The organism is Nocardia vaccinii NBRC 15922, from assembly GCF_001613305.1.
Classification (GTDB): domain Bacteria; phylum Actinomycetota; class Actinomycetes; order Mycobacteriales; family Mycobacteriaceae; genus Nocardia; species Nocardia vaccinii.
In genome coordinates this window covers 1-40,533 of sequence record NZ_BDCC01000086.1, presented here as the reverse complement: position 1 = coordinate 40,533, position 40,533 = coordinate 1, and the positions used below count along the sequence as shown (strand labels likewise).

Here is a 40,533-nt window from a genome sequence, read left to right as displayed (position 1 = left end):
AGGGTGGGGAGGCGGCGTCGGTGTGCCACGCGGCAGCCAGAGCGGCGAGCAGTGCTCCCTTCACGTGTCGCACTTCCTGGTTGTCGGTGCGGCGGGGGCGCAGCGCGTCGTCGAGCATCTGCACGAAGCGATGGCGGCCGACGCCGAAGGTGACCAGCAGGTCACCGGAGCTGGCTCCGCCGAACGGGGCCCAGCGGATGGCGAGCTCTATCACCGAGCCCGCGGCGGTATCGATCGACCGGGTGGAGCGAAGGAAGTCCAATCCACGCAGCGACGACCGAACCCAGTGACAGTCGTAACGCCTCGCTGTCCGCGGGCCCGTCTCTTTCGCCCGCGGATATGCCGGACTCCGAGAGGAAGACTGCCCACGCTGCATCGTGCTGGAAGCATCGCGCTGTCGATGCTGTCGATCCATGGCTGTTTCCGATGGTCGTGCTGAACGGTCATCGCCAGCGTTACCGGGGCAACCGCTTCGGGCCACGGCAGAACTACCTATTCATATGCCTGTTTCTCCGCTCCCGGCGCATTCGAGCCCACACACCACGGGCGGACATTCGACACCGTCGAAACCCCGAAATGCCGGTCGGCGGCGTCCGACACCGGCACGATCGATGGATCCCGATGTTTCCGGGGGCCGAAGGCCGGTCATCGGCCGATCGCAGGTACGAGGATGGACGAGTATGACCGAAACCCCCTCCGCCGAGCAGACCGCTGCCGAGGAGCGCATCGTCGAGACGGTTCTGGCCTCGTTCGACGACACTCCGGACCCGCGGCTGCGGGAGGTGCTGCGGTCGCTGACCCGGCACGTGCACGCCTTCATCCGCGATGTGCGCCTGACCGAGCGGGAATGGAACGCCGCGATCGAATTCCTGACCGCCGCCGGGCGCATCACCGACGACAGGCGGCAGGAATTCATTCTGCTGTCGGATGTCTTCGGCGCGTCCATGCAGACCATCGCGGTGAACAACGGCGCTTACAAGAACGCCACCGAGGCGACCGTGTTCGGACCGTTCTTCGTCGAGGCGGCGCCGGAGATCCCGCTCGGCGGCGATATCGCCGGGGGCGCCGGGGGACAGCCGTGCTGGGTCGAGGGCACCGTCGCCGACACCGACGGAAATCCCGTGCCGCACGCCCGGATCGACGTGTGGGAATGTGACGAGGAAGGCTTCTACGACGTCCAGTACCCCGAGCACAGGGTCGGTGGCCGGGCCCGGCTGTATTCGGACGAACGGGGTGAATTCCGGTTCTGGGGCCTCACTCCGGTGCCGTACCCCATTCCGCACGACGGCCCGGTCGGCAAGATGTTGCAGGCGGTGAACCGATCGCCGTACCGCGCCGCGCACCTGCACTTCATGGTCGCCGCAGCGGGGCTGCGCACCCTGGTCACGCACATTTTCGTCGAAGGCGATCCGCAGATCGCGATCGGCGACAGCGTATTCGGCGTCAAGGACTCGCTGATCAAGAAGTTCGAACTGTGTGAGCCCGGCACCCCGACGCCGGACGGCCGCGATCTCGGTGACCGGACCTGGGCGCGGACCCGGTTCGACATCGTCCTGGCCCCTGCCGGCATGTGACGCCGGAAGTTCGTCAGGCCGCCGGAGCCGCGAAACGTTCGCGCGCTGTCCGGTCCAGGGACTGCTCGAGCGCGGCGGCGCGGGCCGCTTCCTGGCCGTACAGCAGGCCGTAGGTGAAGCCGTTGCCGCCGGCCAGGTGGGCCTGGATGCCGAGCGCACGCAATTCACCGCGCGCGACCACGGAATCGTGGTGGTCGCCGAGCAATTTCTGGAGCTTCTTCATCCGGCGGGCGTGCTTGCGGTGTCCGGTCGCCTCCGCCGCGTACCGGCTGCGTTTGGCCGCCTTGCGCACCTCGTGCAGCCCACGATCGGTGCCCAGGCCCTCGATCCTGCCGAATGCGCGCTCGACGCGGCGGCGCGTCTGCCGTAGCGCCTCGGTTTCTCGTTTGCGATCCACGGGCAGCGAATCGACTTGCTCCAGCTGCCCGAGCAGCGTGAAGTACCGTTCGCTGTTCAAGGCGTCGAGTACGTGAGCGTAGGCGGTGGCCCGGCGCCCGGCGAATGTCCGGGTGACCCGCCGGCGCACATCGCCGAGCACCAATTCCTCCGGCAGCGCGTCGATCTGCTCGACCAGATGGCCGTGCAGGACGTCGATATCGCGTACCTCGCCCAAAACCCCTGCCACCCACTTCAATTCGTCGCGCAGCGATCGAGATCCCTTGAACGCCTGCAGAATACTGCGCAGACGGCGGCCGGCCACGCGCATGCGGTGCACCGAATCGGGTCCCTCCTGACGGACTCTGGTGTCCTGCCTGATCATCTCGTCCACCTGCGTCCGGAAATACCGCGCGACCGCGCGCTTCGGCAACGGCCGAGGTGTGACCCGGTCGCCGAGCAGCCGCAACAGCTTCGGCCGACTGTCCAGCGGCTTGCCGAGCCTGGTCTCGACGGCGTCGAAGACGGTCCGGTCGCCACCGGCCAATTCGACCTCCGCCTCCTGCCATGACTCCACGGTCGAGGACTCGCCCAGCGTCTGCGCCGACACCTCGTCGGCGACGAGCTCCGCGGTCACATCACCCTGCGCGTCCAGCAGCCGCCACTGCCGTCGTTCGGTGCGGATGTGCGCCACCGGCGTCAGCGGTTCCCCCTTGGCGATTCCCCGCACGATATCGGCGAGTTCGCCGGGCACGTCCGCGGTCGCGTCGCCGAGCGGCACGCGGATCTCCTCGCGGCTGTCACCGCCCGGCTCCAGCGGCAGCTTCACATGCCATCCCGCATCGTCGCCGCCCGTCCTGCGGCGCAGCGTGACGCCCCGCCCGGCCAACGCGAAATCGGCCGTGTCGTAATAGACGGCGTCGAGTACCTGCCGCTCCGCGCTCGGGTCGAGCGTGATCCCCGGGATGTCATCGAGCGCCGCGCCGCCCTTGTCCGGCAACCGGTATTTGCGTTCTGTCTCATTCGCTCGAGTGACCATGCCGGGCGAATACCACCGAGTCCGGCGGTCAATCCCGGTCGGCAGCTCCCGCTCCGGAAATCGTGTGAGCTGCTCGTGTCGAGCGGGCCGGCACGGTCGTTTCGTCATGTCACGGCCGGGTATCGCTTTCTCGCTGGCCGACGCTGGCCGACGCGTGCGGGGACTCGCGTGATCGGCCGGCGCCGGGTGTGACCTGATGGGAGTAGATGGTGTTGCGGTTCTTCGTCGTGGGATTCCTCGGAATCGCTGTCGTCGCGGTCGGTGTGTGCGCGGCGATCGGCTCCTGGGCCTGGTGGATCCTGGTTGCCGTCCTCGCGGTGTTGTGCGTCGTCGCTGCGGCCGATCTGATCCAGCGGCGGCATGCGGTGCTACGGAACTACCCGTTGCTCGGACATCTGCGATATCTGCTGGAGAGCCTGCGCCCGGAATTGCAGCAGTACTTCATCGAGCGCAACTTCGACGGCCGGCCCTTCGATCGCGATGTGCGCACGATGATCTACGAGCGGGCGAAGGGGATTCACGGTGAGCGTCCTTCGGCACCGAACGCGACCTGGACAGTGCCGGATACGAATACCTCGCGCATTCGATCGCGCCGGTCCCGGAACCGCGGGACCCGCATCGCGTGTGGATCGGCGGACCGGATTGCCTGCGACCGTATTCCATGTCGTTGTTGAACATCTCGTCGATGAGTTTCGGCGCGCTGTCCGGAAATGCGTTGCGCGCGTTGAATATCGCCGCGGCGCGCGGCGGATTCGCGCACGACACCGGCGAGGGCGGGCTGACGCCGTATCACTTGCACGCCGACGCGGATCTGGTGTGGGAGATCGGTTCCGGGTACTTCGGCACCCGCACCGACGACGGGCGGTTCGACCCCGAGCAGTTCGCCGAGAAGGCCGGTTACGACCAGGTCAAGATGATCTCGGTGAAGTTGAGCCAGGGCGCCAAACCCGGTTTGGGCGGCGTCCTGCCGGCGGCGAAGGTCAGTGCCGAGATCGCCCGGTTCCGTGGCGTGCCGGTCCACGAGAAATGCGTGAGTCCTGCCGCGCATTCGGCATTCCACACCCCGCGCGAGCTGATCGCGTTCGTGCGGCGGCTGCGTGAGCTTTCCTGCGGTAAGCCGGTGGGCGTCAAGCTGTGCGTCAGCTCGCGCGGTGAGGTGCTCGCGCTGTGCAAGGCGATGCTGGCCGAGGGGACCGCACCGGACTTCGTCATCGTCGACGGCGCCGAGGGCGGCACCGCGGCCGCGCCGCTGGAATACGAGGACAACATCGGGCTGCCGCTGACCGACGGCCTGCGGATCGTGCACAACGCCCTGATCGGTACGGGGCTGCGCGACCGCGTCCGGATCGGCGCGAGCGGGAAGGTCGCCACCGGAACCGATATCGTCAAGCGCCTGATCCAGGGTGCGGACTACACCAACTCGGCGCGCGCGATGATGATGGCGATCGGTTGTATCCAAGCGCAGCGTTGCCATACCAACCACTGCCCGGTCGGCGTCGCGACCCAGGATCCCCGCCGCGCCCGCGCGCTGGACGTCGCGGACAAGGCCGAACGTGCGCAGCGCTACCACGCCGCCACCGTCGACCAGGCGGTCCAGATCATGGCATCGCTGGGCGCGCGCACACCGGCCGACCTGAGCCCGGATATGCTGCTGAAAAGGTTGTCCGTCACCGAGGTTCGTTCCTACGCGGAGATATACCCCCGCCTGGAAACCGGTGTCCTGCTGCACGAACCGCCCGCCGACTGGGCCGCGGACTGGGCGGCCGCCGACCCGGACTCCTTCCGCGCGAAGGTGTCCGGGTAGCGAACGTCGATACGATACTTACCCGCCGAAGCCGACCAGACCGTCGGCGAGCGTGCTGATCCGCAGGGCATCGAGCGCCTGCCGACGGGTATCAGGACAGTTCTGCGTCGTGATCCGGTCCACCACGGCGCGATCCGCGATCACCTGGGTGTTGAGCCCGCCGTTGCGGGCCGCCCAATCGTGCACGATGAGATTGAAGTCCGCCTTGCGGGCCGCGGAGCTCTGCTTGCGCCATTCGTCGATCTTCGGAGAGATCTTGTCGCACAGCTGTTTCGCCGCCTCGGGGGTCACGCTGTCGGGACGCGGGACATCCGACGTCGCGGACGGGGAGGTGAAGGTGATGGTGACGCCCGGGTGCGAGGTCGGTGTCGTGGTCAGCGGATCGGAACCGCCTGCGGTGCAGCCGGTCACCGCGGCCAGGGCCGCCATCGCTGCGGTGAGGGTGATGGTGGTCTGTCGAATCGAATACATGTGCATCCCCACGGGCCGTGATTCATTCAATTGACCAGCGATACCCCGCATTCGACGCCTCAATCGGACGTCCCCCGCGCACGGTGCGAGTCGAAGGTCCGCAGACCTGCCGAATGCCCGTGCGCTACTTGGTGTCCCGGAACACCGCCGGGCAGCCTTCCGCCCGCGCGGCGACGGCCTCCTCGAAATTGTCGGTGAGGAGGCGAATGAACAGCTGCCCCAGGCCTTCTGCTTGCATGTGCCCCTCGAGCGAGGAGGCGTCGAGGCCGCTCCACAACGTTCGCTTCGTCAGCTCGATCCCGGGCCGGGAGAAGGCCGCGATTCGGTCCGCCATGTCGTAGCAGTAGTCGAGGAGTTCGGTGCGGCTCACACAATGCGACACCAGGCCGATGCGCTCGGCCTGGTGTGCGTCGACATCGCAGCCGGTGAGCATCATCTCGAACGCTCTCGAGGTACCGACGCATCGTGGGAGCAGATACGACAGCCCCAGTTCGCTGGCGGTGAGTCCGTTGTTGACACCGGCCGCGCGGAAATAGGCTTCGTCGCTGGCCACGCGGATGTCCGCAGCCAGGGCCAGGCACAGACCTCCGCCGATGGCCGGGCCGTTGATCGCCGCGATGACCGGTTGATGCAGGCGGCGGAATGCCGAGATGACGTCGTCGAGCACTTCCATGGAACGCAGGGCGATGGTGGGCGCCGTCAATCCCGCGACATGCGGGATCGAACCCGCGGCTTTCTGGTCCGCACCGGAACAGAATCCTCGCCCGGCGCCGGTCAGCACCACCGCGCGCACCGAGTTGTCGTTTCCGATCTGCTCGAGGGCCGTTCTGAGCGGTAGGACGAGATCGAACGCCATCGAGTTCATTCTCTCCGGCCGATTCAATGTGATGAGAGCGATGTGCGGCCGCGGCTTGTCCACGAGTACGAGTTCGTTGGTCATCCATTGTCCGGGGGTCGGCGGTTGCGGGTGGCGCTATCGAACGGTCCGGCAGGGGTCGTCTCCCGCCCGAGCAGCCGATCGTCTTACGCGGTATAGACAGCTGTACGGACAGTACTATGACAGGCCGGTCGAAACAAGGAGCGCCGGCGCGCACCGCGCGGGTGCGGATTCGCGGATGAGATCGGTGCCGCAGTTGGACGCCGAACCTGGGGCCCGGCGTCGGAGGATTCGGCCGGGACAGGCGACGGTAGTCGGCGTGGTCGAGCAGATGGGCGAGCAGGGTGCCGGCGCTTGCTGTTCGGCATGTACGACGATATGGCCGCTCGTCCGATACCCGGTCTTCCGGGCTGTTCGGGCCGCAGCGGCTGGGATCGCGCGAACCGACGCGTTACCGAAGGTGAGCGGCGGCGACGCCCCAGAACTGCATGGTGTTCATCAAATCGATTCGCCAATCGCCCCGCAGGGCGTGATAGGCATCCACGATGGCGGTGATGTCGAAATCGTCCCGCGTCGCGGCACCCTTCGACTCGACCATATCGATGACGAACTCTCGTGCGCTTTCGGCAGTGTCCCGCATCGAGTTCCTTCCGTTCGGCTAGAAGGGGCGGGCGCCCCAGCACCCGCCCGACCGGACGATCAGCGGGATCGGCACATGTCCTGGGCAGGCTGTTTGCTCAACCAGCGGAAGACCCGATCCCTCGCAACCATCTCCGGCGTACCCGTAGCGGAGCCCGTGAAACGGACGACTCGAGCAGCCGCCGTCGGCTGGGCGGCGGTTCCGGCCGGCGAGACGTCGTCAGTGACCGCGCTGGTCCCGCAGGCGAAGACCTTCGCGGGCTTTCATCCGCATATGCTCGCGCAGCAACAGCGCGGTTCCGGCCACGATGAGCAGGATCGTGACGATAGCGGCGACGATCGACCATCCCGCGAAGCCGTATCCAGCCGCGGTCAGCGTGAGGGCCAGCCCGACGATGCCCAGGACGAACAGAATCATTCCGGGCAGGTTGCGTTCGTTCTCGAGACCTTCACCGGCATGGTTGCGTGTCGTGCGCGCGGTGTCGGGGAAGTTGTCCGCGCCGGAGCGCGGTCGTCGAAACGACCGGGTCCGAATTCGATTGGTGTGATCCACGATTCACCTCCCTGCTTATTCGTCGGGGTGTGCGGTGTCGGTCCGCGCCGGTCGGTCGTCGCGAGTCTCGGTGAGCATATGCCGATCCTCCGGTTCGGCCCGGCCCCAGCCGACGTGGGACTCGGCCCGCATGCGTTCGACCATGTGCGGGTAGTGCAGCTCGAACGCCGGCCGCTCGGACCGGATGCGCGGAAGCTCGTAGAAGTTGTGTCGCGGGGGAGGGCACGTGGTGGCCCATTCGAGGGAGTTACCCGACCCCCACGGGTCGTCGACGTGGACGACCTCACCGTATCGGTAACTCTTGAACACGTTCCAGACGAAGGTCACCATCGACAGGCCCAGGACGAACGAACCGATGGTGGAGATGGTGTTCAACGCGGTGAATCCGTCCGTCGGCAGATAGTCCGCGTATCGCCGGGGCATCCCTTCCGCGCCCAGCCAGTGCTGCACCAGGAATGTGGTGTGGAAGCCGACGAAAGTCGTCCAGAAGTGCAGTCGGCCCAGCTTTTCGTTGAGGAAGCGGCCGGTGAATTTCGGGAACCAGAAGTAGATTCCGCCGAAGGTGGCGAACACGATCGTGCCGAAGAGCACGTAATGGAAATGTGCGACAACGAAATAGGTATCGGTGATGTGCCAGTCCATTGCCGGGCTGGCCAGGATGACCCCGGACAGCCCGCCGAACAGGAAGGTGGTGAGGAATCCGATCGACCAGAGCATCGGCGTTTCGAAACTGAGCTGCCCACGCCACATGGTTCCGATCCAGTTGAAGAATTTCACTCCGGTCGGCACCGCGATCAGGAACGACATCAGCGAGAAGAACGGCAGCAGAACGGCTCCCGTGGCGAACATGTGGTGCGCCCACACGGCCATCGACAGTGCCCCGATACCGACTGTGGCGAAAACCAGTGCGGTATAACCAAATACCGGTTTGCGGCTGAACACCGGGATGATCTCGGTGATGATGCCGAAGAACGGCAATGCCACGATGTAGACCTCCGGATGCCCGAAGAACCAGAACAGGTGCTGGTACAGCACCGGCCCGCCGTTGGCCGGGTCGTAGATGTGACCGCCCAGGTGCCGGTCCACCTCCAACCCCATCAGCGCCGCGGTGAGCAGCGGAAACACCAGAATCGCGAGCACACTGGTGACGGTGATGTTCCAGGTGAAGATGGGCATCCGGAACATCGTCATACCGGGGGCGCGCAGGCAGACCACGGTGGTGAGCATGTTGACCGCACCCAGGATCGTGCCGAGGCCGGACAGGGCCACGCCCATGATCCACAAATCGGCGCCGACGCCGGGGGTGTGGGCCGCGGTACTCAGCGGGACGTAGGCGGTCCAGCCGAAATCGGCCGCACCGGCGGGTGCGATGAACCCCGCCACCGCGATACTGGCGCCGAACAGATACAGCCAATAGCTGAGCGCGTTCAGTCGCGGGAATGCCACATCGGGCGCTCCGATCTGCAGCGGCAGAACGCAATTGGCGAATCCGAACACGATCGGTGTCGCGTAGAACAGCAGCATGATCGTGCCGTGCATGGTGAACAGCTGGTTGTACTGCTCGTTCGACAGGAATTGCAGACCGGGCCGGGCGAGCTCGATCCGCATGAGCAATGCCATCAGTCCGCCCGCCAGGAAGAACGACATCGAGGTGAAGATGTACATGATGCCGAGCATCTTCGGATCGGTGGTGGTGGCGATCTTCCAGATCGCCGCCCCCTTCGGTCCCAGCCGCGCCGGAAACGGACGCTCGGCCTCCGTTCCCGGTTGTTCGGTTACAGGCGCGACAGCCACCGGCTCGACCCTCCTCGAATGTCCTGCGGTTACACAGTCGGCGGTCGGCTACCCGGCCCGGGCGGAATGAAACGCCGGACCCGGGAATTGCCGCCGGACCAGCTCGTACGGCCGCGGCAGACGGGTGCGGCCGGAGGGAATAGAGCCTGGGCGCGTGGGTAGCCGCGACTCGACGCACGATCCAACGATCATCGGAGTATGCATGGCAGTGGTGACGATCGTCGCCCTTCTCACCATCAGCTTGGTCGCCTCGGCCGGAGCGGGATGGGGCACGGTCGCCCTGATCTGGTGGTTGGAACGGAGATGAACGATGACACGGGACGAGGACCGCGCACCCGGCTCGCAGTGGGATCGGCGGGTCCGCGGTGAGACCAGGCCCGAGCAGCTGGACCGGAATCTGAGCGGTCTGCTCCAGGAGCTGCGCGTCGTCCAGACGGGCGTCCAGTTACTCACCGGCTTCTTGCTCACCCTGCCGTTCCAGACGCGATTCGCATCCCTGTCCGCCCCGATCCGGGCGGTGTACCTCGTCGTGGTGGTGGCCTCGATCGCGGCCACGGTATTCCTGACCGCCCCGGTGGCCGCGCATCGGCTGCTGTTCCGCAGGCATCAGCTCGAGAGCGTGGTGAACGCCGCCCATCACTTCGCGTTGACGGGCCTGTTTCTGCTCGGCGTCGCGCTCACCGGGGTGGCGGTGCTGATCTTCGACACGGTTGTCGGGCCGATCGCCGCGGTGATCGCCGGTGTGGCCTTCGCGGTGCTGTTCACGAGTTTGTGGGTGGTGCATCCGTGGTGGCAGCGTCGGCATCCGGACTGAGCTTGCGCGGTGGCCCGCCGAGCGCCGCGACGTGCGGGCCCGGGCATCTGCCCGGGCCCGCCCGTTCTCGGTTGGCCGGTCGGCACGGCCGCGCCGTCGTCTATGCGGCGGTGGCGACCTGTGCCTGCCACATCCAGTGCAGTTGTTCCAGGCGCGCGGCCATCTCGATGAACAGGTCCTGGGTCACCGGATCGGCCTTCTCGGTTTCATCGATCCGCTCCCGTAGCTTGGCGATGACCGCCGCCAGGTTCTGCACGATCGCCTCGATGATCGTGCGGTCCTGCTGCCATCCCGCGGAAAGCCCTGTCGCCGAGGACTTCTCGGCCACCGTGGCCGCACGGCCGTCCGGGCTGACCCCGATCGCCGTCGCGCGCTCGGCGGCGGCATCGGTGAAATCCCTTGCGGCGGTGACCAGTTCGTCCAGGGCCAGATGGACCGAGCGGAAGTTGGGGCCGATCACGTTCCAGTGCGCCTGCTTGGCGATCAGAGACAGGTCGATCAGGTCGACGACCGTCCCGCGCAGGGCGTCTCCGGTGACCCGCTGGGCGTTCTCGTCGAGTGTGCTCGTAATCGGTTTCGACATCGGGATGTCGCTCCTTTCATCGATGTCCGTGCCGTTCGGCCGGATCCGGTATGTGTCGTGTCGACAGGAGGTCAGGAGTAGGCCGGGTACGCAGCCGCGCGCAGCAGCCGGGCCAGGTGAGCGGCGTTGCGGGCGAGCGCCCGGGTGGTCGAGGCGACGGGATCGGGCACCTTTTCCAGGTCCTGGTAGTCGACCGATCCCATGGCTTCGCCGGTCCAGTAGGTGGATCCCTGGGCCGGAATGGAGAAACCGATATCGTCCAGGCCCTGGAACAGATCCGCGGTCACCTTGTGGGCGCCGTCCTCGTTGCCGACGATCGCGGTGACCGCCACCTTGCCCGCCATCGAGGGCCTGCCCTGCTCGTCGGTCTCGCTGCTCTCCGCGCTCAGGCGCTCGAGCGTGCGCTGCGCCACCGAGCACGGATGACCCAGCCAGATCGGCGTGGCCAGGACCAGCACGTCCGCGGCGGCGACCTTCTCGCGGATCTGTGGCCACTGGTCACCGTCGCCCTCGTCGGCGGTGACACCGGGGTGTACGGCGTGGTCGGCGACGCGGACCACCTCGCCGTCCACGCCGTTGTCCGAAAGCTCGGACAGTACCTGTTCGGCCAGTAACTGGCTGCTGGAGCGGGTCGGCGACGGTTTCAACGTGCACACCAGCGCGACGGCCCGGAGTCGGTCGGAATCGTCTGCGGTGCTGTGGTTCTGGGGCATCGGAACTCCTCTCGCCGACGACGGTCACGGACGCGCCGTCAGCGTTCGGTCTCTGCTGCGACGTACGGCGCAATACCCGGTCCGGCGTCGTCCAAACAACGGTCGCGGGTCGGGGCGTGTACCGATTGTGATGTCCCGGCGGGGGTAGTGCGTGGTCGGGTCCGGTCGGGGCCCTCGGCCGACAACGCGATCGTCCGGCCGAACCGGCGACGAAAGGACAGACCTGTGACCACAACCCAGGAGACCGATAGCCGCAAGGGCGCGGAACAGGGCGAGAAGCCGCTGGCGCGACGACTGGCCGGCGATGCGGCCGCCACCACTCCCGAGATCGCTGACCGGTAGTCATGAAAGCAGTGACGTGGCAGGGACGCCGCCGGGTGTCCGTCGACGAGGTCCGGGATCCGAGAATCGAGGCGTCCACCGACGCGATCGTGCGGGTGACTTCCACCGCGATCTGCGGTTCGGATCTGCATCTGTACGAGGTGCTCGCACCGTACATGAGCGCGGGGGACGTGCTGGGCCACGAGCCGATCGGCATCGTGGAGGACGTCGGTTCGGAGGTGACCGAACTCGCCCGCGGGGATCGAGTGGTGATCCCGTTCCAGATCAGCTGTGGCGGGTGCTATATGTGCACGGCCGGGCTGCCGACCCAGTGCGAGATCACGCAGGTGCGCCGATATGGAAGCGGTGCAGCGCTTTTCGGGTATTCGAAGCTGTACGGTCAGGTGCCCGGCGGGCAGGCCGAGTTGCTGCGGGTACCGCAGGCCGACGCCACGCACGTCAAGGTGCCGCACGGGCCCGGCGACGAGAGGTTCCTGTACCTGTCGGATGTGCTGCCCACCGCCTGGCAGGCGGTGGAGTACGCGGCCGTCCCCGAGGGAGGCTCGGTGACGGTGCTGGGGCTCGGGCCGATCGGTGATATGGCGTGCCGGATCGCATTGCATCGGGGTCTGCGGGTGATCGGGATCGACCTGGTTCCCAAACGCCTGTCCCGCGTTGCCGCCTGCGGTGCGGAGGTGATCGATCGATCGGCGGTGGACTCGAGCATCGGTGAGATGGTGCGCGGTATGACCGACGGCCGCGGCACCGACGCGGTCATCGATGCGGTCGGTATGGAGGCGCACGGTTCGCCGCTGGCCGAGTGGGCGCAACGGTCGGCCGTCCTGCTTCCGAATGCGTTGGGCCGCAAGGTATCCGATACCGTGGGCGTGGACCGCCTTTCGGTGTTGCACGACGCGATCGACATCGTGCGCCGCGGCGGCACCATATCCTTGTCCGGAGTGTACGGCGGCATGGTCGACCCGCTTCCGATGCGAGTCCTGTTCGATAAGCAGGTGCAGTTGCGAATGGGGCAGGCCAACGTCACCCGATGGGCCGGCGACATCCTGCCGCTGCTGACCGACGACGACCCGCTCGGCGTGGAAAGCTTTGCCACCCATCGGCTTCCGCTCGATTCGGCGCCGGACGCCTATCGGATGTTCCAGGAGAAAACCGATGGTGCGGTGAAAATCGTCCTCGATCCCGCCGCGCGGGCCGCCTGACGCGCTCAACCCGTTCTGCGCCGCCGCCGATGACTCGTATCGCACAGGGGATAGATCTTCGAGCGGCGGCACAGGCACACGGCGACCTGGAAACGGTCGCAGCGGAGCACGGTCCCGTCATCGGTGACCAACTCGACCGGCCCTTCGATCAGGGCCGGTCCTTCCGCGGTGAGGTGGACCCGGCGGGGTTCACCTGCTGATTCGGTCGGCACGTATGACCACCAGTTCCTCGTTCGTCGCTTCCGGGGCGATCAGCCCGGCCTCGCGCAGCCATGTGGCTCGCTTGCGAAGTACCGGGCCGAACGCGGTCGTTTCGCGGGCCACCACGGCGGCCTTCAGACCGCCCGCCCGCAGCCGCTGGATCGTCGGATCCGTGCCGCACAACGCCGATTGGACGATCAGCGCCGTACCGTCGGTATTCAGAGCGGCGGGCAGCAGATCGCACAGCGGGTCCAGGACGGCGCGCCCGGCCGGGCCCGCCTCCCAGGCCCGGGCACGGCCCCGGGCGGGCGCTGTCGAAGGTCCGGGGACGTAGGGCGGGTTGGCCAGGACCGCATCGAAGCGGCGGTGCTCCAGCACTTGGGCGAAGTCGAGGTTCAGCAGGTCCACCGGGATTCCGCGCAGCCGGGTGTTGAACCACGCGGACAACAGCGCTCTTCGGGAGATATCAACGGCCGTAACATTTTTCGCGCCCATGCGGTGCGCGTGCACGGCCAGTGCGCCGGTTCCGGTGCACAAGTCCAGCACCTCCCGGCCCGGCGGGATGGCAGCCGCCGTCATGGCCCGCATCAGGAGCCGGGTGTCTGCTTGCGGCCGGTAGACACCCGGCGTGCGGATCAATCTCATGGCGCGCGAATACCCTCGTGGCGGCATTCGATCGGGGACGAGGTCGCCGGTGCGTAGCGTAACGAGGTGCGGCCCGAACCCCAGCTGTCTTCGAGCAGATGCCGTTCGATCCGATCCTCCAGCAGGTTGGTGACCTGTATGCCGAGGACGATCGAGGCGGCCTGATCGGGCTCCTGCCGCAGCAGGTCGCCGATGACCTCGCGGCGCAGCACCTGTTCGTGCACCGCGTCGGCCTCCACATGTTCGGTGTAGAAGCGAATGCAGGCGGGGTCGGCGTTCATGCGGCGCAGCGCGTCGGTCAGCTGCCGGGCCGCGGGTGAGGAGGTGATCTCCACGGTGGCGAAGTGGCCGATCAGCGCGCCGCGCCAGCGACCGTGCAGGCCGAACAGCGACATCATGTTCACCAGGGCCAGCATCGGCGCCGGGACCATGTCCAGATAGTGCAGATAGTCCGGGCGCAATCCGGCTCCCGCGAGCAGGTCGGCGAACAGCCGCGCATGCACCCGGTCCCCGCGTCCACCGCCGAACTCGTCGAATTCCACCGCGACCAGACCGGCCTTGGCCTGCCCGCGCAGGCGTGGGATCGCCCACACGTACGGATCGGCCTCTTTGTGGTGGTAGATCGAGCGGTGCACGAAGTACTCGCACATCTGCCACCATTCACCCTGGGCCGACAGGTACGCGCCGACCCCGCCCGGTTCGGCCGGTGCGGCGGTCAGCGCGTCCAATTCGTGCTCGAGGTCGCGGCCTCCGGCGACATCGTGCAGTAGCGTGGTCAGAAAGCGGTTCTCGAGGCCCGCACGCAGGCGCAGCACCTCCGGATCCCATTCCCGGTCCGGATGCACCGCGTCGAATCCGTGGTAGTGCAGCTCATAACACATGTGCAGGGCCAGGTGCAGATCATCACCGTAAGGGTCCGCGGTGTCGTTCGGCGGCATCGACCGCGGGGGATCACCGCGCAGCAGGGCGTGCACTCCCGCCGAGATCGGGCCGCGCGGACGTGGTAAGGCCGTGGCGGCGGGGTCGACGGCGACGGACAGCGCGTTCGTGGCGCGGTCGGCCGGGGACTGATCGGCCTCGACGGCAGCGGAAGTCTTCACCGGGCTCCTCACGGTCGTAGAATCGTGCGCCGAGCAGCACCACAGCGTGGTCTCGACCGCAACGAGTGCGTACTACCCGCCATTCCCGCCGGCATGCACGCCGCCCATCCTCGGAGGCCGAGTCAGCTCGGGATCGCTTGTTCCCGCAGGGTGGTCAGGGTGTGGGTGAGGATGCGGCACACCTGCATCTGGGACAGGCCGATCTGTTCACCGATCTGGGTCTGGGTTCGATTCTCGAAGAACCGCAGTCGCAGCACCTCCCGCTCGCGGGAGGGCAGGTCGCGCAGGAGCGGGGCGACGGTGAGCGCCTCCTCGGTGATCTGGTAACCGGCGTCCTCGCTGCCGAGTTCGTCGGCGATGCGGGCGGCGGCGTGGTCGCGCTCGGCATCGCTGGGTGAGGTATCGATCGTGTCGGCGGTATAGGCGTTGGCCGCCAGCAGTGCCTGGGTCATGTCCAGGCGATCGACACCCAGTTCGGTCGACAATTCCGAATTGGAGGGCATGCGGTGCAGACGCTGGGCGAGTCGTTCCACGGCGGGGCCGATATCGGCCTGCAGTTCCTTGGCCGGGCGGGGCACGCGCACCGCCCAGGTGCGGTCGCGGAAGTGCCGGCGCACCTCACCCATGATCGTCGGCACCGCGAAGGATACGAACGTCGCGGCCTTGTCCGGGTCGTAACGGTCGACGGCGAGAATCAGTCCGAGTGACGCGACCTGATACAGATCTTCGAAGGACTCGCCGCGCCGGGTGTAGCGACGGGCGATGTGCTCGGCCAGGGGAAGACACCGGTCGATGATCCGCACACGCAGCCGGGTGCGTTCGGGATCGTCGTCGGGCAGGCCCGCCATCTGCTCCAGCCACGGCTCGATGCCGTCGTACGGGTCGTTTCCGCGGTGCGAGCGCGCGCTGGGCGCTGGGCGGGTGAGCGTTTGTGAGGCCATATGTACCTCCAGAGCGACGAGGTCGGTTGCGGTTCGGTGCGCTGTTGGTCTTGAACGTCACCACATCAGAATGTCGCGGCTTTCAGTATGGCCGAAACCGCTCGCCACGTCAGCCCCCGGGTGACGTGCGATACACCGGACAGCGCGCTGGGGCCGCCGCCCGGCTCAGGAATCCACCGGTTCGTCGGTGCCTCGCCGGGCGTCGTCGTCGCCGGCGTGGCGGTAGGTGGTCTCGATCAGGGGAATGACGGTGCGGTGATCGTGCTCGGGCGGTCATCGCCCAGGCGCTCGGAGAGGGCGTCAGGAGTCCGGCGCGGCGCCGAACATGACGCGCTGCCACCAATCGTCCAGCGGGCTGGGTTGCGGCCACCGGACATCTTCGGTGCTGCCGGAAGGTTCGGTTGCCGCCGTACGGATCTCGGGATCCGTGCGGTCGAAACGCATCGTCGACATCGCTCACTCCAACCTGCTCCGGGAATACGCATCGGCGTGCTTCCCGAATTCGCGCACTCCAAACCGCTTCGCCGAGGTGGCGGCCCCGGGCATCGCGGCGCGGCGGATGCGGCGGGCGTGTAGGAGTACGGATTCCGGGTACCGCGACGCCGGGCGCGGTGTCGCCCTTTTCCGCCGTCCGACGCCGCGCCCACGGCTTGCGGGCCGCAGGTGCCCGGACACGTCGGACGATGCAGGAGGTGCGTGGTGCAGATCGGATACAAACTGTCGGCCGAGGGTTTCGGGCCCACCGAGCTGATCAGGCAGGCGGTCCGCGCCGAACAGGCCGGATTCGATTTCGTCGAGATCAGCGATCATTTTCATCCCTGGCTGGACAATCAGGGGCATTCGCCGTTCGCGTGGACGGTGCTCGGTGCGATCGCCGCCCGCACCGAACGCATCGGCCTGGCGACGGGCGTCACCTGTCCGACTGTCCGCTACCACCCCGCGATCATCGCGCAGGCCGCCGCCACGGTGGCGGTGACGTCCGGGGGCCGGTTCACCCTCGGTGTCGGGTCGGGGGAGCGGCTGAACGAACACGTGGTGGGGAGCGGGTTCCCGGACACGGTGCGCGTGCGCCACGACATGCTCCGGGAAGCACTCGACATCATCCGGTTGCTGTGGCGCGGCGGATATCGCTCCTACCGAGGTGAGTATCTGCAGTTGTCCGACGCCCGGATATTCGATCTGCCCGATGAGCCGCCGCCGATCGCGGTGGCCGCGGGCGGGCCCGCGGCCGCGCGCCTGGCCGCCGAACTCGGCGACGGACTATTCGCGACCGAGCCGTCCGCGGACATCGTGGCGAACTACCACCGCTTCGGCGGTGACGGCCCCTGTTATGCGGAGGTTCCGGTCGCGTGGGCGCGGGACGAGGACGCCGCCGTGCGTGCGGCCCTGGACACCTCGCGGTGGGCGGTGACCGGCTGGAAGGTGATGAGTGAGCTGCCGAACCCCGCCAATTTCGCCGCGGCCGGCACTACCGTCCGCGAGGACGACATTCGCAGCCAGTTCACCTGCGGCGCGGACCCCGAGACCTATGTCCGGGCCGTCCGCCGGTATCTCGACGCCGGGTTCGATCGTCCCGTTCTGATGAACGCCGGACCGGACCCGGACGGATTCCTGGACTACTTTCGTGACGAACTCGGTGATCGGCTGCGGTTGCTGAGCGCCGATGCGGGCAGGCGATGGCCCACAATGGAATCCGTCGACGCCGCGCCCGGCTGACCGGCATCCCGCGCCACCGGCCCCGAATCGGCGGATACGGACCGGTTCGGGGCGATTGGTCGAGGATCTGCCGGGTACGCGCGGGACGAGGCCGCACACGCCGCCGCCGTCGTCAACGAAGACGAAGGTTCTCAACGACGAGGATCGCGAGCGGGTCGGCGGACGGCTTCGGTGGCATCGCGTAGCGACACGTGGAAATTTTCGAATCGATGGGAATCGACCGTGACGAACCGCCCATCTCTGCCGCGCAGACTCTGGCGTACCGCGCCCTGGAGTTCGAACCCGCTGATGCGGGCCTGCGACCGCTGGGAGGCGACGGCCCGCATCATCGCCGTCCTACTGCTGCTGGCCGCCATCCCACTTGCGGTGCACGCGGGAACGACTCGCTACGAACAGGCCCTCGTGCGGGAACGCGCGGATGCCGCCACGGCGACGACCGTCACCGCGACCGTGACCGAACATCCCACGGTGGTCGTCCAGGACAGCGCAGCCACCTCGAAGACGTGGCAGACGCGGGTCGCGTGGACTCGGGCCGGCCGTACGCACTCGGCCATCGTCGATGTACCCCCGACTGCCGTGCCGGGTGACCGGTTCCCGGTGCGGCTCGGCGGGGACGGCCGTCCGCTGCAGAACCTGTCACCCGTGGATCTGGCGATGGGTGACGGTGTGGACCGGGCCATGAAGGTGTTCGGCTGCACCGCCCTCGGGGTCGGCGCGCTGATGGCAATCGTGAGCTCGCTGTGTGCGTTGCGTCGCCGTGCCGACTGGAGTCGCGAGTGGCGCGGTCTGAGCCGGACCGTCAACCGCGGATGGGATGTGCGACCCGGCGAATAACCCGGTAACCGCAGGGTAGGTCGCGGATATGCACACAGGGATCGATCAGCTACTGCATACGGTCACCCGGGTTGCGAACACGCTGCTGAGCGAGGAAATCCCGTTCGCGGTCGCCGGGGGATGCGCAGTATATGCCCGGGGCGGGCCTGCGTCGGATCACGATGTCGACATCTTCGTCAAACCCGTCGATGCCCAGCGTGCCCGCGAGGTCCTGGTACGGGCCGGCCTGCAGGCGGTCGATCCGCCGGACGATTGGCTGATCAAGGTCTACGACGGAGAAACCTTGGTGGACTTGGTCTTCGAACCGAATCAGCGAGCCGTCACCGATGCGTTGCTGGCCCGCGCGAGCACCCTGCGGGTCGGCTCGACCGTGGCGCCGGTGATCAGCGCCACCGACCTCGTCATCGATGAACTCATGGTGCTCGACTCGCACCGGCTCGATTTCACCGCCCTGCTGCAGACGGCGCGGGAGCTGCGGGAGCAGGTGGATTGGACACGGGTCTCCGAGGAGACCGGAATGTCACCGTATGCGCGAGCGTTCCTGGGCCTGCTCGAGGATCTGCACATCAGCCGCGACGGCGATTCGGTGAGCGACGATCTGCTGCCTCAATATCTCGCGGCCAACCTGCGCCGAGCGCTCGCGGAGGACCCCCGGACGGCCGAACTCGGCGTCCAGGTGACCGTCCGGGACAACGCGGTCGTGCTCCGCGGTGAGGTGGGCAGTACGCGGCGGCGCACGCAACTCGAGGACGTGGTGCGCGAACACGCGCCGAAACTGCGGGTGCACAACGATATTCGCGTGAGTACACCGGACGTCCCGGCCGACCACCAACGGCTCGACTGATGGCGGGAACCATCCGGATCGGCGCGGTCGGCGACATCCATCCGGGCGAGGATTCGGCCGGATCGCTCCGGCCCGCACTGGGGTTATCGAGACTCCCGTCGCGGCTGCCGGTCCGAAATCGGATCGATGTCGAAACGCATAGCCCGGGTGCGACCGGGTAACGCGCTGTTATGGCGATGTAAGCCACTGCGCGGCAACGGTTGTCGCGTATTCCGACCTCGAGGAGGTGCCCGATGCCGGATCGGAACAACCCCGGCCAGTTCGGGAATCGCAAGGATACCCAGGAACAGGCCAGCCGCGGTGGGCGCGCGAGTACCGGAAGTTTCGGTGAACGCAATGCCGCCGACCCGCGTGAGGCGGGGCGCAAGGGCGCCCAGGCGCAGCCGGTCGAGGCCAAGGCCAGAGGTGGCCGGCGCAGCCACAGCGGGAAGGAGCCGCAGTCATGGGGGCCACACTCGCGCACAAGCTGATCGGACGTGCGCGACGTGTCGGCCGGTGGCCTGATTCCGCGGCCGGCTCACTCGCGCCGAACCGGACCGGCACAGGCTCGGCTCATTCCGGGGGCACCCGTTCCTGCAGAGTCAGCAGCAGGTGATCGAATTGCGTCACCACCTCGGGCGTCGGTGTGGCGACGGTGGGCAGTTCGGCGATGAGCTGCTCGGCAAGGGCGCGCAGTTTCACGTTGGTCTCCTGAGAACGCCAGGTCAGGACCTTGAAGGCCTGGGCGGCGTTGATCCCGTACATACACATGAGCACGCCCTTGGCCTGTTCGATCACCGCGCGCGATGCGACGATCTCCGGGAGGCGCTGCTCTACCGTTTCGCGTTCGGCATCGGCGATGGCGTCGGAAAGATCGATGTAGTAACCCGCGGTGCCGACGGGGTGTTCGGCGGCGTCGAGAATGCGATCGGCGACGACCATGACGGCGTGCTCGACGCCGTTCGTATCGATGAACCGGTGCCGGCTGGAGAAGGGTTCGCCCTGTTCCATGGATCGGGCGATGGCCTCGGCGACGTTGTCGCGGTCTTCGGGGTGTTTGTGCGCGAGGAGCACTTCGGTCGTCGGCTCGATCTCGCCGGGCTGGTAGCCGTGCATCCGGTAGATCTCCGGGGACCACTCCCAGCGTTGGCTTGCGAACCAGAACCGGAATTTCCCGGCCGACGTCCACTGCCCGTCCGAGGGGCCGGGCGTCGGGAACTGTTCTTCGGCGTCGGGCACCGGAGAAGAAGCTGAACTCACCATTAGATTATGTACTGCCCCAATTCCGGCTGCGAAGGTATCCCTGCTGCTCGAGCCTTCGCGAAGCCGCCGGAGCAGCAGGATGTCGACTGCCCCGGGGCCCGCCGGACTCGCGCGCTCAATCGCGCAGGGCTCGTTCTCGCAGGTTGGTGAGCGTTGCGCTGAGCAGTCGGGAGATCTGCATCTGGGACACCCCGATCCGTTCCGCGATCTCGGTCTGCGACCGGTTCTCGAAGAACCGCAGTCGCAGCACCTCGCGCTCGCGGGTCGGGAGTTCGTTCAGTAGCGGCGCGATCGCCAGTGCGTCATCGGCGATCTGGTAACCGTTGTCCTCGCCGCCCAGCTCCCGGACCACACGAGCGGCTCCGGGTTCGTGGCCGGGGTCTTCCGGGGAGGTGTCGATGGAATCGGCGCTGTGCGCGTTGGCGGCCAGTAGCGCCTGGGTGAGCTCGGTCCGGCTGACGTCGAGTTCGGTCGCCAGCTCCGAGGTCGCGGGCATGCGGTACAGCCGCTGGGTGAGCCGCTCCACGGCCGGGCCGATGGCGCTCTGCAACTCCTTCGCCGGGCGCGGTACCCGCACCATCCAGGTGCGGTCGCGGAAGTGCCGGCGAACCTCGCCCATGATCGTCGGGACGGCGAAGGAGATGAAGGATGAGCCTTTGCCCGGGTCGAAACGATCGACCGCGAGCACCAGGCCCAGCGAGGCGACCTGATAGAGGTCTTCGAAGGTTTCTCCGCGCCGGCTGTAGTGGCGGGCGATGTGCTCGGCCAGGGGCAGGCAGCGGTCCATGATCCGCTCGCGCAACGATGCGCGTTCGGGATCATCGGCGGCCAGAGCCGCCATCTTCTCCAACCACGGTTCGATATCGTCGTAGCTGTCGTTGCCTCGATTGGACCGTGAGGCGGCGGGAGCTGTGGTGTACGAGGTCATCAGATGCCTCCGGCGACCATGTCAACTGCGGGCCGCGCCCCAGATTTGAACGCCATCACGTCAGAAGGCCGCACGCTCCAGTATGCCGTGAATACCCCATTCAGTCACCAGCCGAATGTGAAAGTGACGGGCCGAACGGCCCGTCATCGCACGTCAGGGGCCTGTCACCGGATTTGGAAATCGCGTTCCAGCTCCGTGAGCAACACCGCCACGCGATCACCCCCCTCGACGGGCTCCACCTCCGCATAGGGGACCGGTGCGCGCCGGACGGCGCGCACCCGCATCGGCGAACGGCTGCCCACTCCGTCGGTCCTGGCGACAACCGTGCCTCGGCTGATGATCTGCATGATGTCCTCTTCGCTTTCGCTGACGATCGAGTAATTCCCAGCGCCTACCCGTCCGAGGCGCGGATCGATCGGCGCCCGGCCCGACTCGGCCGGGCGCCCGCCTAGGAGTCCGGCTCGGAGACGGCCGACACCAACAGACCGGCCTGTTCATTCCCCAGTGTGCGAGCGATATCGGCCTGCGCGATGATGCCGACCAACTCGTTGCCGTCGAGTACCGGGACGCGCCGGACCCGGTGCAGGGCCATGACTCGCAGCACCGTGGCCACCTCGTCGTCCGCGTGCACCGTCACCGGTGTGCCCTCGGCCAGTTCTCCCGCCCGCACTTCTCGTGGATCATGCTGTGTAGCAACGACTTTCACGACGATATCGCGGTCGGTCAGCATACCTTTCAGCTTGCCGTCCTCGCCGCGGACCGGAAGCGACCCGACGCCGAGCTCGGCCAGTGTCCGAGCCGCCTCGAGTACGGTGTCGCCGGCACGCACGCAGTGCACGCCGGGAGTCATGACCTCTCGCGCGGTAGCCATCGGATCTGTCCTCCTGTGGTCCCGCCGGCGCGGGTCAGTCGCGACCCAGGGCGTGTGCGAGCTGGGATTTGTTCATCTTGGAGCGGCCCTCGATATTGCGTTGGCGCGCTTCGTTGTACAGCTGGTCGCGGGTCGGTCCCTGGGCGCCGGAATGCGAGCGTTGTCCGCCGCGACGCTGTGGTGACATGTCCTGGACCGTGGAACGGCTGGCAGTGCGCGTCTGGCCGGATTGGGCACGGTTCTTGTTCACGGTCCGCGCGGCGATCTCCTTGGCGCGCCGGTCGCTCGCGCCGCGGGATTTCTCCGAATCGCGGATGTGGTCGTATTCGCGCTCTTGTTTGTCGGTCCAAGCCTTGGGCATGACATACCTCCTGAGATGGCAGGACCCGCGGATCGGGTCCGCTCGGCACTACTACCGCCCGCCTACCCGCTGATCGGCGATCGACACATGCCACACCGGTCGAATTGCCGCACCCGTTCCCGACCGCCGCGGCGTACTGTTCGACGCCGGAAAAGCGCTGCTACCAGGCGGGCGGGGCCGGATCGGGCACCGGCGGAAGTATCGGGCGAGGGTCGGGTTCGGGGCGCGACGGAAACGGATCCGGAGGTGGCGACGGATCCGGGATCGGCGGTTGTGGAGCGGGGTCCGGGACCGGCTGCGGCGGGGCAGGGTCCGGAATCGGTGGCAACGGGTGAGTCATACCAGGCGGCTACCCCCGGCCCGGTCACGTAATCGGGCCGGTTCGACATCTCTGGCGTCTCCCCGGCTCCTCAGCGCGGCGCCGAGAGGATCTCCTATCCGATGCTGACCATATCGCGCGGTTATCCCGGCGGCACGGTGGTATTCGCCGTCCATGATTCCCGATGCCGCCGCCGCTCCTCATGTCCTGCGTGAGTACTCGTTTCTTGCCGACGGGCAACGGGGGGCGCTGGTGGGCCCGCGCGGCGACATGTCCTGGCTGTGCGTTCCGGGATGGGACGACGACGCGGTGTTCGCGACGTTGCTGGGCGGGCGCGGCATGTACTCGATCACGCCCGCGACGCCGTTCGTCTGGGGCGGAAGCTACGAGCCGGGCACTCTGCTGTGGCGTTCGCGCTGGGTTTCGGGCTCGTCGGTGATCGGATGCCGTGAGGCACTGGCCTTCCCGGGCGATCCGCATCGCGCCGTGGTGCTGCGCCGGATCGTGGCCGAACGGCACGATGCCGAGGTCGATGTATTGCTGCGCCCCGCAGCCTGTTTCGGAGCCCGGCCGCTGACGGATCCCCGACTGGGCGCGGACGGAGTGTGGCGGGCCCGGTCCGGACCGCTGCGGTTGCGCTGGTCGGGTGCGCCGGAGGCGGCCGTCTCGGGTCCCGCGAACGATCTGTGCTGGCAGACACGGATCCGGGTGCCCGCGGGCGAATATCGCGACCTGGTGCTGGAACTCGCGGACACCGAACTGCAGGACATTGCGCCTGATCCGGAAAAGCTCTGGGCCGCAACGGAATCCGCGTGGAATGAGCAGATCCCTACGCTCGCGTCCAGCGTCGCGCCGCGCGATGCCGTGCAGGCCTACGCGGTACTGCGCGGGATGACCTGCGATACCGGCGGCATGGTCGCCGCGGCGACCACGAGCCTGCCCGAGCGCGCCGATCAGGGCGAGAACTACGACTATCGGTATACCTGGATCCGGGATCAGTGCCTGGCCGGTCAGGCGGTCGCCGCGGCCGGAGCGCATCCGCTCCTGGACGACGCGGTGTCGTTCACCGCCGAACGCCTGCTGGCGGACGGACCGGACCTGGCACCCGCCTACACCACATCGGGCAGGCCGGTTCCGAGTACGCGGGAGATCGATCTGCCCGGTTATCCGGGCGCCCAGCCGGTGATCGGCAACCGGGTGCGCAAGCAATTCCAGCTCGACGTCTTCGGCGAGGCGCTGTTGCTGTTCGCCGCCGCGGGCCGGTCGGGCAGATTGACCGACGATCACCGGCGGGCGGTCCGCGTCGCCGTCGACGCGATCGCCGACCGACGCGACCGGCCGGATGCGGGCATCTGGGAGATCGACGACCGCCGGTGGACCCATTCGCGGCTGACCTGCGCCGCGGGCCTTCGCGCCGTATCCGCTTGCGACGCAACCGGTGCCGACATCGGCCGGTGTACGACGATCGCCGACCAGCTGATGACCGAGACGTCGCGGACGAGCCTGCACGCCGACGGCGGATGGCAGCGGGCGCCGGACCTGCCCGATGTCGACGCGGCACTACTGCTGCCGATGATCCGCGGGGTGGTCCCGGCCGCGGACCCGCGCTACCGGGCGACCTTTCGCGCGGTGCTTCGCGACTTGTGTTCGGATCACTACATTTTCCGCTACCGCCACGAAGGGCATCGGCTGGGGGAGAGCGAGGGTGCGTTCCTGCTCTGCGGATTCACGACGTCGATCGCCGCGGCGCAGCTGGGCGAGCCGGTCACCGCGATGCGGTTCTTCGAGCGCAATCGTGCCGCGTGCGGTACCCCGGGTCTGTTCGCCGAGGAATTCGACGTCACCGAACGTCAACTGCGCGGCAATCTGCCCCAGGCGTTCGTCCACGCTCTGCTGCTCGAGTCGTCGATACGGCTCGCCGCACCGCAGGATCTGCCGGATCGGTGAGCAGCGTAGCGATCCGGCACACCGAAAGGAGAGAATGTGAAGGAATCCCGAGTCGTAGTGATCACCGGCGCCAGCGCCGGCATCGGCCGCGCCACGGCCCGCCGCTTCGCCGCGGAGGGCGCGCGCGTGGCCCTGATCGCAAGGGGCAGTGCGGGATTGGCGGCGGCCGCGGAGGACGTCGAGCGCGCGGGCGGTCGCGCGCTGCCGATTCGCGCCGACGTCGCCGATTACGACGCGGTGCACGATGCCGCGGACCGCGTCGAGGCCGAGCTGGGGCCGATCGACGTCTGGGTGAATTCGGCGTTCACGTCGGTGTTCGCGCCGTTCGCCGAGATCGAGCCGGCGGAATTCCGGCGCGTCACCGAGGTCACCTACCTGGGGTCGGTGTACGGCACGATGACCGCGCTGGCCCGGATGCGGGAGCGCGATCGCGGCGCGATCGTGCAGGTGGGTTCGGCCTTGGGGGAGCGGTCGATTCCGCTGCAGTCGGCCTACTGCGGTGCCAAACACGCCATCGACGGTTTCGTCGAGGCGGTGCGGGTGGAGCTGATGCACGACCGCAGCAATGTCCACATCACGCTGGTGCAGTCCCCGGCGGTGAACACTCCGCAATTCTCCTGGGTGCTGTCGCGGCTGCCGAAGCGGCCGCAGCCGGTGCCGCCGATCTATCAGCCCGAGGTCATGGCCGAGGCCATCACGTTCGCCGCCGCACATCCGCGTCGCAAACAGTACTGGGTGGGCGCGAGCACGGTCGGTACGGTGCTGGCGCAGCGGCTGGCCCCCACGGTCCTGGACCGGTACCTCGCACGCACCGGATATCGTTCGCAGCAAACGGATTCCGACGAACGGCCGCGCGAGAACAATCTGTGGGCGCCGGTGGATCGCGCGGGCGGTCCCGATTTCGGCGCACACGGCGATTTCGACGACCGGGCGCAGTGGCGGAGTCCGCAGGCATGGCTGGCGCGCCGCATCGAATCGGTGGCAGCGGCTGTGCGGGGTGGCTGACACCCCGCGGTCAGGAGGTCAGCCGGTATTCCTCGGCGGATCGCGCCAGCGCCATACCGTGCCCGATGCCGGATGCTTCCGCAGCGCGCGGCGGGAGCATTCCGGCCACGACCTCCGGGACGCCGTCGACCAGAAGCGGTTCCAGGCGCACGTGGTCGGCGAACCATTCCACATGGCGCAGATTGGGTATCGCGGCGACCAGCGGCGCGTGCAGGGCCGGGGCACAGTGCGCCGAGACCTCCAGCCCGTGTGCCTCGGCCAGGGCCGCGCATTCGCGAAAACCGCTGTAGCCGCCGCAGCGGGTGACGTCCAATTGCAGGCAGTCGACCACGTCGACCAGGTCCGCGGCGTCGTACCGGTCGTAGATGTACTCCCCGGCGGCGACCTCGCAGCGCACCGTGCCGCGGACCTGTTGTAGTCCGCGCGGGTTGTCGCTGGTGACCGGCTCCTCGAACCAGACGACGCCCAGCCGGTCCAGTTCGGACCCGATCTCGCGCGCCTGCTCGATCGTGTACGCGCCGTTGGCATCGACCATCAGGTGCGCGTCGTCGCCGATCAGTCTCGCGGCCAGTGCGGTTCGCCGCAGGTCGCGATCGACCGCCTGCCCCCGGTCCTGGCCGATCTTGATCTTCATCGCGCCGCATCCCGCCGCCCGCCATCCGGCGATCTGCGCGGCGAGCCGGTCGTCGTCGAGCGTGGTGAAACCGCCGGACCCGTAGACCGGAGTGGCCGGACGCACCGGACCGAACAGGATCGACAGCGGTGTGCGCAGCAGCCGGGCCTGCAGATCCCACAGCGCGATGTCGACCGCGCTGAGTGCGTGCGCGACCACCGAACCGGTGCCGATGTTGCGGCAGGCGCGCAGCAGCGCCGTGCGCGCGCCGTCGATATCGAAGGGGGAGCGGCCGTGCAGCACCGGAGCCAGATCGTTGGCCACGACGGCGGCCGTCGACGCGCTGGTGTAACTCCAGCCCAGGCCCTGCTCCCCGCCCGCCCGGATCGTGACGACAACGGCGGTGGTGGCATCCCAGCTCAGCGTGCCGTCGGCCTCCGGTTCGGGGGTGGGGAACGTGTACGCGGTCGCGGTGACCGGGCCTTCGATGCGAATGTCCGTGGCGGTCACGGTTTTTCCCTCCTGATCGCCTCGGCCAGGAGTTCGGCGCTGTGGCGCGGTTCGGAGCCGGGCAGCAGATGCCGGAGCTGGGTGCGACAGCTGAAGCCGTCGGCCAGGACGAGGGTGCCGGGGTCGCGGTCGCGCACGGCCGGGACGAGCGCGTCCTCGGCGCAGGCGACCGATACCTCGTAGTGTCCGCGTTCGAAGCCGAAATTGCCTGCCAGCCCGCAACATCCGGCATCCAGGACCTGCACCTCGTCGCAGACGTCCGCGAGCAGCGCGCGGTCGCGGTCGTACTTCATGATCGCGTGGTGGTGGCAGTGTGGTTGCGCCAGAACCTTTTCCGAGAGGCCGGGTGGGCGCCAGCCCGGTGCCCGCTCGGCCAGTAGTTCGGCCAGGGTGCGAGTCTGCCCGGCCAGCCGGTGCGCATCCTCGTCCCCGTGCAGGAGTTCGGGCAGGTCCGAGCGGAACACCGCGGCGCAGCTCGGTTCGAGAACCACGATCGGGGTTCCGGCGCGCAACTGCGGCTCCAGGATTCGCAGCGTCCGGCGCAGCACCCGCTCGGCCGTGGGCAGCTGGCCGGTGGAGATCCAGGTGAGTCCGCAGCACACGCTCCGGTTCGGGATCTCGACGGCGAATCCGGCGGCCTCGAGCACCGCGACGGCCGCGTCCGCGATCGCGGGTTCGAAATTGTTGCTGAAGGTGTCCGGCCACAGCAGTACGGTGCCGTTCGGGGCGGAGTCGGAAGTTACTCGGGGGCTGAAGGTTTCGGTGAATCGTTCGGTCGCGAACCGGGGCAGTTCGCGGCGCGGGTCGATCCCGCCCGCACGGGCGAGCAGCCGCCCCAGACCTCTTGCGTGGGTGACGGCGTTGGCCAGCGGCGCGATCGCGGTGCCCAACCGGGCCCACAGCGGAATCCACCCCATCGAATAGTGCGCCATCGGCCGCAGCCGCCGGCTGTAGTGGTGCGAGAGGAATTCGGCCTTGTAGGTGGCCATATCGACGTTCACCGGGCAGTCGCTGCGACATCCCTTGCAGGACAGGCACAGATCCAGTGCGTCGAGCACCTCGCCGGATCGCCAGCCGTCGGTGATGACATCGCCGTTCATCATCTCGAACAGGATGCGCGAGCGGCCCCGGGTGGAGTGCTCCTCCTCCCTGGTCGCCCGATAACTCGGGCACATCACCCCGCCGTGCTCGCCGCGGCATTTGCCCACGCCCACACAGCGATTGGCGGCGATGCTGAATCGGTCATCGTCCTCGGGGAAGGAGAAATGGGTTGCCGGATCCCACGGGCGGTAGTCGACGCCCTGCCGCAGATCGCCGTCGAGCGGAAGGGGATCGACGATCTTGCCCGGATTCATCCGGTTGTGCGGATCGAACAGCGCTTTGACCTCACCGAACGCGGTGACGACGCGGTCGCCGAACATGATCGGCAACAACTCGGCGCGGGACTGCCCGTCGCCGTGCTCGCCGGACAGCGATCCGCCGTATCCGGCCACCAGATGTGCCGCGGCCTCGGCGAATCGGCGGTAGTTCGCGATTCCCTCGGCGGTGCGCAGATCGAACGGGATGCGGGTATGTACACAGCCGTGCCCGAAATGCCCGTAGAGCGAACTGGATTGGTAGCCGAAGCTGGTCAGCAGACGGTCGAAATCGCGCAGATAATCGCCCAGGCGTTCGGGCGGTACCGCGGCGTCCTCCCAGCCCTCGTGCGTCTCCGGGCCGTCGGGGGGATAGGCGGTGGCGCCGAGGCCGGCCTCGCGCGCGGCCCAGATCTCCGCCTCCCGCATCGGATCGTCGAGCAGGGTCGAATCCGCGCCGGTTCGCTCGTGCAGGTCCTCGACCATCGCGTGCGCCTTGCGGTCGGCCTCGTCCTGGTCGTCGGCGTCGAATTGCGCCATGAGCCAGGCATTTCCGTCCGGCAGCTGCTGTATCGCCTTTTCCGCGAGGTGTTTGCTGTGCTCGAGTTGTACCAGGCGGTGATCGAGGCCCTCGAGCGCCGCCGGCTGATGCCGCAGCACGTCCGGAACGGCGTCCGCGGCGGCGTACACGTCCTCGAAGCCCAGTACGACCAGGGCCTTCGCCGCAGGGATGGGGACCAGGGAGATCTCCGCGCGCAGCACCGTCGCCAGGGTGCTCTCGGTGCCGACCAACAGCGTGGCCAGGTCGAATCCGTTCTCCGGCAACAGCGCGTCGAGGTTGTATCCGGACACCCGCCGGGGGATGTGCGGATACGCCTTGCGAATATCGTCTCCGTAGCGTTCGGCGATCGCGCGCAAGCCGGATACCAGGGTATCGAGGCGGTCGTCCGATCCCGATGCGTCCGGCGCGCCGGAACCCACCCAGGTGCGGATACCGCCGTAGGTCACGATCTCCAGCCGCCGTACCGAATCGGCCATCTTGCCGTACGCCTGGGCGGTGGATCCGCAGGAGTTGTTGCCGATCATTCCGCCGATCGTGCAACTGACGTGGGTGGAGGGTTTGGGGCCGACCATCAACCCCGTCGGCTCGAGTTCCCGGTTCAGCCGGTCCAGCGCGATGCCCGGCTGCACGACCGCCAGCCGTGCCTCGGCGTCGACCGAGATCACGTTGTTGCAGTACTTGGTCCAATCGATCACCACAGCGGTGTTGCAGCACTGCCCGGCCAGGCTCGTGCCGCCGCCGCGCGAGAGCACCGGCACGTCGTGCTCCCGGCAGATCGCCACCGTTTCGGCGGCATCCTCGGGTGTGCGGGGCACGACCACGCCCAGCGGCACCGCGCGGTAGTTCGAGGCGTCGGTGGAATAGGTGGCCCGTGTTCCCGAATCGAATCGGACCTCGCCGTCGACCCGCTCGGCCAGCGCCTCCCGCAGGGCCTGGAGCGGCCACGGCGCGTGCCGGGATCGGGAGTGAGTCACAGAGTCGGACGCTGTCATGTCGGGCGGACCTTCCTGTCGACGGCACATAGGTGATGCGGCGCGACTACCCGCGCGAGGGGATCGCACACGCGGCGATTGAGGCGCGTCCGCCCGGGTATCCGGCCGCCGAAGCGGCGATGCCGCCGCAGCGAACGGACGACACGGACAGGAGCGAACATGGTTCAACTGGTTGGCGACTACGTCTTGCAGCGCTTGCGGGAATGGGGCGTAAAGCAGGTCTTCGGATATCCCGGTGACGGCATCAACGGCCTGATCGCCGCCTTCGGCCGGGCGGACAACAAGCCGGAGTTCGTCCAGTCGCGCCACGAGGAGATGTCCGCGTTCCAGGCGGTCGGCTACGCGAAGTTCAGCGGCGAGGTCGGGGTCTGCGCGGCGACGTCGGGCCCGGGTGCGATCCATCTGCTCACCGGCCTCTACGACGCCAAACTCGACCACGTGCCGGTGGTGGCGATCATCGGGCAGACCGCGCGCAGCGCCATGGGCGGCAACTATCAGCAGGAAGTGGACCTGCAGTCGCTGTACAAGGATGTGGCCAGCGATTATCTGGTCGAGGTGAACGTACCCAGCCAGCTGCCCAACGCGTTGGACCGCGCCTTCCGCATCGCCCGCACGCGGCGCGCGCCGACCGCGGTGATCATCCCGTCGGATCTGCAGGAGGAGCGGTACGAGGCGCCGACGCACGAGTTCAAGCAGGTGCCGTCGAGCCCTCCGGCCAAGACCGATGTCCGGGTGATGCCCGATGCCGAGGACATCCGCCGGGCGGCGGAGATCATCGAGTCCGGATCGCGGGTGGCGATCCTGGCCGGCCAGGGTGCGCGCGGAGCCGCCGCCGAACTGACCGAACTGGCCGAGATCACCGGGGCAGGCGTCGCCAAGGCGCTGCTGGGCAAGGATGTCCTCTCCGACGAGCTGCCCTTCGTCACCGGTGCGATCGGCCTGCTGGGCACGCGGCCGAGTTACGAACTCATGCGCGACTGCGACACCCTGCTGATCGTCGGCTCGAATCTGCCCTACGCACAGTTCTTCCCGGAGTTCGGCCAGGCCCGTGCGGTGCAGATCGATATCGACGGAGCCATGATCGGGATGCGCTATCCCACCGAGGTCAATCTGGTCGGAGACGCGAAAGCGACGCTGGCGGAACTGATTCCGCTGCTGACCCGCAAGGCCGACCGCACCTGGCGGGACAAGATCGAGGCCGGTGTGGCGCGCTGGTGGGAGACGATCGAACGTCAGTCGATGCTCGCCGCGAAACCGGTGAACCCGATGCGGGTGGTATGGGAACTGTCCCAGCGCATTCCGGACAACGCGATCATCACCGCCGACTCCGGATCGTCCACCAACTGGTACGCCCGTTGTCTGCGGATGCGCGGCACCATGCGCGGCTCGCTGTCCGGGACGCTGGCGACCATGGGGCCCGGAGTGCCGTACGCGATCGGCGCGAAGTTCGCCCATCCCGAGCGTCCGGCGATCGCGCTGGTCGGCGACGGGGCGATGCAGATGAACGGGTTGGCCGAGCTGATGACCATCGCGCGGTACCAGCACCTGTGGAGCGATCCCCGGCTCATCGTGTGCGTCTTCCACAACAACGATCTGAACCAGGTCACCTGGGAGTTGCGGGCGATGAGCGGGTCGCCGAAATTCGAAGAATCCCAATCACTTCCGGACATCTCGTACGCCGACGTCGCCCGCTCGTTCGGGCTGGCCGCCGTCGCCGTCGACGATCCGGACGATATCGCCGGCGCCTGGGAGCAGGCGCTGCGCGCCGACCGTCCGACGGTTCTGGACGTGCGCTGTGATCCGGAGATGCCGCCGATCCCGCCGCACGCGACCTGGGAGCAGATGAAGTCCACCGCCGAATCGGTGCTGCACGGCGACCCCGAGGCCTGGCACATGATCACGCAGGGCGTGAAAACCAAAGCGCAGGAATTCATTCCGAGCGGTCGTAGCTGAGCTGTCCACCCAGCGAGGAGCTCCACATGCAGGACGAGGCCGAACAGGACGTCGTCGATGTGCTGACCGCACAGCACGAGCAGATCGCTACTCTGCTCGGGCAGATCCGCGGTGAGCGCGAGGACCGGCGGCAACTGTTCCACGATTTGGTACGCCTGCTGGCCGTGCACGAGAGTGCCGAGGAGGAGGTGGTGCACCGAGCGGCGCGGCGTGCCGCGTTCGGCGTCGACGATATGGTGAAAACCCGTCTGGCAGAAGAGCACCGAGCCAAACGTCAGCTCGCGGATCTGTGCGATATGGGCGTGGACGATCCCGGATTCGGGCCCCGCTTCGCGCAATTCGCCGATGCTGTCGCCGAGCACGCCGCTCGTGAGGAGGCCGAGGAGTTCACCCTGCTGCGCGAGCAGTTCTCGCAGACCCAGCTGTACCGGATGGCCGATACGGTGCGGTTCGCAGAGGCGATCGCGCCGACGCGTCCGCACCCGAGGACAGGGGAGTCCTCCCTGGCGAACGCCCTGATAGGGCCGCCGTTCGCGATCTTCGACCGGGTCACGGACGCCATTCGCAAGCGGCGGGAAGGCGGAAGCGGATGAGCGAGCCGGCCTCCGGGGCGCGCACCGGGACAGCCGTCGAGGCGATCGCGTGGTGGGTCGCCTGCGTCGTGATCTGGCAGACCACGGTAACGACTCCCGGTTGGCAGGAATGGGCGGCAGCGGGGATACTCGCAATTCCGGTGGCCGCCTGCGCACGTCCCGCGCGGCGCGCGGCGCGCGGGACGTGGCGGCTTCCCGCCGGTTCGGCCCGGACCGCGGGGCGCCTGATTCCCGCGATCATCGGCGATAGCGCCGGTGCGCTGTGGCTCGCGGTGAGCCGGCGCGGATCGGGCGGCGAATTCACCGATCTGCCACTGCCTTTCGAACGTTCACCGGCCCTTCGCGGCGGTCGCGAGGCCGTCGCCACGGTGCTGACCTGCGCCACCCCCGGTGCGGTGGTGGTCGGCTCCGATCCGGGGCGCCAACGTCTGCTGGTGCACCAGATGCCGCTGCGGCCGACCGCGATGGCCCGGCGAATACGCCGGGGCTCCTCGCCGGGAGATCGCCGATGAGCCGGGAAATCTGGTTGCTCGCCGGCGCGGTGCTGTTGATCGGCGCGGTCGGACCCGGCCTGGTGATGACCGCGCGTTCGGCTGCCGCGCACCGGCTGATCGGACTGCAACTGATCAGCTCGGAGGTGACCTTGGCCCTGATCGCCGTCAGCCTGGGCGTGGGCCGCCCGGATTATCTGGTCGTGCCGTTCGTGCTGGCTCTGCTGTCCTTCGCCGGGACGCTGGTTTACGCGCGCCTGATCGGAGCGTCCGGTGACTAGCGTCGTGCACTGGGCCGCGGCCGGCGCGCTCGGCCTGTCGGCGCTCGGTGCGGTGTGCGCGTCGCTGGCGGCGGTATGGGTGCGGGACGCGCCCACCCGGCTGCACTATCCGGGCATCGTCGGCTCGGTCAGCGGCCCGCTGCTGGCCGTGGCCGTCCTGCTCGACGCCGGACCCGGAATGACTGCATTGACGGTAGTCGCGACCGTGGTCCTGCTGGCATTCACCGGCACGGTTCTCACAGCGGCGATCGGAAAGCTCAACGCACTCCGTGCGGTGCGTTCCGCGGGCGGGCCCGGCGAGGAGGAGAAATCAGCATTCTGCTCATGGTCTCGCTGATCCTGGTGGCGGTGGCCGGGACGATCGTGGTCTGCACCGATGGTCCACAGCGACAAGCGGTTTCGCTGGCGGTGTACGGCGTCCTGCTCGCGCCCGCGTTCATGTTGCTCGGCGCGCCGGATGTGGCGTTGTCACAGATCGCGGTGGGTTCGGCGGTGGTTCCGCTGATGGTTCTGCTCACCGTTCGCGTGGTGCGGCGGCAACGTCGATGAGTACGGCGTGGCGATGGGTGGTCTTTCTGGTCGGCGCCGCGGGCGTGGTGGCGGCGCTGCTGATCGCGGTCTGGCATCTGCCCGCGTTCGGCGCGGACACCCATCCGTACCGGGACGCCGCCGTTGCCGCGGCGCTGCGGCAGAACTCGCCGAATGCGGTGTCCTCCATCAACTTCGATCAGCGTGGTCTGGACACCCTCGGTGAGGAGGGCATCCTCGTCGCCGCCGTTGTCGGCGCGGCCACGCTGTTGCGCGAGGCCACGCCGCCGCGCCCGGAAAGGACCCGCCGCAGACCCGGGTTGCTCGCCGCGACGGCGGCGGCCGGTTACCTGATGCTGCCCATCACGGTGGTGATCGGCGCGGACGTCGTCGTGCACGGCCATCTGACCCCCGGTGGCGGGTTCCAGGGCGGCGTCGTGCTCGCGACCGGCATCCACCTGCTGTACATCGCCGGTGACTACGAGGCATTGCGGCGCGTTCGCCCGCTGAACTGGTATGAATTCGGGGAGGCGGGCGGTCTGGGCGCGGTGGTCGCACTCGGAGTCGCCGGACTGGTCACCGGGTCGGGGTTCCTGGCCAATTTCCTGCCGGCCGGCCGGGCCGGACAGTTGCTGTCGGCCGGGACCGTGCCGGTGTACAGCTGTGCTGTCGGCATCGCGGTCGGCAGCGGTGTGGTGGTACTGCTGGCCCAATTCCTCGACCAGCACGAATCGGCTGGAAAGGACAGTGCGTGAACGTGTTTCCGTACGTGGTGGCCGTGTGGCTGCTGCTGGTCGGCATGGCCGGGGTGGTGCGCAGCCGCCATCTCGTGCACACGGTCGTATGCGTGTCCATCGCCCAATCGAGCACCTACGTGCTGTTGCTGGCGGTCGGCTACCAGAAAGGCGGCACGGCACCGATTTTCGGCTCCGCGAATCCGCCTGGGTCGCGGGTGGTGGACCCGGTCGTGCAGGCGATGGCGTTGACCGACATCGTCGTCTCGGCGACGGTCACCGCACTCCTGCTGGCCCTGGTGATCCAGGTCGCGAAACGGCACGGCACCGTGGTTCCCGACGAACTACACGCGCTGCGCGGCTGATGCTCGCCTGGAATACGCTGCCGCCCTTGGTGATCGCCGTGCCCATCGGCGGCGCGTGCCTGCTGCTCGCACTCGGGCGGCACCTCTCGCGTCGCGTGATCGACGGTATCGCGCTGGCGGTGGCCGCGGTGGGCGCGGTGGCCGCGGGCGCGCTGCTGTACGCCACCGGCCAGGGCACCGTGGTGACATGGGCGGGCGGCTGGCGGCCGGGGGCGCATTTCGCGGTCGGCATCGTGCTGGCCGCCGATCGGCTCGGCGCCGGCGCCGCGCTGCTGGTGGCGGTGCTGACCGTGCTCGCACTGCTGTTCGGGTGGCACTACTTCGATGATCTGCACGCCCATTATCCGGCCCTGCTCCTGCTGTTCACCGCGGGCATGAGCGGATTCGCGCTCACCGGCGACCTGTTCGACATGTTCGTATTCTTCGAGCTGATGAGCGCCGCGGCCTACGCCCTGACCGGCCTGAAGAACGAGGAACCCGAATCGGTCCAGGGCGCACTGAATTTCGGTGTGATCAACTCGCTGGGCGCCTATCTGTGCCTGTTCGGCATCGGCCTGCTCTACGCCCGCACCGGACAATTGGGGCTGCCTCAACTGGGGTCGGAACTGGCGGGCCACGGGCGAAACGTCGTGGTACTCATCGGCTTCGCGCTCGTCGTCACGGGCTGGCTGGTCAAGGCCGCGGTGGTGCCGTTCCATTTCTGGCTGGCCGACGCGCACGCCGTCGCGCCCGCACCGGTTTGCCTGCTGTTCTCCGGTGTGATGGCGCCGCTGGGCATCTACGGTCTGGCGAGGCTGTACTGGTCGACGTTCCGCGGTGTGCTCGCACCGGCCGCCGCGCATCGGATGATGCTGGTGCTCGCGGTGGTGACCGCGGTACTCGGCGCGGTGATGTGCCTGCTACAGCGGCATCTCAAACGTATGCTCGCCTATTCGACGATCGCGCACATCGGCCTGTTTCTGCTCGGTCTCGCCGCGTCGACACCGGCGGGTGTGGCCGCGGCCGCGCTGTACCTGGCCGGACACGCGGCGGTGAAGGGCGCGTTGTTCCTGCTGACCGGAATCATCTTGTCGCAGTATCGATCTCTGGACGAATACGGCCTGTTCGGCCGCGCCCGCCGCCACCGCGGAACCGGGTTGCTATATCTGGCGGCGGGCTTGATGCTGTCCGGATTGCCGCTGAGCGGCGTGGGACTCGGCAAGGCGCTGCTCGAGGAGTCCACCGACTCGACCACGCTCACGGTGACGGTGGTCGTCGTCTCCGCGCTCACCGGCGCGGCCGTGCTGCGCGCCGGATCGCGGGTCTTCTTCGGCGTGGGCGGACGCCCCGCCGATGCGGAAACCGGTGCGGAGTCCACCGGCGCGCACGAACAACCCGACACCACGCCCGTCGGGCGCCCACCCGCGACGATGCTCGGCGCGGTGATCGGGTTACTGGCGATCGCGGTGGCTTCGGGGCTGCCGGTGCTCGCGCGAACCGTCGGGCCCGCCGCCGCGCAGTTCTGCGACGCGGGCGATTACCGGGCTCGCGCCCTGCACGGTATCGCCGCGGCGGCCGCGCCGACGCCGCCGCATATCGGCTGGACCTCGACCGGCTTCGGCTGGGGGCTGGTCTCCGCGGCGCTGGCCGTGGCGGTTGCCGCCTGCGCGCTCGCCTTCGGTGCGAAACCGTTGCCCCACAGGGTGTCCCGGCCCGTTCGACTGGTCACCACGGCGTTACACGGTCTGCACAGTGGCCATCCGGGTGATTACGTCGCCTGGCTGATGGTCGGGGCCGCGGTCATCGTCGGTCTGGTGACCAGCGGCTGACGGTGCGATGCCCGGCCGGTGGCGTCAGTGGGTGGTCGCCGCACCGAAGGACGCACCGGCGACCGCCGCCGAGAACGCCTCGAGGTCATCCGGATTGCGCGAGGTGATGAGCGTGCGGCCACCCTCCGAGGAATGCACCACCTGCTGATCGACCCATTGACCGCCCGCGTTGCGGATATCGGTGCGCAGCGACGGATACGAGGTGACGGTCTGCCCGTCGGCGAGACCGGCCTCGACCAGCAGCCACGGGCCGTGGCAGATGGCCGCGACCGGTTTACCCGCGTCCGCGAAGGCGCGAACCAGTTCCACGGCGCGGGGCTCCTGACGCAGCTTGTCCGCGTTCACGGTCCCGCCGGGAATGACGACGGCGTCGTAGTCGGCGGCGGAGACCGAGTCGAGGTCGTTGTCCGGCTCGACGGTCACATCCTTCTCGGTGTCGTGGACGAAGGTCTGCACCGCGCTCTTCTCCGGAGCGGCGTGCACCGCGCGGGCGCCCCGTTCGCGAAGCCGGTCCAGCGGCACCAGCAGCTCGTCCCGCTCGACGCCGGTATTCGATGTGATGACCAGGATGTTCGGTGTACCGAGTTGTGATCCCTGCATCGTGCCCTCCTCGACATTTCGCTGCTCGTGCGGCATGACTCGGTGTGCGGCTACCCGCGAGACCCATCCGAAAACCGGTCTTCGCGACCCGGTGGCAGTCGTGCTGTCGATCGGCATCCCAGCCGGAATCGAACCGGGTCGCGGGGCTGCCGAGGACCGGGGACCGCTACCAGGGGCCCGCGCCGTGGCTGGGTCGCCGGCGATAGTTCACCGACGGCCCGAGGCATCGATTGTCAGACTCCTGGAGCTGGAACATAGGTGTAGGAGATGCCGTTACTGGTTCCGCCCGGCGTGGTGACGGTCACCTGCACCGTCCCGGTTCCAGCAGGGCTGGTGGCCACTGTCTGGGTATCGGAGATGCCGACGAACGCAGCCGGTGCGGTGCCGAAGCTCACCTCGGTGGTGAACGCGAAGTTCGTGCCTGTGAGCGTCACCGAATCTCCGCCGGTTTCGGGCCCGCTGTTCGGAACCACGGAGGTCAGGGTCGGAACCGGAAGGTAGGTGAAGAAGACGTTGTTACTGGTTCCGCCCGGGGTGGTGACGGTGACCTCCGCCAATCCGGTCCCGGCCGGGCTCATGGCCGTGATCTGGGTATCCGAGTCGACGGTGAACGAAGCCGCCGGTGTGGCGCCGAAGTCGACCGCGGTGGCTCCGGTCAGATCTGTTCCGGTCAGCACGACTGTTGTCCCACCGGCTTCGGGTCCCAGATCCGGGGCACCCGTGAGCAAGGTGGGGACGTTGACGTAGGTGTAACCCAGACCGTTGCTGGTCCCCCCGCCGGTGGTGACGGTGACCTGCACCGTCCCGGCCACACCCGCGGGTGCGACGGCGGTGATCCGGGTGGCCGAGTCGACCGTGAACGAAATCGCCGATGTGCCACCGAAATTCACTCCGGTCGCGCCGGTCAGTGCCGTGCCGGTGAGCACGACGGTGGTTCCACCGGTCACCGGTCCCGCGTTCGGGGAGATCGTGGTGAGGACGGGCACGGCGATGTAGGTGTAGGCGACACCGTTGCTCGTGCCGCCCGCTGTGGTGACGGTGACCTGCACCGTTCCGGCCGTCCCCGCGGGGGTGAGTGCGGTGATCCGGGTGTCGGAGTCGGCGGTGAACAAGGTCGCCGGTGTGGCGCCGAAGTGGACCGCGGTGGCCCCGGTCAGTCCCGTCCCGGTGAGCACAACCACCGTCCCACCGCCTGCCGGTCCCGCGTTCGGGGAGATTGTGGTGAGGGCGGGCACGGCGATGTAGGTGTAGGCGACACCGTTGCTCGTGCCGCCCGCTGTGGTGACGGTGACCAGCACCGTCCCCGTCCCGGTCGGGGCGACGGCGGTGATCCGCGTGTCGGAGTCGACGGTGAACGAAGTCGCCGGTGCGCCATCGAAATTCAGCGCGGTGGCGCCGGTCAATCCCGTCCCGGTGAGCACCACCGTGTTTGCGCCGGTCACCGGGCCTGCGTTCGGAACCACTGTGGTGAGCGTGGGCGCCGCGGTGTAGACGAAGGTGACGCCGTTGCTGGTTCCGCCCGGCGTCGTGACGGTGACCTGCACCGTCCCTGCGGTACCCGGGGGAACGAGGGCGGTGATCCGGCTATCGGAGTCGACGACGAACAGAATCGACGGGTTCGCCCCGAAGTCGACCGCCGTCGCTCCGGTCAGTCCCGTCCCGGTGAGCACAACCACCGTGTCGCCGGTGACAGGTCCCGAGTTCGGAACCACTGACGTGAGGGCAGGGACCGGCACATACGTATAGGCGACGCCGTTGCTCGTTCCACCGACGGTAGTGACAGTGACCTGAGCAATGCCGGCCGCGTGGGCCGGGGCGACGGCGGTGATCCGGGTGGCGGAGTCGACCGTGAACGAGGTCGCCGGTGTGCCATCGAAACTCACCGCTGTCGCCCCGGTCAGATTCGTTCCGGTGAGTACGACCGTGATTCCGCCCGCCACCGATCCGGATGTCGGGGTGAGGCTCGTCAGGGTGGGGACCGCGACATAGGTGTAGGCGCCGCCGTTGCTGGTCCCGCCAGCGGTGGTGACCGTGACCAGAACGGTCCCGGCTGTCCCGGCGGGGGCCACGGCGGTGATCTGGGTGGGGGAGTCGACTGTGAACGAGGTCGCCGGTGTCCCACCGAAATTGACTGCGGTCGCGCCGGTCAGGTCTGTGCCGGTGAGTACGACCGTGGTCCCGCCGGTCACCGATCCGACATTCGGCACGATTGCCGTGAGGGTCGGCACCGCGACATACGTGAACGCGACACCGTTGCTGGTCCCACCAGCGGTGGTGACCGTGACCTGCACCGTCCCGGCTATTCCGGCGGGGGCGACCGCGGTGATCTGGGTGGCGGAGTCGACGGTGAACGAAGTCGCCGGTGTCCCACCGAAACTCACCGCTGTCGCGCCGGTGAGGTTCGTGCCGGTGAGTACCACGGTCGTCCCGCCGGTCACCGGACCGACGTTCGGTACCACCGTGATCAGAGTGGGGACTGCGACGTAGGTGTAGGCGACGCCGTTGCTGGTCCCGCCTGCGGTGGTGACAGTGATCAGAACGGTCCCTGCCGTTCCGGCGGGGGCGACGGCGGTGATTTTGGTGGCGGAGTCGACGGTGAACGAGGTTGCCGGTGTGCCACCGAAACTCACCGCTGTGGCCCCGGTGAGGGCCGTGCCGGTCAATACGACCGTGGTCCCACCGGTTACCGAGCCGACATTCGGTACCGCCGCAATCAAAGTCGGGACTGCGATATAGGTGTAGGCGACACCGTTGCTGGTTCCACCTGCCGTGGTGACAGTGACCTGCACGGTCCCGGCTGTTCCGGCGGGGGCGACCGCGGTGATCTGGGTGGCGGAGTCGACGGTGAACGAAGTCGCCGGCGTGGCACCGAAACTCACCGCTGTCGCCCCGGTCAGGTTCGTGCCGGTGAGTACGACGGTCGTTCCACCGGCGACCGATCCCGCGTTGGGAACGACCGTGGACAGGGTAGGCACCGCGACATAGGTGAACGCGACGCCGTTGCTGGTCCCGCCAGCGGTGGTGACAGTGACCAGGACGGTCCCTACCGTTCCGGCGGGGGCGACCGCGGTGATCTGAGTGGCGGAGTCGACCGTGAACGAAGTTGCCGGTGTGCCACCGAAACTCACCGCCGTTGCCCCGGTGAGGTTCGTGCCGGTGAGTACCACGGTCGTCCCGCCAATCACCGACCCGACATTCGGCACGACTGCCGTGAGGGTCGGCACCGCGACATACGTGAACGCGACACCGTTGCTTGTTCCACCCGCGGTGGTGACAGTGACCTGGACGGTCCCGGCCGCGTGGGCGGGGGCGACGGCGGTGATTTGGGTGGCGGAGTCGACGGTGAACGAGGTCGCTGGTGTGCCACCGAAACTCACTGCGGTGGCGCCGGTCAGGTTCGTGCCGGTCAGTACGACC

41 protein-coding genes and 1 pseudogene are annotated in these 40,533 nt (G+C 68.0%); 19 read left to right on the top strand and 23 right to left on the bottom strand.

Annotation, left to right across the window (positions count from 1 at the left end; genetic code table 11):
• The coding region (locus tag NV1_RS39360) for a hypothetical protein (RefSeq protein ID WP_067903947.1) at positions 1 to 262 on the bottom strand (262 nt) is incomplete at its 3' end.
• A 418-nt stretch (positions 263 to 680) separates the two neighbouring features.
• On the opposite strand from NV1_RS39360, the gene NV1_RS39355 reads away from it, so the two are divergent.
• On the top strand, positions 681 to 1,574 hold the full coding sequence (locus NV1_RS39355; protein ID WP_067903944.1) for a hydroxyquinol 1,2-dioxygenase: 894 nt from the start codon (positions 681 to 683) through the stop codon (positions 1,572 to 1,574).
• A 13-nt stretch (positions 1,575 to 1,587) separates the two neighbouring features.
• Here NV1_RS39355 and NV1_RS39350 read toward each other — a convergent pair whose 3' ends face one another.
• Positions 1,588 to 2,988, bottom strand: coding sequence for a CYTH and CHAD domain-containing protein (locus NV1_RS39350; RefSeq protein ID WP_067903941.1), 1,401 nt, complete (start codon positions 2,986 to 2,988; stop codon positions 1,588 to 1,590).
• Between the two features lie 209 nt (positions 2,989 to 3,197).
• Here NV1_RS39350 and NV1_RS39345 point away from each other — a divergent pair.
• Positions 3,198 to 4,792, top strand: a pseudogene (locus tag NV1_RS39345) (FMN-binding glutamate synthase family protein).
• An 18-nt stretch (positions 4,793 to 4,810) separates the two neighbouring features.
• Here NV1_RS39345 and NV1_RS46200 read toward each other — a convergent pair.
• From NV1_RS46200 to ctaD, 5 genes are all read right to left on the bottom strand, one after another.
• Positions 4,811 to 5,263 carry a hypothetical protein gene (locus NV1_RS46200; RefSeq protein ID WP_067903967.1) on the bottom strand — a complete coding sequence of 151 codons (453 nt, stop codon included), beginning with the start codon at positions 5,261 to 5,263 and terminating at the stop codon, positions 4,811 to 4,813.
• Positions 5,264 to 5,387: 124 nt separating this feature from the next.
• Positions 5,388 to 6,203 (bottom strand): enoyl-CoA hydratase, encoded by an 816-nt coding sequence (locus NV1_RS39335; RefSeq protein WP_067903938.1) that lies wholly within the window; start codon positions 6,201 to 6,203, stop codon positions 5,388 to 5,390.
• A gap of 388 nt (positions 6,204 to 6,591) precedes the next feature.
• Positions 6,592 to 6,780 carry a hypothetical protein gene (locus tag NV1_RS39330; RefSeq protein WP_067903935.1) on the bottom strand — a complete coding sequence of 63 codons (189 nt, stop codon included), beginning with the start codon at positions 6,778 to 6,780 and terminating at the stop codon, positions 6,592 to 6,594.
• 219 nt (positions 6,781 to 6,999) lie between these two features.
• Positions 7,000 to 7,332: a hypothetical protein gene (locus tag NV1_RS39325; protein ID WP_245714164.1), complete on the bottom strand. Its 333-nt coding sequence runs from the start codon at positions 7,330 to 7,332 to the stop codon at positions 7,000 to 7,002.
• A gap of 15 nt (positions 7,333 to 7,347) precedes the next feature.
• Positions 7,348 to 9,126, bottom strand: a complete 1,779-nt coding sequence (ctaD, locus tag NV1_RS39320; RefSeq protein WP_067903932.1) for an aa3-type cytochrome oxidase subunit I — start codon at positions 9,124 to 9,126, stop codon at positions 7,348 to 7,350.
• Between the two features lie 310 nt (positions 9,127 to 9,436).
• On the opposite strand from ctaD, the gene NV1_RS39315 reads away from it, so the two are divergent.
• Positions 9,437 to 9,940, top strand: coding sequence for a DUF6328 family protein (locus tag NV1_RS39315; RefSeq protein ID WP_067903929.1), 504 nt, complete (start codon positions 9,437 to 9,439; stop codon positions 9,938 to 9,940).
• A gap of 100 nt (positions 9,941 to 10,040) precedes the next feature.
• Here NV1_RS39315 and NV1_RS39310 read toward each other — a convergent pair whose 3' ends face one another.
• Positions 10,041 to 10,523 (bottom strand): Dps family protein, encoded by a 483-nt coding sequence (locus tag NV1_RS39310; protein ID WP_067903926.1) that lies wholly within the window; start codon positions 10,521 to 10,523, stop codon positions 10,041 to 10,043.
• A 71-nt stretch (positions 10,524 to 10,594) separates the two neighbouring features.
• Positions 10,595 to 11,236 carry a flavodoxin family protein gene (locus NV1_RS39305; protein WP_067903923.1) on the bottom strand — a complete coding sequence of 214 codons (642 nt, stop codon included), beginning with the start codon at positions 11,234 to 11,236 and terminating at the stop codon, positions 10,595 to 10,597.
• A 344-nt stretch (positions 11,237 to 11,580) separates the two neighbouring features.
• On the opposite strand from NV1_RS39305, the gene NV1_RS39300 reads away from it, so the two are divergent.
• The gene (locus tag NV1_RS39300; protein WP_067903920.1) at positions 11,581 to 12,777 is read left to right on the top strand and encodes an alcohol dehydrogenase catalytic domain-containing protein; all 1,197 of its coding nucleotides are present in this window, start codon (positions 11,581 to 11,583) and stop codon (positions 12,775 to 12,777) included.
• A 5-nt stretch (positions 12,778 to 12,782) separates the two neighbouring features.
• Here NV1_RS39300 and NV1_RS42935 read toward each other — a convergent pair whose 3' ends face one another.
• The 5 genes from NV1_RS42935 to NV1_RS44260 form a co-directional block, all read right to left on the bottom strand.
• Positions 12,783 to 12,989, bottom strand: a complete 207-nt coding sequence (locus NV1_RS42935) for a CDGSH iron-sulfur domain-containing protein (RefSeq protein ID WP_084526571.1) — start codon at positions 12,987 to 12,989, stop codon at positions 12,783 to 12,785.
• A complete protein-coding gene (locus NV1_RS39295; RefSeq protein ID WP_067903917.1) occupies positions 12,967 to 13,623 on the bottom strand; it encodes a HemK2/MTQ2 family protein methyltransferase in 657 nt (218 codons plus the stop codon). The genes NV1_RS42935 and NV1_RS39295 overlap by 23 nt, the downstream gene beginning before the upstream one ends.
• Positions 13,620 to 14,663 (bottom strand): iron-containing redox enzyme family protein, encoded by a 1,044-nt coding sequence (locus NV1_RS39290; protein WP_067903962.1) that lies wholly within the window; start codon positions 14,661 to 14,663, stop codon positions 13,620 to 13,622. The genes NV1_RS39295 and NV1_RS39290 overlap by 4 nt, the downstream gene beginning before the upstream one ends.
• A 182-nt stretch (positions 14,664 to 14,845) precedes the next feature.
• Complete coding sequence (locus tag NV1_RS39285; RefSeq protein WP_067903914.1) at positions 14,846 to 15,664, bottom strand: SigB/SigF/SigG family RNA polymerase sigma factor; 819 nt, start codon at positions 15,662 to 15,664, stop codon at positions 14,846 to 14,848.
• A 300-nt stretch (positions 15,665 to 15,964) separates the two neighbouring features.
• Positions 15,965 to 16,117, bottom strand: coding sequence for a hypothetical protein (locus tag NV1_RS44260; RefSeq protein WP_157117682.1), 153 nt, complete (start codon positions 16,115 to 16,117; stop codon positions 15,965 to 15,967).
• Between the two features lie 246 nt (positions 16,118 to 16,363).
• On the opposite strand from NV1_RS44260, the gene NV1_RS39280 reads away from it, so the two are divergent.
• From NV1_RS39280 to NV1_RS39260, 4 genes are all read left to right on the top strand, one after another.
• The gene (locus NV1_RS39280; protein WP_067903957.1) at positions 16,364 to 17,380 is read left to right on the top strand and encodes a TIGR03557 family F420-dependent LLM class oxidoreductase; all 1,017 of its coding nucleotides are present in this window, start codon (positions 16,364 to 16,366) and stop codon (positions 17,378 to 17,380) included.
• A 222-nt stretch (positions 17,381 to 17,602) separates the two neighbouring features.
• Complete coding sequence (locus NV1_RS39270; protein ID WP_157117681.1) at positions 17,603 to 18,214, top strand: Rv1733c family protein; 612 nt, start codon at positions 17,603 to 17,605, stop codon at positions 18,212 to 18,214.
• 28 nt (positions 18,215 to 18,242) lie between these two features.
• Positions 18,243 to 19,058 (top strand): BON domain-containing protein, encoded by an 816-nt coding sequence (locus NV1_RS39265; RefSeq protein ID WP_067903904.1) that lies wholly within the window; start codon positions 18,243 to 18,245, stop codon positions 19,056 to 19,058.
• A 233-nt stretch (positions 19,059 to 19,291) separates the two neighbouring features.
• A complete protein-coding gene (locus NV1_RS39260) occupies positions 19,292 to 19,528 on the top strand; it encodes a hypothetical protein (RefSeq protein ID WP_067903901.1) in 237 nt (78 codons plus the stop codon).
• Positions 19,529 to 19,610: 82 nt separating this feature from the next.
• Here NV1_RS39260 and NV1_RS39255 read toward each other — a convergent pair whose 3' ends face one another.
• The 5 genes from NV1_RS39255 to NV1_RS39235 form a co-directional block, all read right to left on the bottom strand.
• Positions 19,611 to 20,300 (bottom strand): PAS and ANTAR domain-containing protein, encoded by a 690-nt coding sequence (locus tag NV1_RS39255; RefSeq protein ID WP_084526569.1) that lies wholly within the window; start codon positions 20,298 to 20,300, stop codon positions 19,611 to 19,613.
• A 115-nt stretch (positions 20,301 to 20,415) separates the two neighbouring features.
• Positions 20,416 to 21,228 carry a SigB/SigF/SigG family RNA polymerase sigma factor gene (locus NV1_RS39250; RefSeq protein WP_067903896.1) on the bottom strand — a complete coding sequence of 271 codons (813 nt, stop codon included), beginning with the start codon at positions 21,226 to 21,228 and terminating at the stop codon, positions 20,416 to 20,418.
• A 164-nt stretch (positions 21,229 to 21,392) separates the two neighbouring features.
• Positions 21,393 to 21,575, bottom strand: coding sequence for a hypothetical protein (locus tag NV1_RS39245; protein ID WP_067903892.1), 183 nt, complete (start codon positions 21,573 to 21,575; stop codon positions 21,393 to 21,395).
• Between the two features lie 101 nt (positions 21,576 to 21,676).
• Positions 21,677 to 22,099 (bottom strand): CBS domain-containing protein, encoded by a 423-nt coding sequence (locus NV1_RS39240; protein ID WP_067903889.1) that lies wholly within the window; start codon positions 22,097 to 22,099, stop codon positions 21,677 to 21,679.
• A 34-nt stretch (positions 22,100 to 22,133) separates the two neighbouring features.
• Positions 22,134 to 22,460 carry a plasmid stabilization protein gene (locus NV1_RS39235; protein WP_067903886.1) on the bottom strand — a complete coding sequence of 109 codons (327 nt, stop codon included), beginning with the start codon at positions 22,458 to 22,460 and terminating at the stop codon, positions 22,134 to 22,136.
• Between the two features lie 493 nt (positions 22,461 to 22,953).
• On the opposite strand from NV1_RS39235, the gene NV1_RS39230 reads away from it, so the two are divergent.
• Both NV1_RS39230 and NV1_RS39225 read left to right on the top strand, forming a co-directional pair.
• A complete protein-coding gene (locus NV1_RS39230) occupies positions 22,954 to 24,726 on the top strand; it encodes a glycoside hydrolase family 15 protein (RefSeq protein ID WP_067903883.1) in 1,773 nt (590 codons plus the stop codon).
• 36 nt (positions 24,727 to 24,762) lie between these two features.
• Positions 24,763 to 25,731, top strand: a complete 969-nt coding sequence (locus NV1_RS39225; RefSeq protein WP_067903880.1) for an SDR family oxidoreductase — start codon at positions 24,763 to 24,765, stop codon at positions 25,729 to 25,731.
• Between the two features lie 10 nt (positions 25,732 to 25,741).
• Here the strand turns inward: NV1_RS39225 and NV1_RS39220 are convergent, their stop codons facing one another.
• Entirely contained in the window at positions 25,742 to 26,854 is a 1,113-nt protein-coding gene (locus NV1_RS39220) for an enolase C-terminal domain-like protein (protein ID WP_067903877.1), read from the bottom strand.
• Complete coding sequence (locus tag NV1_RS39215; protein ID WP_084526565.1) at positions 26,851 to 29,763, bottom strand: FAD-binding and (Fe-S)-binding domain-containing protein; 2,913 nt, start codon at positions 29,761 to 29,763, stop codon at positions 26,851 to 26,853. Before NV1_RS39215 ends, NV1_RS39220 begins: the two co-directional genes overlap by 4 nt.
• 159 nt (positions 29,764 to 29,922) lie before the next feature.
• Between NV1_RS39215 and NV1_RS39210 the strand changes: the two genes are divergently transcribed.
• From NV1_RS39210 to NV1_RS39170, 9 genes are read left to right on the top strand one after another with little or no spacing between them, the layout of a single operon-like run.
• Entirely contained in the window at positions 29,923 to 31,716 is a 1,794-nt protein-coding gene (locus tag NV1_RS39210) for a thiamine pyrophosphate-requiring protein (RefSeq protein WP_067903875.1), read from the top strand.
• 26 nt (positions 31,717 to 31,742) lie between these two features.
• Positions 31,743 to 32,309 (top strand): hemerythrin domain-containing protein, encoded by a 567-nt coding sequence (locus tag NV1_RS39205; protein ID WP_067903872.1) that lies wholly within the window; start codon positions 31,743 to 31,745, stop codon positions 32,307 to 32,309.
• Complete coding sequence (locus tag NV1_RS39200; protein ID WP_067903870.1) at positions 32,306 to 32,821, top strand: Na+/H+ antiporter subunit E; 516 nt, start codon at positions 32,306 to 32,308, stop codon at positions 32,819 to 32,821. Before NV1_RS39205 ends, NV1_RS39200 begins: the two co-directional genes overlap by 4 nt.
• Positions 32,818 to 33,081 carry an MrpF/PhaF family protein gene (locus NV1_RS39195; protein WP_067903867.1) on the top strand — a complete coding sequence of 88 codons (264 nt, stop codon included), beginning with the start codon at positions 32,818 to 32,820 and terminating at the stop codon, positions 33,079 to 33,081. Before NV1_RS39200 ends, NV1_RS39195 begins: the two co-directional genes overlap by 4 nt.
• Positions 33,074 to 33,418 (top strand): monovalent cation/H(+) antiporter subunit G, encoded by a 345-nt coding sequence (locus NV1_RS39190; RefSeq protein ID WP_157117680.1) that lies wholly within the window; start codon positions 33,074 to 33,076, stop codon positions 33,416 to 33,418. The genes NV1_RS39195 and NV1_RS39190 overlap by 8 nt, the downstream gene beginning before the upstream one ends.
• A complete protein-coding gene (locus NV1_RS39185; RefSeq protein WP_067903861.1) occupies positions 33,406 to 33,630 on the top strand; it encodes a hydrogenase subunit MbhD domain-containing protein in 225 nt (74 codons plus the stop codon). The genes NV1_RS39190 and NV1_RS39185 overlap by 13 nt, the downstream gene beginning before the upstream one ends.
• A complete protein-coding gene (locus NV1_RS39180; protein WP_067903858.1) occupies positions 33,627 to 34,364 on the top strand; it encodes an MnhB domain-containing protein in 738 nt (245 codons plus the stop codon). The genes NV1_RS39185 and NV1_RS39180 overlap by 4 nt, the downstream gene beginning before the upstream one ends.
• Positions 34,361 to 34,708, top strand: coding sequence for a sodium:proton antiporter (locus tag NV1_RS39175; RefSeq protein WP_067903855.1), 348 nt, complete (start codon positions 34,361 to 34,363; stop codon positions 34,706 to 34,708). Before NV1_RS39180 ends, NV1_RS39175 begins: the two co-directional genes overlap by 4 nt.
• Positions 34,709 to 34,737: 29 nt before the next feature.
• Complete coding sequence (locus NV1_RS39170) at positions 34,738 to 36,516, top strand: complex I subunit 5 family protein (RefSeq protein ID WP_245714165.1); 1,779 nt, start codon at positions 34,738 to 34,740, stop codon at positions 36,514 to 36,516.
• A 24-nt stretch (positions 36,517 to 36,540) separates the two neighbouring features.
• Here NV1_RS39170 and NV1_RS39165 read toward each other — a convergent pair whose 3' ends face one another.
• Both NV1_RS39165 and NV1_RS39160 read right to left on the bottom strand, forming a co-directional pair.
• Positions 36,541 to 37,116: a type 1 glutamine amidotransferase domain-containing protein gene (locus tag NV1_RS39165; RefSeq protein ID WP_067903950.1), complete on the bottom strand. Its 576-nt coding sequence runs from the start codon at positions 37,114 to 37,116 to the stop codon at positions 36,541 to 36,543.
• Positions 37,117 to 37,349: 233 nt separating this feature from the next.
• Positions 37,350 to 40,533, bottom strand: a 3,184-nt coding sequence (locus NV1_RS39160; protein WP_174557531.1) for a beta strand repeat-containing protein, incomplete at its 5' end; no start/stop codon positions are given.

What these genes read in the sequence shown, in the direction of transcription:
- NV1_RS39355 (WP_067903944.1), top strand. Translation starts at nt 681, where the DNA reads ATGACCGAAACCCCCTCCGCCGAGCAGACCGCTGCCGAGGAGCGCATC.
- NV1_RS39350 (WP_067903941.1), bottom strand. Translation starts at nt 2,988, where the DNA reads ATGGTCACTCGAGCGAATGAGACAGAACGCAAATACCGGTTGCCGGAC.
- NV1_RS46200 (WP_067903967.1), bottom strand. Translation starts at nt 5,263, where the DNA reads ATGTATTCGATTCGACAGACCACCATCACCCTCACCGCAGCGATGGCG.
- NV1_RS39335 (WP_067903938.1), bottom strand. Translation starts at nt 6,203, where the DNA reads ATGACCAACGAACTCGTACTCGTGGACAAGCCGCGGCCGCACATCGCT.
- NV1_RS39330 (WP_067903935.1), bottom strand. Translation starts at nt 6,780, where the DNA reads ATGCGGGACACTGCCGAAAGCGCACGAGAGTTCGTCATCGATATGGTC.
- NV1_RS39315 (WP_067903929.1), top strand. Translation starts at nt 9,437, where the DNA reads ATGACACGGGACGAGGACCGCGCACCCGGCTCGCAGTGGGATCGGCGG.
- NV1_RS39310 (WP_067903926.1), bottom strand. Translation starts at nt 10,523, where the DNA reads ATGTCGAAACCGATTACGAGCACACTCGACGAGAACGCCCAGCGGGTC.
- NV1_RS39305 (WP_067903923.1), bottom strand. Translation starts at nt 11,236, where the DNA reads ATGCCCCAGAACCACAGCACCGCAGACGATTCCGACCGACTCCGGGCC.
- NV1_RS39300 (WP_067903920.1), top strand. Translation starts at nt 11,581, where the DNA reads ATGAAAGCAGTGACGTGGCAGGGACGCCGCCGGGTGTCCGTCGACGAG.
- NV1_RS39295 (WP_067903917.1), bottom strand. Translation starts at nt 13,623, where the DNA reads ATGAGATTGATCCGCACGCCGGGTGTCTACCGGCCGCAAGCAGACACC.
- NV1_RS39285 (WP_067903914.1), bottom strand. Translation starts at nt 15,664, where the DNA reads ATGGCCTCACAAACGCTCACCCGCCCAGCGCCCAGCGCGCGCTCGCAC.
- NV1_RS44260 (WP_157117682.1), bottom strand. Translation starts at nt 16,117, where the DNA reads ATGTCGACGATGCGTTTCGACCGCACGGATCCCGAGATCCGTACGGCG.
- NV1_RS39265 (WP_067903904.1), top strand. Translation starts at nt 18,243, where the DNA reads ATGCACACAGGGATCGATCAGCTACTGCATACGGTCACCCGGGTTGCG.
- NV1_RS39260 (WP_067903901.1), top strand. Translation starts at nt 19,292, where the DNA reads ATGCCGGATCGGAACAACCCCGGCCAGTTCGGGAATCGCAAGGATACC.
- NV1_RS39255 (WP_084526569.1), bottom strand. Translation starts at nt 20,300, where the DNA reads ATGGTGAGTTCAGCTTCTTCTCCGGTGCCCGACGCCGAAGAACAGTTC.
- NV1_RS39250 (WP_067903896.1), bottom strand. Translation starts at nt 21,228, where the DNA reads ATGACCTCGTACACCACAGCTCCCGCCGCCTCACGGTCCAATCGAGGC.
- NV1_RS39245 (WP_067903892.1), bottom strand. Translation starts at nt 21,575, where the DNA reads ATGCAGATCATCAGCCGAGGCACGGTTGTCGCCAGGACCGACGGAGTG.
- NV1_RS39240 (WP_067903889.1), bottom strand. Translation starts at nt 22,099, where the DNA reads ATGGCTACCGCGCGAGAGGTCATGACTCCCGGCGTGCACTGCGTGCGT.
- NV1_RS39235 (WP_067903886.1), bottom strand. Translation starts at nt 22,460, where the DNA reads ATGCCCAAGGCTTGGACCGACAAACAAGAGCGCGAATACGACCACATC.
- NV1_RS39230 (WP_067903883.1), top strand. Translation starts at nt 22,954, where the DNA reads ATGATTCCCGATGCCGCCGCCGCTCCTCATGTCCTGCGTGAGTACTCG.
- NV1_RS39215 (WP_084526565.1), bottom strand. Translation starts at nt 29,763, where the DNA reads ATGACAGCGTCCGACTCTGTGACTCACTCCCGATCCCGGCACGCGCCG.
- NV1_RS39210 (WP_067903875.1), top strand. Translation starts at nt 29,923, where the DNA reads ATGGTTCAACTGGTTGGCGACTACGTCTTGCAGCGCTTGCGGGAATGG.
- NV1_RS39205 (WP_067903872.1), top strand. Translation starts at nt 31,743, where the DNA reads ATGCAGGACGAGGCCGAACAGGACGTCGTCGATGTGCTGACCGCACAG.
- NV1_RS39200 (WP_067903870.1), top strand. Translation starts at nt 32,306, where the DNA reads ATGAGCGAGCCGGCCTCCGGGGCGCGCACCGGGACAGCCGTCGAGGCG.
- NV1_RS39195 (WP_067903867.1), top strand. Translation starts at nt 32,818, where the DNA reads ATGAGCCGGGAAATCTGGTTGCTCGCCGGCGCGGTGCTGTTGATCGGC.
- NV1_RS39185 (WP_067903861.1), top strand. Translation starts at nt 33,406, where the DNA reads ATGGTCTCGCTGATCCTGGTGGCGGTGGCCGGGACGATCGTGGTCTGC.
- NV1_RS39180 (WP_067903858.1), top strand. Translation starts at nt 33,627, where the DNA reads ATGAGTACGGCGTGGCGATGGGTGGTCTTTCTGGTCGGCGCCGCGGGC.
- NV1_RS39165 (WP_067903950.1), bottom strand. Translation starts at nt 37,116, where the DNA reads ATGCAGGGATCACAACTCGGTACACCGAACATCCTGGTCATCACATCG.